We start from the raw sequence: 44,631 nt of genomic DNA on the forward strand, positions 1-44,631 counted from the left end.
CTGGTGACTGATCGTGTCCGGCAAAGAGCGAACCGATCATAACCATGGAAGCACCGAAACGGATCGATTTGGCGATGTCACCATGGGTTCTAATTCCGCCATCAGCAATCAGCGGCTTGCGGGCTGCTTTGGAGCAGTGAGACAGGGCAGCCAGCTGCCATCCGCCCGTTCCAAAGCCGGTCTTCAACTTAGTTGTACACACTTTTCCTGGGCCAATCCCCACTTTAGTTGCGTCGGCACCAGCATTTTCCAGTTCTCTAACCGCTTCAGGTGTGCCGACATTACCAGCAATCAGAAAAGTTTCAGGCATGTGTTCTTTAACGTGTCTGATCATGTCAATGACCAGATCGGAGTGACCGTGAGCCACATCAATGGTTATATATTCAGGTACAAGGCTGTCTTTAGCCAGCTCTTCTACAAATCCGTATTCTTCTGTCTTTACACCCAGGCTGATAGATGCAAACAGACCGCGTCCATGCATCATTTCTACAAAACTGCGTCGTGCCTCTTCATCGAAGCGGTGCATAATATAGAAGTAATCATTTTCAGCCAGCCAGATAGAAAGCTCTTCATCCAAAACGGTCTGCATATTGGCAGGAACCACCGGCATCTGAAAAGTATGCTTGCCTAGAGTCACCGACGTGTCACATTCAGATCGGCTGCGCACTGTAGACTTTGCGGGAATCAGCTGGATATCTTCATAGTCAAAAACCTTCATTGTAAACTCCTCTTTGTGTCTGTTCAGACAGGTATTAGGGAGAAAGCCAGATCAATCGGTTTTGAGTTTCCCTTGACTACTTTACCGAAAGCAGGCAGGGATGTCAAAGGCATAATGCATTTTTAACCGCTTGCTAGCACAAAACATCTGCTTTCCTGCTGAAGAAAAATGCGTCGGTTTGGCTAAAGGCGGATTGCTCAAATAGGATAACTCAGGGTGAATGTAAAAAGAGGATAAACATATAAGTTGATAAAAAGGCAAAATAGTCTTATTTGAAATCAAATAGCAGATACGGTAAAATAACTTTTCGAGAATAAAAGACAAGGATGATGGAGTCATGGCGGGCGTAAGCTCTAAAAAGAATACAAAAAAAATAAAGGATATCGAAGACATCAAGGATTATATGAGTCGAAAATTCAGGAAGCCCAAGAATTTGTTTGTGTTGGCAGTAACGCTAACGGTTCCTTTTTTATTTCTTGTGGTTATGAGCTTTTATGAATGGGGCTTTATTGGTGCTCTGGACGAAACCATTGGCCTCAGGCTGCACGGGAGCCAAGATACACTGCTGACCCGGTTTTTCATAGGTTTGACGAGGATGGGTGATGCTTGGTTTGTTGCCCTGTTTGCCACCTTTTTCTCATTGTATATCTGGCGGGTCCGAAAGCATGCACGCCTGTCAATATGGTATTTTCTGACGGTCAGCATCGGTGCCGGGGGGGTCAATCAGCTAGTGAAAGTATTTTTCCGTCGGCCGAGGCCTACACATGTCGAGCATCTGATTGTGCACGGTGGATACTCTTTCCCGAGTGGACACGCCATGGGAGCGGCCATAGCATACGGGGCACTGCTGTTTTTGATTATCCGTGCCAGCCGGACATGGGTGCCAACGGTGGTCGGTTCACTGATACTGGTTCCATTCATTTTACTGATGGGTATCAGTCGGGTTTATCTGGGACTGCACTATCCTTCTGATATCATCGGCGGTTACTCTCTAGGGCTAGCAGTCCTATCCATGAGTATCGGCCTTTATAGTGCTTCATTGAAAGACAAGGGATATAAAAAAGGACAGCGTTAAGTCAAATTGACTTTGCTGTCCTTTTTTATGCTTTATTAGATAATACCGATGATCATTGCAATTGAACCGAAGGCCACAGCCGTCCAGTTGAGCCCTTTTTCAGGTGTCAACAGTCCTAGCGCTCCCAGAATCATAGCTACAATACCCAGCGGGATGTTCCATACAAAAAAGCCGATTACAGCTAGTGCCATGGCAGTCCAGCCAATCAATTTACCTAATCTGTCTGATCCCATATTGTCCTCTCCTTGTCTACCCAGCGTACTTACTTAAAAAGTATACCTTACTTATGCGGGACAGACAATTATCTGTCTCGTTTTTTGACATACTGACCGATTGGATAGTCCTCTACGGGAAGTTCCGGAGGGATGCCCTGGACCAGTTGTGCTAGACATTTTCCAACTAAAGGTCCGGCAGTCAGACCGGTCGAGCCTAGTCCGCTGGCGGCGTAGGCATGCGGCAAGCCGGGGACTTCGCCAAAGAAGGGTGCGTAGTCTGATGTATAAGCTCGAGTGCCTGAGCGGTAGTTGCTGACTTTGGCCTGGGACAGCTGTTGTGAGAAAGAGCCAGCTGTTTCATCGATGAGTGTTCTGACTTTGCTTTCGTCAATACTCAAGTCAAAGCCCTGGTCATTTTCATGGGTAGCACCAATGACCACTCTTCCTTGTTCAAAAGGGATAATATCAGCTTCTCCTTGAGGCATGACGACGGGCCAGCTACCTGTTTCAAAATCGGTCAACTCGAGCACAGCCAGCTGCCCTTTTTGCGGCCGGATGTCTACCTCATAGTTCAGAGGTTCAAGGAGCATAGGTAACCAGGCTGCAGAAGAGAGAACAACCGAATCAAAGAGCTGATCAGACTCGTCGGCGCGGATGGTGTACTTGTCGCCAGTTTGAGCAAGTTCTGCCCGTTTGCGGATGAGGGTTGCACCGTTTTCAACAGCAGTATGCAAAAGCAAATCTACTAGTTTGCCGCCGTCGACCCGAGCGCCTCCAGAAGCCCAGAGGGCAGAATCGCTGCCTTCATAAACAGGAATTTTATTTCGAATCTCCTCTGATGACAAAATCTTAAGGTCACCAATCTCGGGTGCATCCAGCCGCCTTTTTTCTCCAATCGCTAGCATCTCTCTTAAATACTCCGGCTTTTTTTTGATGAGGAGGGTCCCAACGTTTCTGTAGACGAAAGGGGAAACCGCGTCTCCACCCATCACATCACACAAAAAGCCGGGATAAAAAGCGGCTCCTTCTTTCACCATGCGGTACCATTTTTTATTTCGGCGTCTAGACAGCCAGGGGCTGATAATTCCGGCTGCCGCATAAGTACCCTGGCCGGTCCCTTCATCATAAATGGTCAGTTTTATCGATGGATCTTTGCTCAATTCGAAAGCAGCCGAGGCACCAACTACGCCGGCGCCGATAATTGCTACATGTTTTGTCATCTTGAAACAACCTTTCTACATGGATTTCGTCTTTAGTGTACCATGACTGGATAAAAAATCGACTGCAGACTTATTGACTTGTAGAGATTGATTACAGATCAAAAAAAGGGTTAGCTGTTCTGCCGGCTTTCAGCTGAAATACGAGCAGTTTCTATTCCTTTTTTGTATAATGTAATGAATGACCGACATAATTGGATACGGGGGGCGAATGGAAATGAAATTCAATAGTGAGGATTACTTGGAGGATCAGCTGAAAAAGCAGTTTGATCAGGAAGTAAAGACGACCTGCAAGCAGGAATTGAACAGGCAGTTATTTGAAGTCAGTGAAGAACTTGAAAAAAAGGTCGTCTGCAGAAGTATCGAGGCGCTTCAGCAGATGGTCAGGCAGCAAGTCCTGACTTATGCAGACATTACCGAGTGCTTCTGGAACAGGGCGGTGCGGCTGCAAGAGTATAATGCCGTTATCTCACTAAATCCCGATGTGGTAAAGCAGGCAGAGAAGTTAAGTTACAGTGAGGAACACGGACCACTGTACGGCATGCCGGTTTTGATCAAAGACAATATTTGTACAGAGGGTATGCCGACAACAGCTGGTGCAGCTGTTCTGCAGGATTTTGTAAGGGAAAAAGAGGCTGAACTGATTTCAAATCTGAAAGAGGCTGGGGCTTTGATTCTGGGCAAGGCCAATTTGACCGAATGGGCCAACTTTATGTCCACAGACAGTTCCAACGGCTATTCAGCTGTTGGGGGACAGACCCGACATGCGCACGGTCGTTTTGATGTGGGGGGGTCAAGTGCTGGCAGTTCGGTTGCTGTAGCTCTATGTATGGCTCCTGTAGCAGTTGGGACGGAAACAGCTGGCTCAATCATTTATCCGGCCAGTCAGAATGGGGTTGTCGGTCTGAAGCCGACTCAGGGACTAATTGCTCAGGACGGTATTATTCCGATATCAGTTACTCAGGATACGGCTGGACCTATGGCCAAAACGGTTAAGGATACCTATGCCTTGCTCCAGGGTATGACGACTTTGAATGAAGAGCTTCCCAAATGGAACGTCACTGCACTGGATGCATGCAAGGTGGGAGTGATCGATAATTTGGAGCTAACGGATACCTACAGAAAAGAGGATGAGCGGATCATCGAGGAGGCAGAAGAAGCGCTGGATGAAGCGGGGGCCATCGTCCGTGAATACTCTGTTTTAAAAGAAGCTTTGACAATCGACTACTTGCCGGTTTTGAAACATGAATTTTCAAGAGGAGTGAGTCGTTTCTTTTCTGAAGCTACAGACCGGAAACTGACTCTGGAAGAAGTAATTACGTTCAACGAAGAGGACATGGAAGAAAGAGCCCCTTTCAATCAGGAACTGCTGATCCAGTCTGTTGCTGATAAAACTACACCAAAAGCCAACCAGAAACGCGTCGATGCCAATTGCGACAAGGCACGTGCAGCTTTGGATCAAGCTTTTGAAGAAGTGGATGTACTGCTGACGCTAAGCAATTATGCCACAAGCCTGTACGTCGCATCCGGCTATCCGGCTGTCACTTTGCCGGGCTTCAAGCGGACAAGTGGCGAGCCTGTAGGAGTGACGCTGATTGGTCAGGAAGGTCAGGATGTCCGACTGCTGGAAATGGCCTATGCTCTGGAACAGGCAATCAGTCACCATGTAGAATAAGACGGTCATCTTGAGCAGATAAAGCCAAATAAATAATATGAGAAAAAAATCATTTGTTTTTAATTATTATATAGTAATTTATTTTATCTTCCTTTAGAATGTAGAGTACATCATAATTAGGGGAGATAGTATGGGGAAAACAGCAATTGTAAATGGTAGACTGATCAATGGTCTGGGAGGAGAACCAGTTGAAAACGGCCTGGTGATTTACGAAGGAAACCGACTGATTTACGCAGGAGAAGCGGAGGGCTACACTCTTGATGGTGCAGAAGAGCTGCTCGATGCGCAAGGGGGAACCATTCTTCCTGGACTGATTGATGCCCACGTTCATATCATGATGGAATACACAGGGGTTCAGAAGCGTCTGGAGACTCCATTTTCTTATAAATTTTATCAGGCAGCTCAGTATATGCGAAAGACACTGGACGCTGGGATCACGTCGGTTAGAGATGCTTTGGGTGCGGACTTGGGGGTCAAGCAGGCGGTCGAAGACGGTCTACTTGCTGGTCCCCGTCTACAGCTTAGTATTAACGCTTTAACTATTACAGGAGGCCATGGTGACGGCTATACGACTTCCGGGCAGACGGTTGAACTGCTGCAGGCAGATTATCCCGGAATGCCGGACGGACGGGCAGATGGCGTAGAAGCTGTGCGCAAGAAAGTAAGAGAGATGCTCCGGGCTGGAGCAGAGGTAATCAAGGTGCATGCCACCGGAGGTGTACTCAGCCCAACCGATCATCCGGAGTTTACTCAGTTTTCACTGGATGAGCTGAAGGTGATTGTCGAGGAGGCCCGTTTTAGAAAAGGAATCCGCGTCATGGCCCACGCCCAGGGAGCGGAAGGCATCAAACAGGCAGTCCGCGCTGGCATTCATTCAATTGAGCATGGTATTTTTCTGGACGATGAAGCAATCGAACTGATGAAAGAAAAGGGCACCTTCTTGGTCCCTACTCTTTTGGCACCGGTGTCTGTACTGGAACTGGCTGCAGCGTCTGATATGCCGGCTTCCGCAGTGGAAAAATCTAAAGAGGTTATTGAGATCCATAAGGAAAGTGTAGCCAAAGCTTACAAGGCGGGTGTCAAAATCGCCATGGGGACGGATGCGGGGGTTATGCCCCACGGATTAAATCTGAGAGAACTGGAGTTGATGACTGAGGTCGGGATGACGCCGATGGAAGCTATCGTGGCAACGACTAGAACAGCGGCAGAGTGTCTTGGCTGGGAAAATCAAGTCGGCAGCCTTGAGAAAGGCAAGCTGGCGGACATCGTGATTGTCAGGGGTAATCCTCTGGAAGATATTGCCAGTTTATCGGATACAGATACGATTCAGCTCGTAGTTAAAGACGGTCACATTGAAAAGAACCTGTTGGACTGAAGATACACAAAAAGCGGTATAAGGAGACAGCCGACCTAGTCGGCTGTTTTTTTGTGGGGAATGCGTGCTCTCAAGCTGACAGCAAGCCAGCAGGGTTGAGACAGGACCACTTTGCAACCAGAAAAATGGTAGATGGGGACGTTAAAGCAACTGCTAGGAGTCAGAAGAGAAAGCGAAAACTGACGGGCTGTCAGCAAGTGACTGAGGTAAGGCCAGCAGGTGGATGTGTTTCAGCTGTTCATTTTCATAGAAAGATCAGCTGAACAAAAAAATAAGAATTCAGCCAAAAAGACAATGAATATAGTGAAGGAGGTGAAAAAAATGGAGATAGTGAAAGAAAGAGAAGTGCCACACCTACTCAAAGGGCTGACTTATCTGGATAAGCGTTCAGTGATGAAGGAGGCTGACAAGCAGTATTTAACTTCTCTGCAAAAGAACTTTGACGGAGCGAACGATTTTGATGCAAAGGTAAATACTTTGGTCAATAGGGAAGTGATTGTACTAAATGATCTGCTGCTGTGCAACAAGGGGCTGACCTTCCAAATCGATACCCTGATGCTAACCTCTCATCTGGTACATGTCTTTGAGGTGAAAAATTACGCCGGAGGCTATTTACGAAACCCTGACGGCTTCAGCACTATTTTGGGTCAGAAAATAGCTGACCCGCTTCTTCAGCTTAAGCGGACTACCTCGTTTCTAATGCAACTATTGCAAGACTGGGCAAGTGAACTGAAAGTACAGGGGAATCTGGTTTTTGTCAATCCTGCCTTCACTCTTTATCAGGCACGCATAGAAGATCCGATTATTCTTCCCAGCCAGATTGATAGCTGCCTTGAGGCGCTCAATAGCCACAGCGGGGGACTTGAAAGGCAGCATTATCAACTGGCCAACCGACTGGTCAAGCTGCACGAAGCGCATGCCCCGCTGGAGAAACATCTGCCGTACTATTCCTATGAAGAACTGAAAAAAGGCTTATCCTGCAAGGCATGCGGCTCGTTTGAACTACTGATTACCCAGCGGTCCTGTTTCTGCAAATCCTGCTACGAAAAAAGTACAGTGACTGATGTGATTCTGGATAATATCGAGGAATTGCAGTTTCTTTTTCCGGATACTCCGCTGACAACGGCGACCGTCAATGAATGGTGTGGTGACGCGGTCCACTTCAGGCGGATGAGAAAAGTACTGAAAGATCATTTTGTTGCTAGTGGACAGACAAGTGGGCCTGTTTATGGAAAACCGTCCCATGTGTATTATGAGAGTCCACCGGTTCGCAAGAGTAAATGATCCTGTTTTTTAATAGGCTGTTTATATGACAAAAAAGTGGACAGTGAAAGAACACTCTTTTCCATGTCCAGGGAGTAAGTCAGCCTATAAAAAAGAGCACCAAAAGACGGTGAGTGCACCGGCATGTTTGAAGTGTAACCTGACAGGTGGCCTTCAAACATGCAGTACTCCTCGACGTATCTTCCAGAGCTCTTTGGTCTTTTTTGGGTGTTCGTTTAACAAGGTATGTTGACAATCAAGTATATAGACTCAGGCAACTGTTCGCAGCTTAGTTGTTTACTTCAAAAGCAGGTTCTAGGTGGCCGTTTTCAGCCAGTTCTTCCAGAAAATCATACACTTCCTGGCTGGTAAAGGCTGCTTGGAGAGCCTGGATGGCATCTGAGTCCTGGTTATCTTCTCGGGCTACCAGCTGGATAGCGAATGTGAAGTCGTTATCGTCTTCTAGAAAAACAGCATCCGCTGGAGTTAAATCAACCGATGCAATATATGTCGGTAGATTGAAGACCAGTTCTACCCCGTCTTGGTAGGCAGAAGACAGATTGAGAAGGTCGATAGGTGTGAAAGTGAACTCATATGGGTTTTCTTCTACATCGTCAACCGTTGCTTCAAAGCCGACGCCGTCCGCCAAAGTAATCAGGTCGTAATCCGCGAGAATCATCAATGCTCGTGCTTCGTTAGTCGGATCGCTTGGAATTGCTACTTCGGCACCTTCTTCGATATCATCGATTGAATCATAAACAGGCGAATAGAAACCAACAATAGCATCATAAATCGGCTGGATAGCGACTAGGTTTCCGTCACGCTCTGCGTTAAACATTTCCATGAAGGGTTCATGCTGAGCAAAGCTGGCATCCACTTCACCATTTAAGAGAGCTTCATTGTACTGGATATTATCTGATACTTCGACCAGTTCAACAGTGTAGCCATCCTCAATCACATCACCCGCAATTTCAACAATGTCTGTCATCGGGGGCAAATGAGAGGCGACTTGGATGACAACATCATCGTCATCTGTGCTGCTGTCCTCAGCTGATTCATCCGTAACTTCTTCTGTCGTGTCTTCATCGGTTCCAATTGGTTCTTCAGCAGGATCCTCGGCGGTCTCTCCACATGCTGCCAGCAGCAGGACGGTACTTCCTAATAGCAAACTTTTTCTGATCATAATGATTCTCTCCTTTATAATGTCATCGTTTATCCAGTTTTCTTGCAAGTTTTAGTCCAAGCCATTGAAAAAGTTCGACCAGCAAGATGATCAGAACAATGGCTGTATACATGATATCTGTTTCAAAACGCTGATAGCCAAAGCGGATGGCAAAATCACCGATTCCGCCGCCACCGACTACGCCCATTATGGTCGAGTAAGATACAAAACTAATTACCGCAGTAGTAAAACCGATGACCAGGCTGCTTCTTGCTTCGACATACAGAAATTTAAACACTAGCTGTCGGTTGGTGGCGCCCATTGACTGAGCTGTTTCGGTAATGCCTTTTGGTACTTCCATCAGAGACTGTTCAACGAAACGAGCATACAAGGCAATCGCAATGACCACCATCGGAAAGGACGCCGCAATCGGGTCGCCAGTCGCTCTGCCGTAAACCTGTCGGATAAAGGGTTGCATAGCAATCACTAGCAACAGAAACGGAAAGGAGCGGATAGCATTCACCAAGACGTTCAGGATGCGGTTAGCCAGACGGTTAGCCATAGGACGACCGTCAGCAGTCATGTACAACAGAGTACCAACCGGAAGTCCAAGTAAAACAGCAGCAATCATGGCAAAAAAGAGCATGATGCCTGTTTCCCACAAACTTTCCAACAACCGGGGGGTGAAATCAACGAGGCGTTCAAGATAGACAGGTAGCCATTCAGTCATCTGCCAGCACCTCCCGTGCCCGGTCCAGATAGGGCTTGATTGTCTTCTCGCTACTCGAACGGTTGATCTTGACGATTTGTCTGATTTCGCCGGCCTCCATCAGAGCGGCACGGTTGCAAAGAGACTTTACAACAGGCAGTTCATGGGTGACCACAACGATGGTCATCTTGAATTCCTGGTGAGCCTTTTTTAGTACGGCTACAACTTCTTCAGTTGTATTCTGGTCCAGCGCCGAGGTCGGCTCATCGCAAAGCAGCAGTTTCGGTCGTGTGATCAGTGCCCGGGCAATACCGACCCGCTGCTTTTGACCCCCACTGAGTTCCTGGGGGTAGCTGTGTTTTTTATCTGACAAGCCAACAAAAGCAAGGACATCATCGAGTGTTAACGGATCAGCATAATCGTGCAGGGTCAAAGGCAACTTCACGTTGTCTGCAACAGTCAGGTTGTTCAACAGATTGAACTGCTGAAAAACCATCCCAATCTGTTTCTGTTCTTGTCGCAGCTCTTTCTTTGAAAGAGTGGTCAGGTCAGTTTGATCAACTTTAACTGTGCCTGAGTCGGGACGTTCCAGCATATTGACCATGCGCAGCAGGGTAGACTTGCCTGCCCCGCTCTCACCGATCACACCGAAAGCTTCACCGGTATCGATGGACAGGTCGACGGCATTCAGTGCCAGCAGGTTTTCTTGTCTGCTGGAAAATGTTTTGGTGATATCACGGAGTTCTATCAAGGTATCATTCGACCTCCTTAGTTGACTGTCGCCACTTTGGCAACACAGATTATTATAATGAGGATACTAAAAGTAAGCAATCCATAAACAAAGGACAATGAACAAAAAATCAGGAAGGAGATAAACAAAATCCCTTTAAGACTATAGGGACGGGATTTAGGCTGTCTTCTAGCAGCAGCTGAGCAGGGAGGGAAAGATGAAAAGATGAATTTTTTATACAATATTGTATTTTAATGTTTTTAGACAGAAAAAACCGCCCGTTGGGTTAACAGCGGACGGTAAAAAAGGAGTGGCTACGCGCGCTTGGAGGAGTGCACGCAGCCGGAAATAAGTTGGTTGTTGTGGGTATGACTAAAGTATAGACTTTGGATATGAATAAAGTGTGATGTCTTTATGGTGAAAATAAGTTTTTATTCATGTGTACAGAAAGAAAAAATAAAATGTTTTTGAATCAAAAAAAGCCCGCTTTTTCCTCTAGAAAAAGCGGGCGGGGGAGATAAGACATAATGTCTTCATTATATTTGAGAGTATGTTATTCAATCAGGGGAGAAAGAATAGAATCTCAAACACTTCTTTTCAAGACTCAAGGATGTCTCGGGGGATAATCCTTCAGCCTTTTGGGGAGAAAAGAATCGTGTACTAAATTTCCACATAAGTTAGTGTACCAGATTGTATCACCGCAGTCCTTAAAATTAGTTAAACATTCAGCCGTATAAAATGAAAATTTACTCACTAAGGGCATTGACCATAGCCTGGTTAAATGCAGGCAAGTCGTCTGGTGTGCGGCTGGAGATAAGCCCGGAATCATCAATCACGACTTCTTTGTCATGGAAGTGAGCGCCGGCATTTTTAAGATCTACCGCAACTTGTTTAACGGCTGTGATATCTTTACCTTTGACGACTTCAGCATTGATCAGCAACTGAGGACCATGACAGATAGAAAAGATTGGTTTTTTGTGATCGGAAAAGGCCTTGGTGAACGCCAAAAAACGGTCATCTTTACGTAGCTGATCAGGTGAAAAACCACCCGGAATCAGTAAAGCGTCGAAGTTATCGGGAGAGACTTCGTCAATACTTTTATCTATTTTAACTGAGGCCGTTCCTTTTTTGCCGTCCACTGTTTCTCCAGCTTCAAAACCGATCGTTGTGACGGCATGCCCTGCCTTCTCCAGTTCTTCTTTGGGGGAGGTGAATTCGACGTCTTCGAACAGTTTGGTAATGACTACAGCAACTTGCTTGCTCATATTATTATTTCCTCCTTATAGTTGATCTGCTAACAGTGTATCGGTTGAAAATGGCAGTATCAAGTGAAACGATTGCTTGCTTGTAAGAGTCGATTTTTTTATAAGCTGATCTTTATTCGTTTATGTTATGATAAAAAAAATAAGCCCTTTCAAGGAGGATGATCGTCTTGATGAATATAGCACTTATTGCGCACGACAAGAAAAAGGCTGACATAGTCAAGCTGGCTCATGCGTATAAACCGATTTTATCCAAGCACCATTTGTTCGCCACTGGGACGACCGGAAAACGGATAGCCGAGGAAACTGGACTGGACGTGCACCGCTTTAAATCCGGACCACTAGGTGGCGATCAGCAAATCGGGGCCTACATATCCGACAATAAAATGGATCTGGTCATTTTTATCAGGGATCCATTAACTGCCCAAGCACACGAACCGGATATTTCAGCTTTGTTGAGATTGTGTGATGTCTACGAAATCCCGTTGGCAACCAATCAGGGTTCGGCGGAGGTTCTACTCAGAGGACTGGATGCCGGTTTTTACAGCTGGCGGGAGGTCTCCAGAGGTGAAGACAGGGATACATTACATTTTTAAGTGAGGCGATAGTATGCTGCTGATTATCGGGCTGATTCTGCTGGCCTATGGTTATGCTATATATTCAGGTGATGGAAAGAGCAGAAAGAAAACGGGTAAGGCTTATGGACGGGCCTTTCCGGAAGGTTTTGACCGGCTGCATAGATTAGCCGGTATGCTGCTGATTCTTATGGGCTTGCTGCTGGCTCTAGCCTATTTCATTATCTAAATAATTTGCCCGGATGAACGGGTTCATTTGATTAAAGAGAGGATGGAAATTATGATTATTGGAGTGCCGAAAGAAATCAAAAACAACGAGTACCGTGTGGCTTTGACCCCTTTTAATGTTAAACGCCTGCTTGACCATGGTCACAGTGTCTTGATTGAAGCAGGAGCTGGAGAAGGAAGTGGGTTTGATGATGACATGTATGCCGAGCAAGGAGCAGAACTTGCCGATTCTGCTGAACACGTATGGGCGGAAGCGGAAATGATTATGAAAGTCAAAGAACCTCAGCCTGAGGAGTACCGGTTCTTCAGGAAAGGACTCACCTTGTTTACCTACTTGCACTTGTCGGCAGAGCCTGAGCTGACTGAGGCGTTGATCGAAAATGAAGTCACAGCGATTGGCTACGAAACAGTTGTCAAAGACGGCAAACTGCCTTTATTGACACCGATGAGTGAGGTAGCCGGTAGAATGTCTGTCCAGATTGGTGCTCATTATTTAGAGAAGCATTCCGGTGGTGCAGGCGTTCTTCTAGGGGGTGTTCCGGGAGTAGAACGCGGGACAGTCACTATTCTTGGAGGCGGTGTGGCCGGAGAAAATGCTGCCCGAATGGCAATCGGGATGAGAGCTAATGTGACTATCATCGAACTGAATTCAGAGCGCATGCGCGAGCTCATTCGCCTTTTCGGGAGTAGCGTTCAGACACTGGCATCGACGCCTTCCAACATTGAAAAAGCGGTGCTCCAGTCGGATCTAGTGATAGGGGCTGTGCTTATTCCCGGCCGAAAAGCGCCCAAGTTGGTGAGCGAAGATATAATCAAACGGATGAATAAAGGTTCAGTTATTGTTGATATCGCCATCGATCAGGGAGGGAATTTTGACACAATCGACCACCCGACCACACATGATGAACCGGTTATCGAAAAGCATGGGGTTGTGCACTATGCCGTAGCCAATATTCCTGGTTCAGTACCAAAGACTGCAACACTGGCCTTAACTAATGATACGGTTCGTTATGCGCTGCAGCTGGCAGACAAGGGAGTCGAAACGGCGATTCATCAGAGCCCCGAACTGGCATCCGGCGTGAATGTCTATGCTGGTAGGATCACGAATGAGGCGGTTGCAGGAGATTTGAATTATCCATATAGTCCTCTGGGAGATCTGGTGGGCGTATAGTAGGAAAAAAGGTTTCGTGCAGAAGACTTTTCTGCGCGAAACCTTTAATATTAGCAGGCCGTTCTCTTGGCTCCCTGAAATAGTCAGCGGTCTTTCAGCCGACTACCGCCCCTAGGCGTAAAGGAATAGTATTTAAAGCACCAGAGAGCGCTCAAACCGATAAGTATATAAACGATTCGGGTTCCCCACTGTTCGGCGTCGCCTAACAGGATTTCTACAAAATCGAAGCCGAACAACCCAATAAGCAGCAAGTGAATACCGCCAATAATCAGGATTGTCAGTGCTGCACGGTCAATTATTTTCAAAAAAATTCCTCCTCTACGTTCGTATAGTCTTATGATACGAAATTTGCACATAAAAGTCGATGGTTTCTCCTTTTAGCTCAGAATAAATTTCAGGTCAATAAGGGCTGAATAAAAAAGATTTTGACCAGGCTAGGGGAGCTGACTGTGTTATACTGAAAAAGTAAGCGCCGGTCATTTCAGAAACCACTTACATTCCGGCACTGACATCTGTAGAACAACTACAAACCAGGAGGTACAGTGATGGTAAAACGTGATATCGAAATAGCTCAGGAAGCAGATATGCATCCAATCGAAGCAGTAGCTTCTAAGTTAGGGATAGAAGACGATGCTCTGGAGTTTTACGGCAAGTACAAGGCTAAAGTCAACTTTGATGCTTTACATAACAGGCAGGGCGATGAGGGTAAGCTTATTTTAGTGACAGCCATCAACCCGACCCCGGCAGGTGAAGGGAAAACCACAACATCAGTCGGCCTGGGAGATGCCTTGCAGAAACTAGGCAAGAAAGCAGCTATTGCTCTGCGGGAACCGTCACTGGGACCTGTATTTGGTATGAAAGGGGGCGCAGCTGGCGGAGGATATGCCCAGGTCATCCCAATGGAAGACATCAATCTGCATTTCACAGGGGACATCCATGCAATCGGCGCAGCTAACAACCTAGTAGCAGCTATGATCGATAATCATATTTATCAGGGCAACGAGTTGAATATCGATCCCAGACGTGTCACCTGGCGCCGCGCATTGGATATGAACGACCGTCAACTGCGGTCAATCGTCAGCGGAATCGGTGCCCGAACAAATGGAATGCCCAGAGAAGACGGTTTTGATATTACGGTAGCCTCTGAAATCATGGCTGTTTTGTGCCTGTCAGACTCTCTGCAACAGATGAAAGACAAGTTGAGACGCTGCCTTATCGGCTATACGTTTGATAATGAGCCGGTCACTTTAGGAGAAATCAGGGCAGAAGGGGCAGTATCTGCCTTGCTGAAAGATGCTCTCAAGCCGAATCTGGTCCAGACGTTAGAGCAGACTCCGGTCTTTATTCACGGAGGACCTTTTGCCAATATTGCTCATGGATGCAACAGCTTGCTGGCTACCAAGATGGCACTGGCCCATGCGGACTATGTCGTGACAGAAGCCGGATTTGGTGCAGACCTGGGGGCTGAAAAGTTCATCGACATCAAATGCCGGATGGGCGGCTTAAAGCCGGACGCGGTTGTAGTGGTCGCCACAATCCGTGCGCTTAAAATGCACGGCGGTGTCAGTAAGGCAGACCTGTCTGCAGAAAATACAGACGCGCTTAAAAGAGGACTGCCTAATTTGCTTAAACATATCGAAAATATTCAGCAGACCTTCTCATTGCCAGCAGTTGTCGCTATCAATGCCTTCCCTGGTGATACACAGGAAGAATTGAGTGTCCTCAAGCAGGCTATTGAAGAAACTGGAAGCCAAGTCGTTCAGTCAGATGTCTGGGCTGAAGGTGGGGCTGGGGGTATGGAACTGGCCAAAGAAGTCATCCGCTTGACTGAAACAGTCTCAGATTTGAGTTATGCCTATGAGCTGAGTGATTCAATAGAAGAAAAAGTAGAAAAAATTGTTCAGTCGGTTTATGGAGGGCGCGGTACGGAGTGGAGCAAAAAAGCGAGGAATATGGCTGGACGACTGGAAAAATTAGGCTACGGGAATCTGCCGATTTGCATGGCAAAGACCCAGTATTCCCTTTCTGATACAGCAACTGCCCTTGGACGGCCAACTGACTTTACGGTCAATGTCAGAGATTTGACGGTATCTGCCGGAGCGGGCTTTATTGTTGTGCTGACCGGTAATATCATGCGGATGCCAGGTCTTCCGAAACAGCCTGCAGCTGAGCAAGTGGATGTGGATGAACAGGGTAAAATCTCTGGACTATTTTAAGGAGGAAGCACGGTGAACGAACTGACAATCGAAAGCTACCTGACTGAACTGGGTAAGAAAGACGGAACACCAGGGGGTGGGAGTGCAGCGGCCTATGTTGCTTCAATGAGTGCTGCCCTTCTCCGTATGGTAGCTGATATCCAAAAAGACAAAAAAACATATGCAGATCAGGCAGAGAGTTTGGGTGAAACACTGGAAAAAGCGCAGCAGCTAGTGCACGCTTTCCAGCAGCTGGCTAAAGATGATGCGGTGGCTTTCGAGCCGGTGCTTTTAGCTTATAAGCTGCCTAAAGAAACACCTGAAGAAAAGGCAAAACGAAAAAAAGCGGTCGAAGAGGCTATCCAAGGTGCCGCTCAGCCACCTCTTCTGATGCTGGAAAAAAGTCATGAACTCATCGATCTGATTGATGAGCTGGTCAGTGTCCGAATGAAAGGAACAATCGTCAATGATTTAATGGTGTCGGTTCTGTTTGTATCAACGGTGCTGGAAACGGCAGTGCTGAACGTCACAATCAATACCCGTCTGCTGGAAGATGCGTCCGTACGTGCTGAACTGGAAGATAAGGCACAAGCATGTCTAAAGAGCGGCCGAGAGCGCGTAAGCATCCTGAAACGTGCGATTCAGCATTTTCTTGAGCAGGATAAGTGGCCAGATGAGGGTCACGATGCATCTTCAGGCGCATAAAAAGCAGGGATGAAATTAACAACGGAGGCAGTTTATGACTAGAGAACTCAAAGGAAAACCCGTAGCCAAAGCATTGCTGGAAAAGGCAGAACAAACAGTTGAAGACCTCAAAAAAATCGATTGTAACCCGACGCTTGCTATCGTCCGTGTCGGAGACGATCAGTCTTCGATTTCTTATGAGAATGCGGCAATCAAAACCATGAATAAGGCAGGAATACGTGTTGAGCCGGTCGTTTTTGAAGCCACAGCGAAAAGATCAGAAGTAATGACGGCCATTGAAGCACTGAACCAAAATTCGGAAGTGCACGGGATTTTGGTGATGCAGCCGCTGCCGGATACGCTCTCCCGCAATGATGTAGCCCGGTGCTTGAATCCGAACAAGGACATCGACGGATTGACCCCTGAAAATCTGGGGCGTGTAGTGGAGGATGACTCAACAACACTGGTTCCCAGTACACCTAGAGCTGTTATGGCTCTCCTGGAATATTACGGTATTTCAGTCGAGGGGAAGGATGTCTGCGTTATAGGCAGCAGCCCGGTCGTCGGCAAGCCGCTGTCGATTATGCTGCTGAATGAGGAAGCAACGGTTTCAAATGTCCACATCAAAACCAAAGACATTCGGCGTTATACATGTGACGCAGACATCGTGATCTCAGCAACCGGAGCAGTGGAGCTGGTCAGGGCTGAACACATCAAAGCAGGTGCAGTAGTGATTGATGTCGGTTTTGGATACAAAAACGGCAAGCCAGTCGGAGATATCAAATACGATGAAGTATTTGAAAAAGCCGGAGCCGTCACGCCGGTGCCCGGTGGAGTCGGGTCAATCACGACAGCCGTACTGGCTGAACAGGTCGCACAAGCTGCTTGGAATCAGTGCGCAGACTAAACTACGCCTAGACGTAAAAGAACAAGGATGAAGGAGGAAGGTCATGAGCAAAGAAACTTTACGCAAAAGCATGCTACTGTCACTTGAAGAAATAAGCTGGTTCAACCGCAATCGAATCGAGAATGACCTGCTGGACCACTTGTTTGAATCATCGCTCTGGGAGCAAGCGGTTAGTATCGGAGTCACTGTCTCAAGTCCAAGAGAGTGGGACACCCGGACCATTATTGAAAAAGCTTGGGAAGAGGACAAATATGTTTGTGTACCTAAATCTATTCATGACTCCAAAGCCCTGCATTTTTACAAACTAACCTCCTTTAAGCAGCTGGAAAAAGGCTATTTTGGCCTGGAAGAACCTGTGCCGGACAAAACTGTCCGCTGTCAGAAGGCAGATATGGACTTGTTGATTGTTCCTGGTCTTATTTTTAACCGTCAAGGCTTTCGGATTGGGTACGGCGGTGGGTACTTTGACCGCTTCCTCAAGGACTTTCACGGGCGTACAGTCTCGCTGCTTCACAGCAGTCAGCTTGTCAACACCTTTGAGGCGGAAGAACATGATGTGCCGGTGGATTACCTTATCACCGAAGAGGGACTGTTACAAACGGACAGCCCGTTTTGACTGAATAGCCTATTGAGTATTCAGGCATACTAACTTATAATGAAAAAGGAAAAAGAGTAAGGAAAGAACGTTAAGTGCTAGAAGGATGGGATGTTGCCTCTAGACGAAAAAACGGTAGTTTTGCGATTCTTTCCTGCATCCGCTTTAAAACTGAATAGTTTTTTAGTGAGGACTCTTTAATTTTACCGGAGCTGCCGTATCCGGTTGAATGACTTCTTTTGATCAACGTATCAAAGAAGATTAAAAATTAAAGGAGATCTTCGATTATGACTGCAACACCTCATACTGGCAGACGTCAGAACAAATTATTGCACTATGGTTTTATGGGTATGTTTGCCCCTTTTATCCTCTCTTTTCTGATTCCCTATTTGAGAGCACAGAGTGGGTTGGACGGCTTGGCTTATCTCTTTGAGCAGACAGGCGACTGGCAGATGATTCTTATGGACGTGCTTTTCCTGCTGGCTTTTACAGGCTTGCTGCTCTTTTTGACCGTACTGATTTCCAGCAGAATCGAGGAGGACAGCCTGCTGCCCAGCCTGCTGCTTGGCTTGCTGTTTACGGCTGCTCCCTTTGTTTTTTTCCTGCAGAGAGAACGGCTACAGATTGATCTGGTTCATGAAGGCAGTGGCCTCATTTACGCTATCGCTTTTCTATATTATGTCTGGCTGCTGATTTATCGGGCAGTTCGCTTGTCCAGGTGGACAATGGAGAACCGTACGCTTGGCATCGCTATTGTCGGCTTGCTTGTCGCTATGAATATATCACTCGGTATGGTGGGGATCACTACACCGATTGTACGAATCACGTTTGCTTTTCTCCCTACGGCGCTGATTGGTCTGCTTTTCGGCCCATGGGTCGGCGGCTTTGGAGCCGTACTGGCTGATATCCTCAGTTTTATTATTGGCCCGGGTATAGGCGGCTTTTTCCCGGGCTTTACATTGTCAGCTTTTCTGACAGGGCTGATTTATGGTTTGTTTTTACACAAAAGGGAAGTAAGCCTTAAGCGTATCATTACGGCTGAAGTTGTGATTGCTCTGTTTGTCAACCTGACGCTGAACACCTTATGGCTGCGTATCCTGACGCAAAATCCAATCGCAGTCCTGCTGCCGCCGAGGCTGATTCAAAATGCGGTTACTATCGTTATCCGGATTGCAACTATCCGCTTTATTGCTTCAAACAAGCAATTGAAACGTGTCTATATGAAATTTTCGACTGCTCGAACCTGATCAGTTGAATGCTGAATAAAAAGCCCCTGCAAGCAGCCAGATTTTATCCTGAGCTGTGTTGCAGGGGCTTTTTGAGCTGCAACAGAGGAGTGGGGAAATCTGACATGATGTCACGTTGCAAGCCATGAGAAAGGCCTCTAGAAACAGCCGGCGTTTAGAGGGAGAACCGTTTAAGCAAGAAAAAGCGGGCCTACTCACTGACTGATTGACGCAAAGTCTTCTGGAAGCAAGCAGCTGATTCGATAGGGCGAACATGGCGGATGGTATCAAGCGGGATGCGGTGGACGATTTGGCTGCGGTCCTTGATATAGATGGCTGCGGCATTGGCTCCTTTCACGATACCTTGTGTATCAGGAAGATAGTGGCCGTCTTTGAGAATATCCAGCTGAATCGCCACAGGTTTTTTGCGGGTATAGCTTTCAAACAACAGGGCACTGACCGTTTCTAGTGTCTGCTTGTCTCTGGGAAGAACAGTGGCAGATTGAGTTTGCTGCTGCTGATTGTTCAGTGCCTCGGCATGGTCGGACAGCATCATGCCGATCCACTTCATTTTGCCGCGGTCCTTATAGCCTAGCGTATCTGGGGACAGCTTGATGATTTCTTCTGACAAGGCAATCCTCTCCTTTCAGTGGATCTAAGAGCATCGAATGCTAGCGGTTAGTAAAACAGTGTGGATCCTTCCGCTTATTTTTGTATGCCGGAGCGGTGGCCTCCGATCAGTTTGGAACGATAAACAGCCATCCCGCCGGAAGAAAGACTGCTGGCATGCAGTAGTGACGTATAGCCGTACTTTTTTCTGATCATATCAATAGTTTTGTCCAGGTCTTCCTGACTAATCAGCTTTTCCGCCGGCTCGAACAAAGAGAGCTGCAGGGCCGACTTGGGCTCGATTTTTCCAAAAGTCACATTGACGACACGGACTGGAATTGGCTGGTAGTGACGATAAAAGAGAACAAGCAGACCTTCGATAATTTTACGGGAAGAATCAGTTTGCGCGATTGGCAGCTGGTGGCTGAAGCCTCTTTCGGCCACATCACGGGAAAACCCGATGCTTAATTTGACCAAGCCGGTGCTTAGATGGTGCCGGCGCAGACGCATGGCATTCTCTTCAGCCATTTCTCTGATCACGATTTCTACTTCGTGCTTATCTGTATAGTCTTTGTTGAGGATCTGGTTTTTGCTGAAAGAAGTGCCTTTAGGCACAAAGGATTCCGACAACCGGGTCCGGTCAATACCGTGAGCATGAAAGAAAAGCTGCTCGCCGATCACGCCAAACTTTTTTTTCAGCTTGCCCACATCAGCCTGGGCCAGATCGCGAATCGAATGGATGCCCAGTCGATTGAGATGCTGTTCGGTCCTTGATCCAATTCCCCAAAAGTCTCTGAGCGGTGCAATATTCCAGACCGTTTCTTGGACATCCTCGTAATGCCAGTTTGCAATGAAGTTATGAGCTTGGTCATGTTTGGCGGCGTGGTCCAGTGCCAGTTTGGCAAGCAGAGGATTGTCTCCTATGCCGACGGTTACAACCAGATGCAGCTCTTCCCAAACAAAAGCTTGTATCTGCCTGGCGATGTCTGCTGTACTGCCGAACAGTCGGTGGGATTGGGTCACATCGAGAAAGGATTCATCTATACTATAGACATGCAAATCTTCATCAGAAACGAAGCGCTTGAATATGCTGATGATCTCCAGGTTTTTTTCTAAGTATAAAGCCATACGTGGTCTTACTATGTCTATGCGTGCATGCTTGGGTATTTCAAACAATCGGGTGCCGGTCTTGATGCCATACAGTTTTTTGACCATGGGCGAAGAAGCCAGAACCAGGCCGCCGTTGCTGTCAGGTTTGCTGACGACAGCTATCCGGGCTTTGAGAGGGTGCTCTTTGCGTTCTACGGCCTCTACAGATGCAAAAAATGACTTTACATCAATACACAGAATATCCCTGCGGGGTTCTTTAGAGTAATCCATGACTTGAAGCATGTAAATCCCTCCTTGTGCAATGGGAATATATGTTTGTTTTAATTATAAGAACATACATTCGGCTAGTCAAGGGGAACGGCCCTTATTTTTTGAGGCAGCTGCCTCGGTGGGCAAACAAAAACAGCGGCTTAATCCTCTAAAGGAAAAGACGCTGTTTTCTTGGCTGTTTTTCAAGCAGGTTACTTGCCTTCGACGTAAGGGACTGCTTTGATGGTGTGCTCGATATTTCCTTTGGTTGCTTTGGAATAAGGACAGAAAGCATGAGCTTTATCAGCCAGTTTCTGGGCTTCTTCTTCGTTCATGTCTTCAATCCCGACTTCGACAGCGACACTCAGTTTGAATCCGTCATCTTCAGGGTCCTTGAGCAGGTTGACTGTCAAAGTCACTTGTGAGCGGTTCTCGATTTTTTCTTCTTTTTTGTAGTGCTCAAGGGCAGCATGAAAGCAGGCGCTGTAACCTAAGGCAAAGAGCTGCTCCGGATCCGTTCCGTCTCCGGAACCTCCCATTTTCTTGGGTGTAGCGATTTTGACTTCGTATGACCGGTCAGGTGAATGACTTTCTCCTTCGCGGGCACCGGTATTGATTGCGGACGTCGTATAAACAACTTTGTCTGGCATCCTTTATTCGCTCCTTTTCTTTAGTCTACAGCCAGTATAGCACTAAAAAAAAGAAAGGCTAAAGATAAGCCTTTCTTTTTGCACCCCTTTATATAAAGGGTATTAACTGGAGTGGATACCCGTCAGTACATATTTTTCAATCGCGCGAGCCACACCGTTTTCAGCATTGGATGACGTGACATCGAATGCTGCAGCTTTGACAGCATCAGTTGCATTAGCCATGGCGATACCGTAACCGGCCCACTCAATCATGTCCAGATCGTTTCCACCGTCTCCAAGAGTCATGACGTTTTCTTGTCTGATAGAAAGCAGTTCGGACAATTCCTTGACTGCATTTCCTTTGCTGGCTTTTTTATTGAGGATTTCTAGGAAGAAAGGCTCACTGCGCAAAATAGTATAGTCGTCATAAAGAGATTTCGGTAGACGGGACACAGCTGTCTCAAGGACCTCGGGCTTGTCAATCATCATCGTCTTGTTGTAAATGGCTGTCGGGTCCATTTCTTCCTTGCTACGGTAAAACAGCGGCAGACCAATCAGGTAAGCTTCGCGAACAGAATATTCACTGATATCCTTATTGGGAGTGAATATCCCGTCATTATTGATAGCGTGGAAGTGTGAGCCAGCTTGTGCCGCAGCATCATTGAGTTTCAGGTAATCCTGGTGGTCCATCATGTGGCGGATCACGACCTCGCCAGTTTTGACATTCTGTACCAGGCCGCCGTTATAGGTGATGATGTAATCGTCAGCTCCGCTGATGTCCAGTTCGTCCAGGAAGCCGATCGCGCCTGGCAGAGGACGGCCCGTACAGATTACGACTTTTACACCGGCTGCCTTGGCTGCCTTGACTGCCTGCTTGACTTCGTCGGTAACAGCATGATTGGGATCCAGTAGGGTACCGTCCAGATCAATAGCGATTAATTCAATAGTCATGTGTCTCCTCATTCTCCTTATCTTGTGTGTTGACAACAGCGCCGTTCACGATATGACGCTGGAAAGCGTCATATTCTTCTTGGAACACGCTGATATTGGTGGGATGGGCTTCTAAAAATTCTTTAGGTACGTACAGCCGATGATCTCCATGCAGATGACCGCTCAGCGTACGCACAATTGAGCTGACTTCGCTCAACTCCACCAGTGTACCATCAGATTGCATTAGATGTATAGGCGTTTTGTTCTTTAGTTTGTAATCATAAGGTAAATCCGAACTGCTGTTTGTCTGAGTGAATAAATCCGGATCGTAGGTCAGTTTACCGACAATCACCCGCAGTTCTTCTACAATCTGCTCGTCGCGGCCTTTTTCGTAAATAACTGATTTCAAAGGCTTTCGGTTCAAAAACATTTTAGACAGTTCGCTCAGATAGGCATCATCACTGTCGGTCCACAAGGTGATGGCAGTCTGAAGGACACCATCGTCAAGCTTCAAGTAATCTGACAAACTCGGCTTTTCCTGGAAAAAAGGGTCCAGGAGTTCAAAGGTTGGGTGCAGTTTGTCTGCTCTGCAGAGTTGTTTAGCCCGGTACAGCAGGCGGTCAAGGGTCACTTCCATTCCCCGGGAAGCCGGATGGAAGTAGACTTGCATGTACATCTGGAAACGACTGACGATGTAATCTTCCACAGCATGCATGCCCTGATACTGAAAAGCGATTCCCTGGGGATACGGTCGAATAACCCGCAAGATGCGAGACAGGTCAAAGGCGCCATAAGTAGCTCCAGTAAAAAAGGCATCCCGCTGCAAGTAGTCCATCCGGTCAGCATCAATTTGGCTTGAAATGAGCTGCACGACCTGCGGATTGGGGTGTTCTTTAGTAATGACACTGGCCACTTGGTTAGGGAAATCATGAGAGACCCGCTTAAGCACGGCATTGACTTCCGTTTGATCCGATAAGATGATGTCCGTAGTTAGCGCTTCGTGGTCGGTATTGAATATCTTTTCAAAGGTATGGGAAAACGGACCGTGGCCGACATCATGCAGTAGAGCCGCACATAAAGTCACCAGGCGCATACTGCAGTCCCAGCTGTCGGAATAGTTCCGTTCAAACATGTCCACAATCCGTCGGGTTACTTCATATACACCGAGCGAATGAGAAAAACGGGAATGCTCAGCTCCGTGGAATGTAAACTGGGCCGTGCCCAGTTGTTTAATCCGTCTCAGACGCTGAAATTCTTTCGTGTCAATCAGGTCGAGAATAAGTTTATGGCGAACATGAACATAGTCATGCACAGGATCTTTAAATACTTTTTCTATTGGCAAACGGTCTGCTTGTTCAAATGATTGGATGCACATAATGATTCCTTTCTCCTAGCCGGCTGAAGGCTGTCAATTCAAGTTTCGGCTTCCATAGGCCGAGGGACTTGTCAGCTCAGGGCGTATTTAAGGCAGCAGCCTCTGATTTCGTTTAGTCATTTTTTCCATACCTTCCTTGTAGTCTCTAGAGATGGAGGAACTGACCGAACCGCTGGTTACAGCAATGCCTTGTTGGCGAAATACAGCGAGCAGCCGTTTTTTGACATCTGAAATAGTCAAAGGGATCTTGAAGGCGTCCTCTAAAGTCGTCATGCATTCTGGATCTATGGAAGGAAAAGACCAGCGACTGCCTGCATTTTTCAGCCCGGCAGCATAAAAGTCGCGAACCAGTTCAGCCCGGCTACGCTGGTTGCCGTTCACGCTCAAATAAATCATCACAGCAATACCGCCTTTAATTCGACGCTGTGAGATGCCGGCAATCTTTCTGCCGGCGATGCTCAGGTCAAAATCTCCTGGGCAATAAGAATTCTCGACTTCATAAGCAAGAATGGGCGGGGTGTAGTCCAAAAAAGCTGCTTGAACAATAGCGTGCATGCGAGTGTAAGCGTCATCGATGGGCAATCGGTCCTCTTCTTCCGGAAAAAAGACTGAAAAATTCAGTACTCCCTCATCACCAACGACAGCCAGTCCACCGGAATTTCTTACCATATAAGCGTAGCCTTGCTGCTCAAGAAAAGGGAGGGCCTCCTTAAAGTAGGGAAGCTTAGTATCCATCATCCCGAGAACAACTAGCGGTGGAGTCTGCCAGAAGTGAAGGATAGGCTGCTGTTTTCTTCCTGCTTCTTTAATCAGTGCGTCGGTCAGAGCAAAAGGAGCAAAAGGGTGCATAGTGTAACTGTCGGGCAGGTCATCAAAAAGTAAGAAGGGCTGAGAGTAATTATTGATGAATGGAAGAGATGCAGTCATTGGTGTCCGTCCTTTGTCTGTATGATTCGTTATATTTGCAGTCCTTATCAGTATATCAAAAAAATGAGGCTTCCGGGGCCGGGAAGTCGAATATTGCAAGAGACGACCGTGTGAATTTATGATAAACTGTAAAAGGAAGTAAATGAAGAGCGAGCAAGGGAAGGAGAATCAACTGTGCCTTCAAAAGAACTCAAAAATGGTCTGCCGGCGGAAGTCAAACTGGAAACATCTTATTTGCAAAACGGCGAAACATTTCGGCATTCGTTCGAAGAAAACGGGCGGGTAGTGTATATGAACAACAGCTACTATATCCGCTTTGAAGAAACGCATCAGGAAGTAAGCGTGCCGGTTACCATAAAAATCAACCCTGACGGGGTAGTCAATGTTACCCGAAAAGGAGATCAGACCATGCGATTGACTTTCAACAGCGAAGGAACGACGCAAACAAACTATCAGTCTCCTGCGGGTATCATCCAGTTAAAAGTCGTCACAGAGGACCTGAAAGTCAGCTATTATGACCGACCATTTTCTGGAAGAGTGTATGTAGACTATACGTTGCATGCCAATCAGCAGAAGCTAGGTGACTACCAAATACGATTGCGTTTTACGACGTAATCATGTAGGATAAATTAGTTGTGAAAAAACTGAAGCGAAACCGATGAGAGAAAGGGCGTAAAAGTCGTGGAATTAAATCAATTTAAAGGGCAAGATAAGAATGAACTGGCAATGGTGGAGGTAGCGCATGCCATCCTTGAAACAACAGGAGAAGTCATGGAATTCAATGATCTGCTCTCAGAAGTAGCTGATTACCTCAAACTGGATGACGCATCTCTGGAACAGGAAATGGTTCAATTCTATACGGATCTGAACGTTGAAGGACGGTTTATCTCTCTTGGAGACAACCGCTGGGGACTGCGGTCATGGTACCCAATCGATTCTATCGATGAAGAGATCACCCATGACAATGACGAAGAAGATGAGAAACCACGCCGACGCAAACGCAAACTGATGGGCGAAGACTTCGAAGAAGAAATCGATGAAGAACTTGACGAAGATGAAGACGAGGCTGATGACGATACAGCAGTCGAGTACGGTGAGCGTGTTGAAGTTGACGAACATGGCGTTATGGTCGACGATGTGGATGAGGAAGATCTTGGAGAGTACAAAGCGGATCTGGATGATCTTGGTGACGAGGAAGAAGACAGTGAAGAGCTCAAGGGTCTGAACATTGTAGATGATGAAGAAGTACTTGATGAGGAAGAAGAGTAAGATTCATGCAAGTCAATTCTGACAGGCGAGTGAACTAGTTCTGACCTTTAAAGCAGAAAAGAGCGGATCTCTTGGAAGATCCGCTCTTTTTTATTACCTGAAGGGCGGCTCGTCCGTGTAAGTAGCTGGACAGAACTGTTAAATGGGTGCGCATGGATGAGACTGAAACGGCAGCGGGGAATAAAAATAGAAAAATCAGCCAATTCATCCTTGACTTAAAGACTCGGGGTGTTTAAACTATTTATTGGGCACCCTAGGGACTTTTAACATTCCAAAGGGTCAACAGGACGAAATGTAAGACAATTCACCGCTCCCTATTCCATTATATAATGGAATAGGGAGTTTTCTGTTTTTGGAAACATTTTGCCTTCCCGTATAAAAAAAGTGGAGGGAACAGACATGACAAAATATATATTCGTAACAGGCGGAGTGGTTTCGTCGATTGGAAAAGGAATCGCGGCAGCTTCTCTGGGCCGACTCCTGAAGAACAGAGGCCTGAAAGTGACGATTCAGAAATTCGATCCTTACATCAACGTCGATCCCGGCACAATGAGTCCGTATCAGCACGGAGAAGTGTTTGTAACGGATGACGGGGCGGAAACAGACTTGGATCTGGGACATTACGAAAGATTTATTGATATCAATCTCAATCAGTATTCAAATGTGACGACCGGGAAAGTCTATTCGGAAGTCATCAATAAAGAACGCCGAGGCGACTACCTGGGTGGGACAGTTCAGGTCATTCCGCATATCACGGACGAAATCAAGAAAAAAATCATGCGTGCAGCTCAGACGACCGATTCAGACATTATTATCACCGAAGTCGGTGGAACAGTTGGAGACATTGAATCATTGCCGTTTCTGGAAGCCTTGCGCCAGATGAAACGCGACGTGGGGGCAGACAATGTCATGTACCTGCATACGACACTGATTCCATATCTCAGAGCCGCCGGTGAAATGAAAACGAAGCCGACTCAGCACAGTGTCAAGGAGCTGCGGAGTCTGGGGATCCAGCCGAACGTCCTGATCGTTCGTTCTGAGTATCCGGTAGAACAGCACACTAAAGACAAGCTGGCTTCCTTTACAGATGTGGACCCTAAAGCGGTCATCGAATCACTTGATGTAGAGACACTCTACACAATCCCGCTGAATCTGCAGAAGCAGGGACTGGACCAGATTGTGGTGGATCACTTGAAATTGGATGTGCCTGAAGCCGACATGACAGACTGGCAGGCACTGGAAGAAAAAGTACTGAATCTAAAAACATCGACGCGTATCGCTATTGTCGGGAAATATGTTGAGCTGCCGGATGCCTATCTGTCCGTAGTGGAGGCACTGAAACATGCGGGTTATTCAGCCGACTCGGATATTGATATCAAATGGGTCAATGCTGAAAAACTGTCACCGGAAGAAGTCGTGAAAGAACTGGATGATGTTGACGGAATTCTTGTGCCAGGGGGCTTCGGTGAACGTGGTTTGGAAGGCAAGATGCTGGCTATCAAGTATGCCCGTGAAAATAAAGTGCCTTTCTTCGGGATCTGCTTGGGCATGCAGCTGGCAGCAGTGGAGTTTGCCCGTAACGTAGCCGGCTTAGAAGGAGCAGGCTCCGCGGAAGTCAATCCGGATGTAGCGCATAACATCATCGATCTGATGCTGGACCAGAAAAATATTACAGATATGGGCGGAACGCTGCGTCTAGGGCTGTACCCTTGCCAGCTGAAAGCAGGAACCGTTACTGCTGAAGCTTACAGCAACCAGAGCGTGGTACAGGAACGCCATCGTCACCGCTATGAGTTCAATAATCACTACCGGCAGCAACTTGAAGATAGTGGTCTGGTTTTCTCAGGGGTTTCTCCAGACAATAAACTGGTGGAAATCATAGAAGTGGCTGACCATCCTTTCTTTGTCGGCTGTCAGTTCCATCCGGAATTTATTTCCAGACCGGACCGTCCACAACCGCTGTTCAAGTCTTTTATTGAGAAATCATTAGAAAATAAGAATAGATAGGTGAAAAAAGTCACAAACAATGAAAAAAGTTGAAAATGAGCAGATAAGATCATCGATATGACTAGTTTTATTGTGAAGTTTTGTATATAATAGTAAGCGAGACCGAGTGCGCATATCGGTATAAATAGTGCGCAAAAATTTGAGGAGGCTATATTTTATGAGTCGTTTAGTAAGTATGACAGATATGTTGAACAAAGCTTTGGCTGGGAAATATGCAGTTGGACAATTCAACATCAACAACCTGGAATGGACACAAGCTATTTTAGAGGCAGCACAGGAAGAAAAATCTCCAGTGATTTTAGGTGTTTCTGAAGGAGCAGCTAAGTACATGGGTGGATTCACTGTTGTTTCTGCTATGGTAAACGCGCTTCTGGAAGAAATGGACATTACTGTTCCTGTTGCTCTGCACCTGGACCACGGTTCTTCTTTCGATAAATGTAAAGAAGCAATTGATGCTGGATTCTCTTCAGTAATGATTGACCATTCTCACGACCCAATCGAAGACAACATTTCATTCACTAAAAAAGTGGTTGAATATGCTCATGCAAACGGCGCATCAGTTGAAGCCGAAATCGGTACTGTCGGCGGAGAAGAAGACGGCGTTGTCGGTGGCGTAATGTACGCAGACAAAGAAGAATGTAAGCGTATGGTAGATGAAGCGGGTATCGATGCTCTAGCAGCTGCTTTAGGATCTGTTCACGGAGACTACGACGGAGAGCCAAAACTTGGTTTCGACGAAATGAAAGAAATTTCTGACCTGACTGGCGCACCACTTGTACTGCACGGTGGATCAGGAATTCCAACTCACCAGATCGAAAAAGCAATCGAGTACGGTCACACAAAAATCAACGTAAATACTGAACTTCAGCAAGTGTGGACTAAGCGTACACGCGAAGTGATTGCCAACAACGAAAAAGTTTATGATCCTCGTAAAATTATCGGACCGGGTAAAGAAAACATTACCGCTGCAACTAAAGCGAAAATGAAAGAATTCGGTTCTTCAAACAAAGCATAAGTAAATAAAACAGTCAGCACTTCTTCTGAGCGGTCCGCCGTTTGGAAGAAGTGCTTTTTTATGCTGAAAGAAAGCAGGTGAAACCGTTCGGAGCTTCTAGACAAACTGATTTACTGGTTAAGCGCTATAAAGGGAGTCTGTTTGCTGTAAGGGGGAGAGTCCAGCAGCTTATGAGGTAGACGCTGGATGCTATATAAAGCAAATATAATCATGGCTTTTCAGCTGATTGATTAATATAACTAGTAGGAAATAAAATAGTTTATATAAACAAGGAGCTGAGTGCATGCAAGTAGTGAAACAAAGGAAAGAGCCTGTTCGACTGACCTTACTTCAGTTGCTGGAAAAGAGAGCGGATCTGTCTTATGAAGAGAGGCAGTCGTTGATTAATCTAAAAAAAGGGTTTGATGGGGAAAAACAGTTTGACTTGTTGGCAAAGAAGTATATGACTGGTCAGGGGATCATGCTTTAGGATCTTTCGTTAACAGTGAAAGGAAGCCAGACGCAGGTGAATGCTATGCTTTTGAACGCGGGCTGTATCTATTTATATGAGATCAAAAATTATGAGGGTAGTTTTGTCATGAAGGACGGGACTCTGTATACGCGGGCCAGCCAGGAAATATCCAATCCCCTCACGCAAATAAATCGAACGACTTGTCTGGTCAGGCAGTTGCTCCAAAACTGGCAAGTGAAGTTAAAAGTTGAAGCTTATGTTGTGTTTGTCAATCCGGATTTCATAATGTACCATGCAAGGCCGACGGATCCATACCTGTTTCATAGCCAAATCAGAGCTCATTTTGGAAAAAATTACTCACGAGTCCTCTTCTGGTGTCCGGAAAATATCCCAAAACAGTCAACTGGCCCGAAAACTACTAAAAGAGCACGGTAAAGAAGAACAAATTATATTCAGACGACCTCCTTACGCATACGATAAACTAAAAAAAGAATCACTTGTCCAGTTTGCGGGTCTTTTGATGTCCGACTGACTCAACGTACAGCACGCTGTCTTTTGTGTAGTCATCTCACATCACCCGATGAGATTATTTTTAAAATGATAGAAGAATATAGCCTGCTTTTTCCAGATAGAAAAATAACAGTGAGCGGGATAGATGAATGGTGTAAGGAAAGAATCAGTAAGAAAAGAATTCTGCGAATTCTAACGAAGTATTACACGAAAACCTCCTTATCCGTAGAAACACATTATATAAAAACGTTAAGTGTAGAGGAGCGGGCAAACCCGGATTGGTAAAGCATCTTGAGTGGGCATGCAATCGGTGCGGCGGTCAAACTCAAGTCAGTACAGTAGGCTCACCTTGGCCGCTAAATTAAACGCCACCAAAAGCCTGATACTATATGGGTTACTAAAGTGGATGGACTTGATTTGAAAGCGTTGAATACTAGAAAATTAAAAGCACAGCAAAAAAATATAACGAATACGAGATAAAAAACTTACTAAAAGTTAGTTTATGGTGTATACTAGTAAACGAATCCGTATTGGGAGTCGGTTAGGGGCAGAAGTAAAAGCAAGAACAGAAAAACAGTCACGCACTGCAGTCTGCAGGTGTTAGCCATTAACTAAACAGAAAAGAGTGATCGTATGAGTTTTAAGGATTATCGTATTGATGAAAACGAGGGGCTGGAGTTTGGTCTGTATACGTTAGGAGACCATCTAGAAAATCCGCATACAGGTAAAACGATTTCTGCCCAGCAGCGCCTGAAGGAAATCATAGAAATGTCAAAGCTGGCAGAAGAGGCTGGGATTGATGTGGTCAGTGTAGGAGAAAGTCATCAGGACCACTTTACGACTCAGGCTCATTCTGTTTTGCTGTCCGCGATAGCTCAGGCAACAGAGCAGATCAAGGTCAGCAGCTCATCGACTATTATCAGCACCTCTGATCCAGTCAGAGTGTTTGAGGATTTTGCCACAATCGATTTAATTTCAGATGGACGGGCTGAAGTAGTTGCCGGACGCGCATCCCGTGTTGGTCTGTATGAACTGCTCGGGTATGATTTAAGAGATTATGAGGAGCTGTTTGAAGAAAAATTTGAATTGCTGCTCAAAATCAATCAGGAAGAAAGAGTAAACTGGGAAGGGAAATTTCGAAAGCCTCTTCGAGATGCGCATATTTTGCCACGTCCCAAAAACGGTCAGCTGCCGATCTGGCGTGCTGTAGGAGGGACGCCGGCGAGTGCAATCAAGGCAGCTTATCAGGGGGTTCCCATGTATCAGGCAATGCTAGGAGGACCAGCTTCTGTATTCAAGCAGCCCATCGATGCCTACAGGGAGACCCTTGGTCATCTCGGGTATGATTCCGCTGCGTTTCCGGTTGCCACAGCCGGCTTCTTTTATGCGGCTGAAACCACGCAGCAGGCATTAAAAGAATACTATCCTCATATCAACGAAGGCATGAAACTAACAAACGGTAGAGGATTTCCCAAACAGGCCTTTGCCCAAGGAGCACATCTCAAGAATGTCATGAACGTGGGCAGCCCGCAGGAAATCATTGAAAAGATTTTATACCAGCATGAGACTTTCAATCATCAGCGCTATATTGCACAGATGGATTTTGGTGGAGTGCCATTCGACAAGATAATGAAAAATATTGAACTGATTGGTCAGGAGATCCTGCCGGCTGTGAAGAAGTATACTGCGAAAAAGTAAGGAGCGACGCACATGAAAATCACCCTCTTGTCCGGCTCGACGGTCGGGACAAAAACACGCACCGCAATGAACTATACAAAAAATATCCTTGAAGAAAAATACCCGGGGGAAGAAGTGACTCTGCTGGATCTGGCGGAGTTTGATGTGGATTTCAGTGATGGCCGGGACTTTCGGGAGTACCATGGGGATACAAAGACCGTGACAGAAACAATTATGGAATCGGATGTCATTTTTATCGGTACTCCGATTTTTCAGGCCTCGATACCTGGATCGTTGAAAAATGTATTCGACTTGTTGCCTCAAAATGGATTGCGGGACAAAATTGCCGGTATACTGGTGACGGCAGGGTCCTCTAAACACTATCTGATTGCCGAAACTCAGCTTAAGCCAATTCTTGCTTACATGAAGGCACAAATTGTTCAAACCTACACTTTTATGGAAGAAAGAGATTTTTACAGAAAAGAAATCGTGAACGAGGATGCGGTCTTCAGGATTGAACGGCTGGTCGAAGACGCCATAGTGCTTGCAGAAACCTATAAAAATATAAAAAGACTGAAAGAAGAGCAGTACGATTTCTAAGAAGTGAATAAAATTATACAGAACACCCTTTAAATAGCGGTGTTCTGTATTTTTATATTGAAAAAAACAATAAACACTGTATGATTATAATTGTGAAGACTAGGCTCTTTTTAGCCATATTTTTTGCCGAGCTGCTTTTAGTGCAAAGACAATTGTAAACGATATGCAGTTTGTTTATACTAAAGCAGTGACCCGCAAACACATGAAACAAAAATTAACAGATAGAGGGTCCAGAATAATGAAAAAGCCATCTACTTATGATCTTACTCAAATTGCCTTATCGGCAGCCCTCCTGGCTGTCTCTTCGATTGTTATCATACCCATCGGAGTTATCCCAATTACACTACAAGTTTTCTTTTTCTTTTTGATTCCTGCTCTGCTCGGTCCTGTTAAAGGTCTGACCACAGTACTGCTCTATACTTTTATGGGGCTAATTGGTCTGCCCGTCTTTGCAGGCGGAACCGGGGGGCTGGGCAGTATCCTGTCACCGTCGTTCGGATACATTCTGGGTGCGATGCCTGTTGCCTGGCTTGTCGGAAGCGGACTTTTGAAGAACAAAGGGAAATGGTATACACTGGGACTTATGGGTGCTGGCCTAGCCGTGCTCTACGGTATTGGAATGGCATACCAGTATGTGATTATGCATAATGTTCTCGATACTCCAGTAACGTTCTGGAGCATTTTGAGTATGAATATGACGGTCTTTCTACCGGTCGATGCAGTCAAATTACTGTTCGCCGCTGGTCTGTATACCCGTCTGGCTCGTCTGCCATTTGCCAGACGGATTGCTAAAGCTTGATGCTTAAGGCTTGGAAAGTGGTTATCTTGTAGTTCGAGCTGTTTTTTTGAAGAATGAAAAGAAGCAAGTAAGTATCGGAAAGTAAACTTGTAAGTAAAGACGTTGAGATAATACACACAATGAACTTAACTTTAAAAGTGAGGATTAAACATGACACAGAAATTAATTGTTAATGGTGGAAATGAGCTATCCGGAGAAGTGACAATCTCGGGTGCTAAAAACAGTACGGTCGCACTGATTCCAGCATGTATACTGGCTGACTCTCCGGTCACACTTGAAGGTGTGCCGAATATTGCCGATGTGCATTCCCTGATTGAAATTTTGAATGACATGAATGTTAAAACACAGTTTGAAGGAACGACGCTGACTGTAGATCCTACCGATATTGTATCTGTTCCAATGCCTACAGGTAAGATAAAGAGCCTGCGTGCCTCGTATTATTTCATGGGTGCGCTGCTCACAAAATTTGGACAGGGTGTTGTTGGCCTACCTGGAGGATGTTTCCTGGGACCGCGTCCGATCGATCAGCATCTAAAAGGATTCAGAGCGCTTGGGGCATCGGTAGAAAATGAAATGGGTGCGATGTACCTGAAAACTGACGAGAATGGACTGGAAGCAGCCCGTGTCTACTTTGATGTCGTCTCTGTTGGGGCAACCATCAACGTCATGCTGGCAGCTGTCAAGGCTAAGGGACGAACAATCATCGAAAACGCTGCCCGCGAGCCAGAAATTATCGATGTGGCTACTTTGCTGAACAACATGGGAGCAAAAGTCCGTGGAGCCGGAACAGACATTATCCGGATAGACGGAGTGGAAGAAATGCATGGCTGTCGTCATACCGTTATTCCTGACCGCATCGAAGCAGGGACTTATCTCATCATTGCTGCTGCCAAAGGGAAAGATGTCATTATTAGAAATGTCATCGTCGAACACCTGGAAGGGCTGATTGCCAAAATGGAAGAGATGGGCGTACCGATGGAAATCGGAGAAGACTACGTCCGGATTACTAAACCTAGCAGTCATCTGAAAGGTGTCTCCATCAAGACACTGCCTTATCCAGGTTTTGCAACCGACCTTCAGCAGCCGTTTACGCCGCTTCTGATGATGGCTCAGGGGGAGTCTATGATTGTGGATACCATTTATCCTAAGCGTATCAAGCATATTCCTGAATTGAACCGAATGGGAGCAAAAGCCAGGGTCGAAAGTGATGTGATCCTGATTGAAGGCGGAACTCATCTGGAAGGAGCCGAAGTCGAGGCCAGTGACTTGCGTGCAGGGGCTTGTTTAGTGGTTGCAGGTCTGATTGCAGAAGGCCAGACTGTGATCGGTGGAGTGGACAATATTTTAAGAGGATACGATCACATAGTAGAAAAACTGACCTCTCTGGGAGCGGACATTTATAGCAAAGAGAGTGCCGGTTAAGAATAGGGGCTAAAGCATAGTGGGAAACTTTTTGACATACAGCGATTTGCAGGAAATGACTTTGAAGGATATCTATGAGCATGCAAAGCGTTTGAAAATTCCGTATTACAGTCAGATGAACAAGAAAGAACTGTCTGTTGCGGTCATCCGCGCACAGGAAGAAAAACAAGGCTATTTTCAAGTAAGTGGCGTATTGGATAAAGTCCACAGCCAGGATTTTGGTTTTTTGCGTCCCATCAATTATTCGCACAGTAATGAGGATATTTATATTTCTGCTTCTCAGATGACGCGTTTCAGCCTACGAAACGGAGATAAAATTACTGGGACGGCCCGGCCCCCTAAGGCAGGCGAACGCTATTATGGTTTGATGAACGTCAAATTGGTCAACGGAAAAAATCCAGAAGAAGCAAGAGAGCGGCCGCACTTTCCCGCTCTGACACCTCTCTATCCCGACAGGCGCATCAGCCTGGAATCTTCTGAAAAAGAACTCTCTGCTCGGATGATCGACCTGGTCGCTCCAATCGGATTTGGCCAACGGGGGCTGATTGTAGCGCCGCCCAAAGTCGGGAAGACGACCTTGCTGAAAGAGATTGCCAATGGGATCAAGACCAACCATCCGGATGTGGAACTGATTGTTTTGCTGATTGATGAACGGCCAGAAGAAGTAACGGATCTTGAGCGCAGCATTGATGGAGAAGTTGTTCATTCAACCTTTGATCAGCAGCCGCAGAATCATGTGAAAGTGAGCGAGCTGGTTCTAGAAAGAGCAAGACGGCTAGTAGAAGACCGGCGTGATGTTGTTATCTTGATGGACAGTATTACCCGACTGGCCCGGGCCTACAACTTGGTTGAACAACCCAGCGGCCGGACACTCAGCGGAGGAATCGATCCGGCCGCTCTCTACCGTCCAAAGCGTTTCTTCGGCTCAGCCCGTAATGTCGAAGAAGGCGGAAGCCTGACCATTGTAGCGACGGCGCTGGTTGATACAGGCAGCCGCATGGATGATGTTATCTATGAAGAATTCAAAGGGACAGGAAATATGGAAGTCCATCTCTCCCGAGACCTGGCTGAAAGACGCATCTTTCCAGCTATCGACATTAAAAAGTCAAGCACGCGTAAAGAAGACATGCTGCTGTCGAAAAAAGAATACGAAGCCGTCTACAAGTTGCGCAGGGGTATGCGCAATGATTCACTGGAGTATACGGATCAGTTTATCAAGACGCTCAGACGCTACGGTAAAAATGCTGCTTTTGTTGAAAAAGTCTTGAAGTAGTGATAAAAAACTGTCGATTATTCAAAAGTAAGCATTGCATTATAGGCACAAACGTGATAATATATGGAATGTTGCACATATAATGAAACAGGCAGAAAAGGCAGGGTTTATCCAGTCGGACTGTCATTGACTTAAAAGTCAGGATAACTATGGGGTCGCATAGACTTCATGGCATGAGGGAGTGAAAAAGATATGAAACAAGGAATTCATCCAGAATATCGCCAAGTGGTGTTTATGGACACAACGACAGGATTTAAATTCATGTCCGGTTCAACCAAGACATCAAGCGAAACAGTAGAATGGGAAGACGGAAACGAGTATCCACTTATCCGTGTTGAGATTTCTTCAGATTCTCACCCGTTTTATACCGGACGTCAAAAGTTTGCGCAAGCAGACGGACGTATCGACCGTTTCAACAAGAAATACAACTTGGACGGCGAATAAACAAAAAAGCAAGAGCCCTGGTTTCCAGGGCTTTTTTCTTTACGCTCACCCAGTTTGGACTACAGAAGAAGAATCGTATTGAGCATAGGGATAAATGTGCTAAAATAGGATTAGATTTTGCTTGACCTGTTTATTACTATTACCAGTTTATGGGAGGAAATCAATGAAGCTATATCTGATCTATGGAGGAAAAAGTGCAGAGCACGAAGTCTCCGTCAAATCTGCACATTCGATACTGAAAGTCATTTATTATGATCACTACTCAGTGATCCCGGTCTATATCACAAGAGAGGGCCAGTGGCTGAAAGCGCCAGCTATCAATGATCTTTCAGGCATTCCCGAATTCGAACACATGAACCAGACGGAAACGAAAGAAGCTTTTAACTTTCTTGAAATGAAAGAAGGGGAATCGGTCGCTTTCCCTGTCCTACACGGACCGAATGGAGAAGACGGGACAGTCCAAGGTTTGTTTGAGTCACTGGATATTCCTTATGTCGGAGCGGGCGTTTTAGCTAGTGCGGTCGGTATGGACAAAATTATTAGCAAGTCAATTTTTAAAGAAGCAGGGCTGCCGGTTCTTCCCTATGAAGAAGTTCACTTGACTGACTGGAAAGTATACCCGGAAGGCGTTTTATCTGCTTTGGAAAATCAGTTGGGCTTTCCGATGTTTGTGAAGCCGGCTAATCTTGGTTCCAGTGTAGGCATCACCCGTGTCCTCGATTCAGCCCAGCTTCAGGATGCTGTTGAGCTGGCTTTTGAATACGATCACCGTGTGGTTGTCGAAAAAGGGGTCAAAGCTCGTGAAATTGAAGTGGCTGTTCTTGGAAATGAAGACATCCACACTTCGGTTCCCGGCGAGCTAGTCAAGCACAAACCGTTCTATGATTATGAAGATAAATATCTGAACCAGGAAGTGTTCCGCCAAGTGCCTTCTGATATACCGGAAGAACTCGCGACCGAATTGAGACTTCTGGCAGCTAAAGCTTTTCATGCTATTGATGGAAGCGGGATTTCCAGAGTGGACTTCTTTCTTACTGAAGAGGGAGATGTATACATCAACGAGGTCAATACTTTCCCGGGCTTTACCAACAACAGCATGTATCCACGGGTATGGGCCAAGACGGGCTTGCCTTATGAGGATTTGATTGAAGAGGTTATCCAGCTGGGTGTCAGACGCCACAAGGACCGACTGGTCAAAAGTACCCGGCGCAACAAGTAAGAAAATCAATACACAGTAATGGAAATGGAGAGAAATGATGGCTAAATGGAATCTGAGTGAAATAGCGAAGGCGACGAATGGCGAGGTCGTTTCTAAAGACGGAAAGCTTACAGTAGAAGGAGTCTCATTCGACACCCGTACGCTGCAGCCTAATGACCTGTTCATTCCGCTGACTGCTGAGAGAAACGGGCATGATTTTATTGGTGCGGCAATTGAAAAAGGCGCAACTGCCAGTTTTTGGAGCGATGACTTGAGTAAGGTGCCGGAAGGGTTTCCGGTCATCAAAGTTGCTGACACTGAAAAAGCATTTCAGCTCTTTGCCCAGTATTATCTCGAGCAAGTAAACCCCAAAGTAGTGGGGGTTACCGGCAGTAATGGCAAGACAACAACCAAGGACATGGTTGCCGCCGTTGCCTCATCAAAGTACAGGACCTACAAAACTGTAGGAAATTTCAATAATCATTTGGGATTGCCCTATACAATCTTGAATATGCCTGCTGACACTGAACTGCTGGTTCTGGAAATGGGAATGAGTGAGCGTGGTGAAATAGAGGTTCTGTCGGCTCTTGCCCAACCAGATATTGCTGTGATCACCATGATTGGAGAGTCACACATTGAATTTCTTGGTTCCCGTGAAGGGATATCTGAAGCCAAACTGGAAATCGTCAGCGGGATGACCGATGGCGTGCTTATTTATCCAGGAGAGGAACCGCTACTTCAAGACAAGATTGCTGGTGGCTATGTACAGGATACGGTGAGCAAAATACTCACTTTTGGACGCCATAAAGGGATGACGCTGTATCCGGTGGAGGTTGAGGCTAGACTCAAACAGACGGTCTTTAAAACAAATCAAAAGCCGGACTTGGCATGTACGCTACCCGTCCCTGGAATCTATAATGTGCAAAACGCCTTGGCCGCGGTACTAGTCGGGCAGGAAATCGGGGTGTCTATCCAGGAGGCTTATCTGCAGCTTGAAAACTTTGAACTGACCAGAGACCGCTTAGAGTGGAAGGTTGGTATTAATCAGTCGGTACTGTTAAACGATGCCTACAACGCGAGTCCCTCTTCGATGAAAGCCGTACTGCGATACTTCCAGCAAATCGAGGCGCCGGCAAGAAAAATCGCTGTATTAGGAGATATTCTGGAGTTGGGTGATTATTCTAAAGTCATGCATGAAAGCCTAAGCGAAGCAGTGGACCTGGAGGCTCTTGATCTGCTTGTTCTTTACGGCGAGGAAATGAAGGCTCTATATGAGGCACTGCCTGATGACACAAAGGGAAAAGTTAGACATTTTACCGGCGACAAGCAGCCGCTAATCGAGCTTCTTGGTGCTGAGCTTGAGCCTGAGGATACAGTTTTACTTAAATCCAGCCGGAGCACGGGCATGCTGGAAGTTGTGTCGGAGTTAAGTCTGAAGGCAGAGAGTTAAAACGTATTCATTTTATTCAGCCGTGAAAACGAGTTGAAAACAACTGGTTCTCGTGGTAAGATAACATCTGGAATGAAGCGCACAGTTCGTTTAGTGGACAGATAGTCTGTCCGTATAAGATTTTTTAATTAAATACTGAGTCAAGTTGATTATAAACCCTGGTGTATCGCATCGTAAGTGAGTGACGAACGCTAGGGTCTTTATTTGAACAAACATTTTCTGCATCAGATACTGGATGTTTTTCTCTTTTTAGAGAACGATACCTTGGCTCGCAGACGAACGACCGCTAAGGAAAATATTAGGAGGAAACATTCTTTGAAGTTTAACGAATTAGATTTACTACCAGAACTACTCAAATCCATCCAGACGATGGGATTTGAAGAAACCACCCCAATCCAGGCGCAGACAATCCCGCTGGCACTTGAAGGCAAGGATGTTATTGGTCAGGCACAGACAGGTACCGGTAAAACCGCTGCCTTCGGTCTGCCAATGCTGCAGAAGATTGACACAAGCAACCGCAACGTACAAGGGTTGGTTATTGCACCGACTCGTGAACTGGCCATCCAGACTCAAGAAGAACTTTTCCGTTTAAGTAAAGACAAGCGTGTGAAAGTTACTTGTGTATATGGTGGAGCAGACATCAGCCGCCAAATCAAGCAGATTAAAGGTGGAGCTCAAATCGTTGTCGGAACACCGGGACGTATGCTTGACCATATTCGCCGTAAAACATTGAAGCTGAACCAAGTTGAAACGCTTGTACTTGATGAAGCAGACGAAATGCTGAACATGGGATTCATTGAAGACATCGAGACCATCATCAAGGAAGTTCCAGATGAGCGCCAGACTCTGCTCTTCTCGGCAACAATGCCTGATCCAATTAAACGTATCGGTGAACGCTTTATGCAAAACCCTGAATTGGTTCGCATTAAGACAAAAACCTTGTCTGCGGCAACGATTCAGCAGTTTTATACTAAAGCACGCGACAACGAGAAGTTTGATATTATGACTCGTCTGCTGGATGTGCAAAATCCAAAATCAGCCATCGTCTTCGGCCGTACTAAGCGTCGTGTTGATGAATTGGCCAAAGGGCTGGAAATGCGTGGATACGTAGCTGAAGGAATCCATGGAGACCTTTCTCAAGGCAAGCGTATGAGCGTATTAAAAGACTTTAAAAAAGGAAATATCGATATTCTGGTTGCGACAGATGTAGCTGCCCGTGGACTGGACGTCAGCGGCCTGTCTCATGTTTACAACTTTGATATCCCGCAGGATCCTGAAAGTTATGTCCACCGTATCGGACGTACCGGCCGTGCTGGAGAAGAAGGGGTATCTGTAACCTTTGTGACGCCTCATGAAATGGGTTACCTGCATACAATCGAGAAACTGACGAAACAGACCATGTCTGCTTTGCGACCGCCTACCAATGATGAGGCGCTAGAAAGCCAGTTGAAGTCAGCGATGGATGATATTCAAGAAATGATTGACGATAACGGTCTGGAGAGATACGAGAACGCAGCTGATAAACTGCTTGGTTCTTATTCAGCTGAAGATTTGGCAGCTGCTTTGATCAAGACGATGGTTAAGGATTCTACAGAGATCCCTGTCAAAATTACACCTCAGCGTCCGCTTCCAAACAAGCACGGCCGTGGTGGAAAAGGCAAAGGTAAAGGTAATTACTCGCATAACCGTAAAGGTAAAGGCGGGAACCGTAACTATAAAGGCAAAGGCCGCTCTGGAGATAACAGAGGTAAACGCTCAAACAGCCGTCGTTCAAGCAACAGCTGACAATAGAGCCAGATTCTCTTTGCATTGTACCAGCCGAAAGACTCTTTTCCGTTAGGGAGAGAGTCTTTTGGCTGATTTTTATTAAAAAGATAATAAATGACATTTATAATTTTATCTGTTAACATAATACAGTAGTTGAATGGCCATAAGAATACTGGAGAGTTGAGGAATCAGGATGATTGTTGGTATAGGACTGGATGTTGTCGATGTCGAACGGATCAGTAAAGCGTACATAAAAAGAGAAACATTCGCTCGCCGGGTTCTGACAGACAATGAGCTTGCCTTGTTCGACGCGTTGCAGGGTACGCGCAAGATAGAGTTTTTATCCGGTCGGTTTTCGGCTAAAGAAGCTTTTTCAAAAGCAATGGGAACCGGTATCGGGAAAATAACTTTTTTGGATATCGAAATAATGCCAGATAAACTGGGGAAGCCGGTCGTGACCAAAAGTCCGTTTACGGGGAGCGCGTGGGTATCGATATCTCACACAAAGGCCATTGCGATTGCACAAGTGATATTGGAAGATAAATAACTGTTGTTTCTGAATTTATGTTTTTCGAGTCAAAGAATTGTCACAAAAATAGGTTCAATTTGAGTGCCTTTCATGATAAACTAACAGTCAAAGGGTTAATTCTGGAAATTCTTATGGTTGAATCATTCATTTAGCTTCTGACTGTGTTGGTAAAGAAGCTGGATTGCCAGTTTATCACGTGACGATTTTGGAGGGCGTATTCATGAAAACACAAGACAACAGGAAGTTAGTCATTGAACTAGAACCGTCAGTATACGAAGAAATCGAAGAGTACTGCACAGAAGCAGATATGGAAAAGTCGGAACTGATGTCCGACTGCATCCAATGCTATGTCAAGGAAACGATGAATAAAATGGATGCCATGAGGAAAGGGTATGCAGAAATGGGTCACATCAATTTGGAGATTTGCTCTGAATTTGACGGGTGCGAAAGCGAAGCGCATACTCATATCTGATGAAAAACGATTGCAGGTTGTTTTTCTGAAATGATTATCTGATCCAAGGGGCTCCTTCAAGGAGGAAAGCCTGTGGTTAAACGTGGAGATATTTTTTATGCAGATTTGTCCCCTGTAGTTGGGTCAGAACAGGGTGGGATGCGCCCCGTCCTGATTGTACAAAATAATGTGGGCAATAAATACAGTCCGACAGTGATTGTCGCGGCTATTACGACAAAAATCGAAAAAGGTAAAATGCCGACGCACGTGGAAGTCAGCTCAAAGCAAGGGCTGGAAAAAAATTCTGTTATCTTACTGGAACAGATTCGGACAATCGACAAGCAGCGGCTTAAAGACCAAGTGACGAAGCTGGATCATGAAACGATGGAAAAGGTCGACCAAGCCTTGGCAATTAGTGTTGGACTGTCCAATAAATATAAACATATTTAAGCGAATAGATACTTAGAAAAGAAGGCTGAGGCTGCCAAGCCCGGCCTTCTTTTTATTGTAAACACAAAGTATGCGTGCTATACTATTTTTCGTTGTGTCCGACAACCGTGGTTCGCAAGTGCCAACCCACGATATAAAAACTAGGAGGAATTATAGTATGAAAACAAAACAATGGGTATTGAATGGAATTATAGGGGCTTTGTACGCAGCCATCACCTTGCCGTTTGCCCCGCTGGCATTTGGAGCTGTGCAGTTCCGCTTTGCTGAAATGCTGAATCACTTGGCTGTGTTTAACAAGAAATATGCTTATGGTGTCACTGCTGGAGTTATTTTGACTAATCTTATTCTCTCGCCTTTTGGCATATATGACTGGATTCTTGGTGTAGGTCACACAATTGTCTCTTTTCTAGTGTTTTTCACGCTGACCCGCCATATCAAGTCTCCGGTAAAGAAAATGGTCATCAATGCGTTGGTCTTTTCAGTGTTTAGCTTTATGATTGCCTTGATGCTTTTACTGATTGGAGCAGAAGCTGTCTTCTGGTATACGTATCTGACTGTTTTTCTAGGCCAGTTCGCAACCATGATGCTGGGAATACCGGTTATTTTACTTCTGGACAAATCAGTCAATTTTAGGAAACAAATGGAAAGCTGATCACAAGCGTCCTGGCTAATAGTGAAACAAAAAAAGCAGTACTCCCGAGAGACAGGCCAAACCTGTCCGGGACGTACTGCTTTTTTGTTAATCATTGTGAAGATCTTCAATTTGGACCACTTTATAGCCTTTGCGGTCCAGTGACCGGGATACTTCATCGACCGTTTCCTGGGTCAGTCCAGGCTCAAGAGTCATAATGATCCGTCTGACCATGTTTTCTCTTTGGACATCGAGTGTAATACAACTCATAATCGAGCAGTGGCGGTTGATCAGCTTGGAGATGTTAGCCAAATCTCCACGTTCGCCTGGAGATGCAATAGTAAGGACAAAGCTTCCCTGATCCAGACTCCATGACTGTTGAAGCAAATCAATCAGTGTGCTGTGTGTCAGGATACCGTAGAAGTGGTTGTTCTCATCGAGAACAGTGATGTACGGCAGGTCCTTGATCATGAAAAATATTTTGAAAAAAGACGAATTGATGTGCACGTACTTAGTTGCGTTCTTCAGCAAGTGGGTTACAGGCAAGTTCATATCGCCGCCGTTCGCTTTATGTCTGTAGATGTGCATTTTGTAGATGTTACCGCGGAAAATCTTGCCGCTTTGATCCAATACAGGGACGCAGCGGAAGCCGGTTTCTTCCAGTAATTTGATAGCCTCTTCCAAAGTGGCAGTTTCCGGTATAGTTGTGACATTGCTGCCCGGAATCGATAATTGTCTAATCAGCATATTGTTAATGGGCTCCTTCTCATCTGGTTTTTCGTGTTTTCACATTTTAATTATAACAGAATCAGCCTTGGTTAAGTAGACCAATCAGTGTAAAATAAAGGAAATAAAGGAAACGAGGGTAAGCATGTGTATAAACGCAATGAAATGATGGATAGACCAGTAATCAATGAAAAAGTAAGGGATTATTTAAGAAGCGAACAAAAGCAGTTGAGTGGCCCGCTTGGTGAAATTGAGCAATGGGCCAACGAACGTCGGGTACCTGTCATTCCTCACGAAACGGTCGTCTATTTCAAATGGCTGCTGCCACTGCTTAAGCCGCAGCAGGTGCTTGAAATCGGTACAGCTATCGGTTTTTCAGCTGGTCTGATGGCTGAGTGCATGAATGACCAAGGTCATATCATTACTATAGAAAGAAACCCGGACATGATCACCAAAGCAGTTGAGAATTTCAAAAAGTTGGGGATAGAAGACAGGGTTACTCTGTTGGAAGGGCAAGCCCAGGACCTGATGGAAACAATCGCATCGGATTCAATTGACTTTCTTTTTATGGACAGTGCTAAAGCCAAGTACTATTCTTTTTTCCCTGAATGCTTCCGGGTACTGAAAAAGGGCGGGGTATTGGCTGTGGATGACGTACTTCAGGGAGGAACTATTTTGGATGACTCTCAGGATGTACCTAAAAGAAGAAGAAAAATTCACCTCAAGTTGAATGCGTTTCTTGATGTGGTTCTGACTCATCCTGCGCTGGATGCTTCAATCATTCCGGTAGGAGATGGCCTGCTGCTGATTACGAAGCGCAAAGATGCTGACTTTAGCTTTATGAAGGAGTAGGTAGGAAAAGGCGGTTAAGTCTGCATTCAAGGTATGTGAATAGTAGGTTGAAAAAGTTGAAACAAAACTGTTGACGGGCGTAAGGAATCCTGGTATAGTTATTTCTGTTGCTGATTAACGGCGACCGGTGATTCCTAAACGACTCAACAAATTGTCTGATAAGAACAAAAAACTTTTTTTCAGAAAGTTGTTGACATCGAATTGAAATCAGTGTAATATTATAAAAGTCAGCTCGAACAAAACGCTTCAAACAAAGAAAAGAAGTTAAAAAACTTTTAAAAAGTTGTTGACAAGCAATC

47 protein-coding genes and 1 riboswitch (1 of these 48 cut by a window edge) are annotated in these 44,631 nt (G+C 45.9%); of the genes, 32 read left to right on the forward strand and 15 right to left on the reverse strand.

Annotated elements, in window-relative coordinates; genetic code table 11:
• Window positions 1-718, reverse strand: the 5' portion of a protein-coding gene (guaC, locus tag ADIAL_RS02530; protein WP_034299686.1) for a GMP reductase. Its footprint begins 314 nt before the window's first position; 718 of the gene's 1,032 nt are visible here — the first part of the coding sequence; the start codon lies at window positions 716-718; the stop codon falls past the left edge of the window.
• Between the two features lie 337 nt (window positions 719-1,055).
• On the opposite strand from guaC, the gene ADIAL_RS02535 reads away from it, so the two are divergent.
• The gene (locus ADIAL_RS02535) at window positions 1,056-1,793 is read left to right on the forward strand and encodes a phosphatase PAP2 family protein (protein WP_051503664.1); all 738 of its coding nucleotides are present in this window, start codon (window positions 1,056-1,058) and stop codon (window positions 1,791-1,793) included.
• A 35-nt stretch (window positions 1,794-1,828) separates the two neighbouring features.
• On the opposite strand, the gene ADIAL_RS02540 is transcribed toward ADIAL_RS02535, so the two are convergent.
• Together ADIAL_RS02540 and ADIAL_RS02545 are read right to left on the reverse strand one after the other, a co-directional pair.
• Entirely contained in the window at window positions 1,829-2,026 is a 198-nt protein-coding gene (locus tag ADIAL_RS02540; RefSeq protein ID WP_051503665.1) for a hypothetical protein, read from the reverse strand.
• Between the two features lie 68 nt (window positions 2,027-2,094).
• Entirely contained in the window at window positions 2,095-3,228 is a 1,134-nt protein-coding gene (locus ADIAL_RS02545) for an NAD(P)/FAD-dependent oxidoreductase (RefSeq protein WP_034299689.1), read from the reverse strand.
• 214 nt (window positions 3,229-3,442) lie between these two features.
• Between ADIAL_RS02545 and ADIAL_RS11010 the strand changes: the two genes are divergently transcribed.
• The 3 genes from ADIAL_RS11010 (at window position 3,443) to ADIAL_RS02560 (ending at window position 7,559) form a co-directional block, all read left to right on the forward strand.
• Window positions 3,443-4,900 carry an amidase family protein gene (locus tag ADIAL_RS11010; protein ID WP_051503666.1) on the forward strand — a complete coding sequence of 486 codons (1,458 nt, stop codon included), beginning with the start codon at window positions 3,443-3,445 and terminating at the stop codon, window positions 4,898-4,900.
• Window positions 4,901-5,030: 130 nt separating this feature from the next.
• Window positions 5,031-6,275, forward strand: coding sequence for a metal-dependent hydrolase family protein (locus ADIAL_RS02555; RefSeq protein WP_034299691.1), 1,245 nt, complete (start codon window positions 5,031-5,033; stop codon window positions 6,273-6,275).
• Window positions 6,276-6,596: 321 nt separating this feature from the next.
• Window positions 6,597-7,559, forward strand: coding sequence for a nuclease-related domain-containing protein (locus tag ADIAL_RS02560; RefSeq protein WP_197017746.1), 963 nt, complete (start codon window positions 6,597-6,599; stop codon window positions 7,557-7,559).
• A gap of 268 nt (window positions 7,560-7,827) precedes the next feature.
• Here the strand turns inward: ADIAL_RS02560 and ADIAL_RS02565 are convergent, their stop codons facing one another.
• The 4 genes from ADIAL_RS02565 to ADIAL_RS02580 form a co-directional block, all read right to left on the reverse strand.
• A complete protein-coding gene (locus ADIAL_RS02565) occupies window positions 7,828-8,721 on the reverse strand; it encodes a MetQ/NlpA family ABC transporter substrate-binding protein (protein ID WP_081757619.1) in 894 nt (297 codons plus the stop codon).
• A gap of 22 nt (window positions 8,722-8,743) precedes the next feature.
• Entirely contained in the window at window positions 8,744-9,430 is a 687-nt protein-coding gene (locus ADIAL_RS02570; RefSeq protein WP_034299693.1) for a methionine ABC transporter permease, read from the reverse strand.
• Window positions 9,423-10,160 (reverse strand): methionine ABC transporter ATP-binding protein, encoded by a 738-nt coding sequence (locus tag ADIAL_RS02575; RefSeq protein WP_034299694.1) that lies wholly within the window; start codon window positions 10,158-10,160, stop codon window positions 9,423-9,425. The genes ADIAL_RS02570 and ADIAL_RS02575 overlap by 8 nt, the downstream gene beginning before the upstream one ends.
• Window positions 10,161-10,885: 725 nt before the next feature.
• Complete coding sequence (locus ADIAL_RS02580) at window positions 10,886-11,404, reverse strand: type 1 glutamine amidotransferase domain-containing protein (RefSeq protein WP_034299695.1); 519 nt, start codon at window positions 11,402-11,404, stop codon at window positions 10,886-10,888.
• Between the two features lie 170 nt (window positions 11,405-11,574).
• On the opposite strand from ADIAL_RS02580, the gene mgsA reads away from it, so the two are divergent.
• The 3 genes from mgsA to ald are packed head-to-tail and all read left to right on the forward strand — an operon-like array spanning window position 11,575 to window position 13,375.
• Window positions 11,575-11,997 carry a methylglyoxal synthase gene (gene mgsA, locus ADIAL_RS02585; protein WP_034299696.1) on the forward strand — a complete coding sequence of 141 codons (423 nt, stop codon included), beginning with the start codon at window positions 11,575-11,577 and terminating at the stop codon, window positions 11,995-11,997.
• A gap of 13 nt (window positions 11,998-12,010) precedes the next feature.
• A complete protein-coding gene (locus ADIAL_RS02590) occupies window positions 12,011-12,205 on the forward strand; it encodes a hypothetical protein (protein WP_034299698.1) in 195 nt (64 codons plus the stop codon).
• Window positions 12,206-12,256: 51 nt separating this feature from the next.
• Window positions 12,257-13,375 (forward strand): alanine dehydrogenase, encoded by a 1,119-nt coding sequence (gene ald / locus ADIAL_RS02595; protein ID WP_034299700.1) that lies wholly within the window; start codon window positions 12,257-12,259, stop codon window positions 13,373-13,375.
• An 83-nt stretch (window positions 13,376-13,458) separates the two neighbouring features.
• Here the strand turns inward: ald and ADIAL_RS02600 are convergent, their stop codons facing one another.
• A complete protein-coding gene (locus ADIAL_RS02600) occupies window positions 13,459-13,680 on the reverse strand; it encodes a DUF378 domain-containing protein (protein WP_034299702.1) in 222 nt (73 codons plus the stop codon).
• A gap of 240 nt (window positions 13,681-13,920) precedes the next feature.
• Here ADIAL_RS02600 and ADIAL_RS02605 point away from each other — a divergent pair, with 240 nt between their 5' ends.
• The 5 genes from ADIAL_RS02605 to ADIAL_RS11015 all read left to right on the forward strand — a co-directional run bounded on the left by ADIAL_RS02605 (window position 13,921) and on the right by ADIAL_RS11015 (window position 19,003).
• Entirely contained in the window at window positions 13,921-15,591 is a 1,671-nt protein-coding gene (locus ADIAL_RS02605; protein ID WP_034299704.1) for a formate--tetrahydrofolate ligase, read from the forward strand.
• 12 nt (window positions 15,592-15,603) lie between these two features.
• Window positions 15,604-16,275 (forward strand): cyclodeaminase/cyclohydrolase family protein, encoded by a 672-nt coding sequence (locus ADIAL_RS02610; protein ID WP_034299706.1) that lies wholly within the window; start codon window positions 15,604-15,606, stop codon window positions 16,273-16,275.
• Between the two features lie 34 nt (window positions 16,276-16,309).
• Window positions 16,310-17,161, forward strand: coding sequence for a bifunctional 5,10-methylenetetrahydrofolate dehydrogenase/5,10-methenyltetrahydrofolate cyclohydrolase (locus tag ADIAL_RS02615; RefSeq protein ID WP_034299708.1), 852 nt, complete (start codon window positions 16,310-16,312; stop codon window positions 17,159-17,161).
• 43 nt (window positions 17,162-17,204) lie between these two features.
• Window positions 17,205-17,777, forward strand: a complete 573-nt coding sequence (locus tag ADIAL_RS02620; protein WP_034299710.1) for a 5-formyltetrahydrofolate cyclo-ligase — start codon at window positions 17,205-17,207, stop codon at window positions 17,775-17,777.
• Between the two features lie 50 nt (window positions 17,778-17,827).
• Window positions 17,828-17,924: riboswitch (THF riboswitch) on the forward strand.
• A gap of 119 nt (window positions 17,925-18,043) precedes the next feature.
• On the forward strand, window positions 18,044-19,003 hold the full coding sequence (locus tag ADIAL_RS11015) for a folate family ECF transporter S component (RefSeq protein ID WP_051503668.1): 960 nt from the start codon (window positions 18,044-18,046) through the stop codon (window positions 19,001-19,003).
• A gap of 190 nt (window positions 19,004-19,193) precedes the next feature.
• On the opposite strand, the gene ADIAL_RS02630 is transcribed toward ADIAL_RS11015, so the two are convergent.
• The 6 genes from ADIAL_RS02630 to ADIAL_RS02655 all read right to left on the reverse strand — a co-directional run bounded on the left by ADIAL_RS02630 (window position 19,194) and on the right by ADIAL_RS02655 (window position 24,811).
• Entirely contained in the window at window positions 19,194-19,613 is a 420-nt protein-coding gene (locus tag ADIAL_RS02630) for a YolD-like family protein (RefSeq protein ID WP_051503669.1), read from the reverse strand.
• Window positions 19,614-19,687: 74 nt separating this feature from the next.
• Window positions 19,688-20,983, reverse strand: a complete 1,296-nt coding sequence (locus ADIAL_RS02635) for a Y-family DNA polymerase (RefSeq protein ID WP_034299712.1) — start codon at window positions 20,981-20,983, stop codon at window positions 19,688-19,690.
• A 179-nt stretch (window positions 20,984-21,162) separates the two neighbouring features.
• The gene (locus ADIAL_RS02640; RefSeq protein WP_034299714.1) at window positions 21,163-21,600 is read right to left on the reverse strand and encodes an organic hydroperoxide resistance protein; all 438 of its coding nucleotides are present in this window, start codon (window positions 21,598-21,600) and stop codon (window positions 21,163-21,165) included.
• 102 nt (window positions 21,601-21,702) lie between these two features.
• Window positions 21,703-22,530, reverse strand: a complete 828-nt coding sequence (gene yidA / locus ADIAL_RS02645; RefSeq protein ID WP_034299716.1) for a sugar-phosphatase — start codon at window positions 22,528-22,530, stop codon at window positions 21,703-21,705.
• Window positions 22,520-23,884, reverse strand: a complete 1,365-nt coding sequence (locus ADIAL_RS02650; RefSeq protein ID WP_034299718.1) for an HD domain-containing protein — start codon at window positions 23,882-23,884, stop codon at window positions 22,520-22,522. Before ADIAL_RS02650 ends, yidA begins: the two co-directional genes overlap by 11 nt.
• 87 nt (window positions 23,885-23,971) lie before the next feature.
• Entirely contained in the window at window positions 23,972-24,811 is an 840-nt protein-coding gene (locus ADIAL_RS02655; protein WP_051503670.1) for a lipoate--protein ligase family protein, read from the reverse strand.
• 174 nt (window positions 24,812-24,985) lie between these two features.
• Here ADIAL_RS02655 and ADIAL_RS02660 point away from each other — a divergent pair, with 174 nt between their 5' ends.
• The 19 genes from ADIAL_RS02660 to ADIAL_RS02750 all read left to right on the forward strand — a co-directional run bounded on the left by ADIAL_RS02660 (window position 24,986) and on the right by ADIAL_RS02750 (window position 42,775).
• Entirely contained in the window at window positions 24,986-25,426 is a 441-nt protein-coding gene (locus ADIAL_RS02660) for a DUF1934 domain-containing protein (protein WP_034299720.1), read from the forward strand.
• Window positions 25,427-25,492: 66 nt separating this feature from the next.
• Window positions 25,493-26,080 carry a DNA-directed RNA polymerase subunit delta gene (gene rpoE / locus ADIAL_RS02665; protein ID WP_034299722.1) on the forward strand — a complete coding sequence of 196 codons (588 nt, stop codon included), beginning with the start codon at window positions 25,493-25,495 and terminating at the stop codon, window positions 26,078-26,080.
• Between the two features lie 399 nt (window positions 26,081-26,479).
• Window positions 26,480-28,087, forward strand: a complete 1,608-nt coding sequence (locus ADIAL_RS02670; RefSeq protein ID WP_034299724.1) for a CTP synthase — start codon at window positions 26,480-26,482, stop codon at window positions 28,085-28,087.
• A 157-nt stretch (window positions 28,088-28,244) separates the two neighbouring features.
• Window positions 28,245-29,102 (forward strand): class II fructose-1,6-bisphosphate aldolase, encoded by an 858-nt coding sequence (fba, locus tag ADIAL_RS02675; protein ID WP_034299726.1) that lies wholly within the window; start codon window positions 28,245-28,247, stop codon window positions 29,100-29,102.
• Window positions 29,103-29,385: 283 nt separating this feature from the next.
• Window positions 29,386-29,571, forward strand: a complete 186-nt coding sequence (locus ADIAL_RS02680; protein ID WP_034299728.1) for a hypothetical protein — start codon at window positions 29,386-29,388, stop codon at window positions 29,569-29,571.
• Between the two features lie 15 nt (window positions 29,572-29,586).
• Window positions 29,587-29,988 carry a nuclease-related domain-containing protein gene (locus ADIAL_RS11670; RefSeq protein WP_442853023.1) on the forward strand — a complete coding sequence of 134 codons (402 nt, stop codon included), beginning with the start codon at window positions 29,587-29,589 and terminating at the stop codon, window positions 29,986-29,988.
• A 708-nt stretch (window positions 29,989-30,696) separates the two neighbouring features.
• Window positions 30,697-31,761, forward strand: coding sequence for an LLM class flavin-dependent oxidoreductase (locus ADIAL_RS02690; RefSeq protein WP_034299733.1), 1,065 nt, complete (start codon window positions 30,697-30,699; stop codon window positions 31,759-31,761).
• 12 nt (window positions 31,762-31,773) lie between these two features.
• The gene (locus tag ADIAL_RS02695) at window positions 31,774-32,340 is read left to right on the forward strand and encodes an NADPH-dependent FMN reductase (protein WP_034299735.1); all 567 of its coding nucleotides are present in this window, start codon (window positions 31,774-31,776) and stop codon (window positions 32,338-32,340) included.
• Between the two features lie 238 nt (window positions 32,341-32,578).
• Complete coding sequence (locus ADIAL_RS02700) at window positions 32,579-33,139, forward strand: biotin transporter BioY (RefSeq protein WP_051503671.1); 561 nt, start codon at window positions 32,579-32,581, stop codon at window positions 33,137-33,139.
• A gap of 150 nt (window positions 33,140-33,289) precedes the next feature.
• A complete protein-coding gene (locus tag ADIAL_RS02705; RefSeq protein ID WP_034299737.1) occupies window positions 33,290-34,561 on the forward strand; it encodes a UDP-N-acetylglucosamine 1-carboxyvinyltransferase in 1,272 nt (423 codons plus the stop codon).
• A gap of 19 nt (window positions 34,562-34,580) precedes the next feature.
• Entirely contained in the window at window positions 34,581-35,834 is a 1,254-nt protein-coding gene (gene rho, locus ADIAL_RS02710) for a transcription termination factor Rho (protein ID WP_034299739.1), read from the forward strand.
• Window positions 35,835-36,026: 192 nt separating this feature from the next.
• Window positions 36,027-36,278: a type B 50S ribosomal protein L31 gene (locus tag ADIAL_RS02715; protein ID WP_034299741.1), complete on the forward strand. Its 252-nt coding sequence runs from the start codon at window positions 36,027-36,029 to the stop codon at window positions 36,276-36,278.
• Between the two features lie 163 nt (window positions 36,279-36,441).
• Window positions 36,442-37,497 (forward strand): D-alanine--D-alanine ligase family protein, encoded by a 1,056-nt coding sequence (locus ADIAL_RS02720; RefSeq protein WP_034299742.1) that lies wholly within the window; start codon window positions 36,442-36,444, stop codon window positions 37,495-37,497.
• A gap of 37 nt (window positions 37,498-37,534) precedes the next feature.
• Window positions 37,535-38,926 carry a UDP-N-acetylmuramoyl-tripeptide--D-alanyl-D-alanine ligase gene (locus tag ADIAL_RS02725; protein ID WP_034299744.1) on the forward strand — a complete coding sequence of 464 codons (1,392 nt, stop codon included), beginning with the start codon at window positions 37,535-37,537 and terminating at the stop codon, window positions 38,924-38,926.
• Between the two features lie 315 nt (window positions 38,927-39,241).
• Window positions 39,242-40,711, forward strand: a complete 1,470-nt coding sequence (locus tag ADIAL_RS02730) for a DEAD/DEAH box helicase (protein WP_034299746.1) — start codon at window positions 39,242-39,244, stop codon at window positions 40,709-40,711.
• Window positions 40,712-40,886: 175 nt separating this feature from the next.
• Window positions 40,887-41,240: a holo-ACP synthase gene (gene acpS, locus ADIAL_RS02735; RefSeq protein ID WP_034299748.1), complete on the forward strand. Its 354-nt coding sequence runs from the start codon at window positions 40,887-40,889 to the stop codon at window positions 41,238-41,240.
• 202 nt (window positions 41,241-41,442) lie between these two features.
• The gene (locus ADIAL_RS02740) at window positions 41,443-41,694 is read left to right on the forward strand and encodes a hypothetical protein (RefSeq protein WP_034299750.1); all 252 of its coding nucleotides are present in this window, start codon (window positions 41,443-41,445) and stop codon (window positions 41,692-41,694) included.
• A 72-nt stretch (window positions 41,695-41,766) separates the two neighbouring features.
• Window positions 41,767-42,123, forward strand: coding sequence for a type II toxin-antitoxin system PemK/MazF family toxin (locus ADIAL_RS02745; RefSeq protein ID WP_034299752.1), 357 nt, complete (start codon window positions 41,767-41,769; stop codon window positions 42,121-42,123).
• Between the two features lie 157 nt (window positions 42,124-42,280).
• On the forward strand, window positions 42,281-42,775 hold the full coding sequence (locus ADIAL_RS02750; RefSeq protein ID WP_034299754.1) for a QueT transporter family protein: 495 nt from the start codon (window positions 42,281-42,283) through the stop codon (window positions 42,773-42,775).
• Window positions 42,776-42,862: 87 nt separating this feature from the next.
• Here ADIAL_RS02750 and cbpA read toward each other — a convergent pair whose 3' ends face one another.
• A complete protein-coding gene (gene cbpA / locus ADIAL_RS02755) occupies window positions 42,863-43,501 on the reverse strand; it encodes a cyclic di-AMP binding protein CbpA (RefSeq protein WP_034299756.1) in 639 nt (212 codons plus the stop codon).
• A gap of 144 nt (window positions 43,502-43,645) precedes the next feature.
• On the opposite strand from cbpA, the gene ADIAL_RS02760 reads away from it, so the two are divergent.
• Window positions 43,646-44,332: an O-methyltransferase gene (locus tag ADIAL_RS02760; RefSeq protein ID WP_034299797.1), complete on the forward strand. Its 687-nt coding sequence runs from the start codon at window positions 43,646-43,648 to the stop codon at window positions 44,330-44,332.
• Window positions 44,333-44,631: the final 299 nt, after the last annotated feature.

Origin of the sequence: Alkalibacterium sp. AK22 (assembly GCF_000585255.1) — a bacterium.
Classification (GTDB): domain Bacteria; phylum Bacillota; class Bacilli; order Lactobacillales; family Carnobacteriaceae_A; genus Alkalibacterium.

What these genes read in the sequence shown, in the direction of transcription:
- ADIAL_RS02715 (WP_034299741.1), top strand. Translation starts at nt 36,027, where the DNA reads ATGAAACAAGGAATTCATCCAGAATATCGCCAAGTGGTGTTTATGGAC.
- ADIAL_RS02725 (WP_034299744.1), top strand. Translation starts at nt 37,535, where the DNA reads ATGGCTAAATGGAATCTGAGTGAAATAGCGAAGGCGACGAATGGCGAG.
- yidA (WP_034299716.1), bottom strand. Translation starts at nt 22,530, where the DNA reads ATGACTATTGAATTAATCGCTATTGATCTGGACGGTACCCTACTGGAT.
- acpS (WP_034299748.1), top strand. Translation starts at nt 40,887, where the DNA reads ATGATTGTTGGTATAGGACTGGATGTTGTCGATGTCGAACGGATCAGT.
- ADIAL_RS02720 (WP_034299742.1), top strand. Translation starts at nt 36,442, where the DNA reads ATGAAGCTATATCTGATCTATGGAGGAAAAAGTGCAGAGCACGAAGTC.
- ADIAL_RS02700 (WP_051503671.1), top strand. Translation starts at nt 32,579, where the DNA reads ATGAAAAAGCCATCTACTTATGATCTTACTCAAATTGCCTTATCGGCA.
- fba (WP_034299726.1), top strand. Translation starts at nt 28,245, where the DNA reads ATGAGTCGTTTAGTAAGTATGACAGATATGTTGAACAAAGCTTTGGCT.
- ADIAL_RS02580 (WP_034299695.1), bottom strand. Translation starts at nt 11,404, where the DNA reads ATGAGCAAGCAAGTTGCTGTAGTCATTACCAAACTGTTCGAAGACGTC.
- ADIAL_RS02635 (WP_034299712.1), bottom strand. Translation starts at nt 20,983, where the DNA reads ATGCTTCAAGTCATGGATTACTCTAAAGAACCCCGCAGGGATATTCTG.
- ald (WP_034299700.1), top strand. Translation starts at nt 12,257, where the DNA reads ATGATTATTGGAGTGCCGAAAGAAATCAAAAACAACGAGTACCGTGTG.
- ADIAL_RS11015 (WP_051503668.1), top strand. Translation starts at nt 18,044, where the DNA reads ATGACTGCAACACCTCATACTGGCAGACGTCAGAACAAATTATTGCAC.
- ADIAL_RS02680 (WP_034299728.1), top strand. Translation starts at nt 29,386, where the DNA reads ATGCAAGTAGTGAAACAAAGGAAAGAGCCTGTTCGACTGACCTTACTT.
- cbpA (WP_034299756.1), bottom strand. Translation starts at nt 43,501, where the DNA reads ATGCTGATTAGACAATTATCGATTCCGGGCAGCAATGTCACAACTATA.
- ADIAL_RS02565 (WP_081757619.1), bottom strand. Translation starts at nt 8,721, where the DNA reads ATGATCAGAAAAAGTTTGCTATTAGGAAGTACCGTCCTGCTGCTGGCA.
- ADIAL_RS02690 (WP_034299733.1), top strand. Translation starts at nt 30,697, where the DNA reads ATGAGTTTTAAGGATTATCGTATTGATGAAAACGAGGGGCTGGAGTTT.
- ADIAL_RS02640 (WP_034299714.1), bottom strand. Translation starts at nt 21,600, where the DNA reads ATGCCAGACAAAGTTGTTTATACGACGTCCGCAATCAATACCGGTGCC.
- ADIAL_RS02655 (WP_051503670.1), bottom strand. Translation starts at nt 24,811, where the DNA reads ATGACTGCATCTCTTCCATTCATCAATAATTACTCTCAGCCCTTCTTA.
- ADIAL_RS02545 (WP_034299689.1), bottom strand. Translation starts at nt 3,228, where the DNA reads ATGACAAAACATGTAGCAATTATCGGCGCCGGCGTAGTTGGTGCCTCG.
- ADIAL_RS02705 (WP_034299737.1), top strand. Translation starts at nt 33,290, where the DNA reads ATGACACAGAAATTAATTGTTAATGGTGGAAATGAGCTATCCGGAGAA.
- ADIAL_RS02750 (WP_034299754.1), top strand. Translation starts at nt 42,281, where the DNA reads ATGAAAACAAAACAATGGGTATTGAATGGAATTATAGGGGCTTTGTAC.
- ADIAL_RS02535 (WP_051503664.1), top strand. Translation starts at nt 1,056, where the DNA reads ATGGCGGGCGTAAGCTCTAAAAAGAATACAAAAAAAATAAAGGATATC.
- ADIAL_RS02590 (WP_034299698.1), top strand. Translation starts at nt 12,011, where the DNA reads ATGCTGCTGATTATCGGGCTGATTCTGCTGGCCTATGGTTATGCTATA.
- ADIAL_RS02695 (WP_034299735.1), top strand. Translation starts at nt 31,774, where the DNA reads ATGAAAATCACCCTCTTGTCCGGCTCGACGGTCGGGACAAAAACACGC.
- ADIAL_RS02615 (WP_034299708.1), top strand. Translation starts at nt 16,310, where the DNA reads ATGACTAGAGAACTCAAAGGAAAACCCGTAGCCAAAGCATTGCTGGAA.
- ADIAL_RS02560 (WP_197017746.1), top strand. Translation starts at nt 6,597, where the DNA reads ATGGAGATAGTGAAAGAAAGAGAAGTGCCACACCTACTCAAAGGGCTG.
- ADIAL_RS02760 (WP_034299797.1), top strand. Translation starts at nt 43,646, where the DNA reads ATGATGGATAGACCAGTAATCAATGAAAAAGTAAGGGATTATTTAAGA.
- ADIAL_RS02555 (WP_034299691.1), top strand. Translation starts at nt 5,031, where the DNA reads ATGGGGAAAACAGCAATTGTAAATGGTAGACTGATCAATGGTCTGGGA.
- ADIAL_RS11010 (WP_051503666.1), top strand. Translation starts at nt 3,443, where the DNA reads ATGAAATTCAATAGTGAGGATTACTTGGAGGATCAGCTGAAAAAGCAG.
- ADIAL_RS02740 (WP_034299750.1), top strand. Translation starts at nt 41,443, where the DNA reads ATGAAAACACAAGACAACAGGAAGTTAGTCATTGAACTAGAACCGTCA.
- mgsA (WP_034299696.1), top strand. Translation starts at nt 11,575, where the DNA reads ATGAATATAGCACTTATTGCGCACGACAAGAAAAAGGCTGACATAGTC.
- ADIAL_RS02570 (WP_034299693.1), bottom strand. Translation starts at nt 9,430, where the DNA reads ATGACTGAATGGCTACCTGTCTATCTTGAACGCCTCGTTGATTTCACC.
- ADIAL_RS02540 (WP_051503665.1), bottom strand. Translation starts at nt 2,026, where the DNA reads ATGGGATCAGACAGATTAGGTAAATTGATTGGCTGGACTGCCATGGCA.
- ADIAL_RS02670 (WP_034299724.1), top strand. Translation starts at nt 26,480, where the DNA reads ATGACAAAATATATATTCGTAACAGGCGGAGTGGTTTCGTCGATTGGA.
- ADIAL_RS02650 (WP_034299718.1), bottom strand. Translation starts at nt 23,884, where the DNA reads ATGTGCATCCAATCATTTGAACAAGCAGACCGTTTGCCAATAGAAAAA.
- ADIAL_RS02605 (WP_034299704.1), top strand. Translation starts at nt 13,921, where the DNA reads ATGGTAAAACGTGATATCGAAATAGCTCAGGAAGCAGATATGCATCCA.
- ADIAL_RS02620 (WP_034299710.1), top strand. Translation starts at nt 17,205, where the DNA reads ATGAGCAAAGAAACTTTACGCAAAAGCATGCTACTGTCACTTGAAGAA.